A 57,525-nucleotide genomic window follows, 5' to 3' on the forward strand; every position below is an offset into this window, starting at 1 on the left:
CCACGGGTCCGTCCACCACGGGGCCAACCGTCAGGAAGTCCAGGCGCCGTCTCGCCAGGTCCGGCATCGTCCTCGGCGCCACCGCCCTCCTGGCCCTCGGCGCGGCCGGGCAGTCGTGGGCGTCCACCCCCATATTGCGCTGGTCGACGGACGCGCCGACCCCGGTGACCACGCTGACGCTGCCGATGTCCGTGGACTCCGCTCCTGACGCGTCCGGCATCTACTTCGCCTACTACACGACGCTGGAGAGCGGCACCCGGCCGTACGCCGGATTCCAGCCGAAGCCCGTGGACGCGAACGGGCACCACACGCTCCAGGCGATCTTCAGCTCCTTCAACGCGGACGCCACCACGACCGACAGCCACTGCAACTACGGCGCGGACGGCGGCGCAGGAGTGAGCTGCGCGGTCCAGTTCACCTACACGCCGGGCACGATGTACTCGCTCGTCCTCAAGCGCGCGAGCGTCACCGGGGACACTCAGCTGATGTCGGGAGACGTCGTCCAGACCGCGACCGGTGCTTCCGTGGCGCACATCGGAAGCTTCAGCCTCCCGTCGGCCTCGGGCCGGTTCAAGAGCGCCGACCAGGGCTTCATCGAGCCCTATCTCACGGCCGGTTGCAGCCAGCAGGTCACCGTGACCTACGGGAAGCCGGTCGGCACCGAGGCGGGTACGGACCATGTGGGGAGCCTCCCCACCGTCAGCGACCCGGCGTCGGGCAGCTGCCTGAGCACCACATCGCAGACCACCGGACAGGGCCAGCAGGTCACAGTGCGGGGCAACGCCGCCGCAGCAGCGGCCGGCCGGTAGCGGGAACTCCGGGCGCTGCCACCGCCGGCCGAGCGGTGAGCAGCCCCGGCTGTTCGATTGCCCGCCTCGTCGCCATGAAGCAGGATGCGGGAATGCGCTTCTCGGTCAACATTCCGAACTTCGGTGATTTCGCAGATCCCAGAACCGTGGCAGAAGTGGCCGCAGCCGCCGAACAGGCGGGCTGGGACGGGCTGTTCGTCTGGGACCACGTGGTGCATGACAAGCGGGAGCGGCAGGGTGTGCCCTTCGGGGACCCATGGATGCTCCTGACCGCTGCCGCGCTCGCGACCACCACACTCAGGCTCGGCACCCTGGTCACCCCGGTCGCCCGGCGCCGCCCGGAGCAGCTCGCCCGCCAGGTGGCCACCCTCGATGCCCTCAGCGGCGGCAGGGTGATCTTCGGTGCGGGGCTCGGCGGTCCCATCGAGGACGAGTACGGCAGCTTCGGCGAGCCGACCGACCCGAGGGTGCTCGCGGGGCGCCTGGACGAAGGTCTGGAATTGCTGCGGCGCTACTGGACGGGTGAGCCCGTCACCTCCGCAGGGCAGCACTACACGGTCCGGGACGTGACCTTGCTGCCCGCCACGGTGCAGCGCCCCCACCCACCGGTATGGGTCGGCGGATTCTGGCCCAACCGGCCGCCGATGCGCCGCGCTGCCCGCTGGGACGGCGCGGTCCCGCTGTTCGCATCGGCCAGGCACGGACAGATCCCGCCCGTCGACGAGGTGCGCGAGCTGGTCGCCTACCTGCGCCGTCTGCGCGCCGACGCCGCTCCCTTCGAGATCGTCCTGGGCGGCGCCAGCCCCACCGACGCCGCCCGGGCACATGACGTGATCGGACCGCTCATCGAGGCCGGCGCCACCTGGTGGGACGAACGCCGGTTGCAGACCGGCGAGGGGCTCGACCGGTTCGAGCCGGTCATGCGCCGTATCGAACAGGGCCCACCCGTCTTCTGAGAGACCGTCGCGGTGCCCTCACCGGACCGCACGTGCCTACTTCACGACGACCGTCCAGCGCGTGTCGCTCAGCCCGGTCCGGATGTGGAGCAGTGCCGTGCTGGTGGACTGCGAGGAGGCGACTGCCAGCGGCAGCGACGTACTGAACGACGCACCCGGCGCGAGGGACGGCACGTTCCAGTACTGCCAGCTGCCGCTGAATCCTGATGCGCCCGTGAACGACTGCATCTGGGTCGCCGCGGTGGTGGAGCCCGAAGTGTTGGTGAGGGTGACGGGCACGGTGGTGGTGCTCCCGCGCGGCACCGTGCAGTTGCCGCTGGGCGGGTTCGCGGTGGCGGTCAGCGGTCCGCTGCTCGGCGTACCGGTGAGGACGCCCATCTCGTACGCGTTCTGCGCCACCCAGTTGCAGGCCGACGCGCTGGTGGCGGACGGCTCCCAGACGACCGCGCCGTCGGTCTTCGCCTTGAGCTGGCCGATGGTGTAGCCCCAGGTGGTACCAGACATATACGTGCCACCGGGGCTGCCGTCCCAACTCGGCGAAATATACGGGTAGATGGGCTGCCCCGGCGCGAGGGAGCGGTCGTTGGCGACGGCCGCGTCGAGCGTGCTGCTCCATGCGGCATCCGTCTGGGAGCTGCCGCGGTAGGCGCGGGGCGCGAAGAAGTCGAGCAGGCCGTTCTGGTGCAACTGCTGGGTGAGGCTGTTGTTGGTGGTCGACGAGTCGTAGCCGTACATGCCGACCGGCGCGGACGGCGCGGCTCTGTGGGTCCAGGTGATGAGCTGCTTCCAGAGGTTCAACGCGTTGGTCGCCGCCGGTCCGGACTCCGCCGTGAGCACGATGTTCTCGAAGTCGAGCACGACCGGGGCGGTGGCGCCGCCACCGAACTGGCCGGCGCCCATGTACTCCTTGACCTTGCTCTCGTAGGCGGTTTCGGACGGCAGCGCCCCGCCGTTCGAGTAGCACCCGGCGGCGTCGCAGGTCAGCGCGTAGTAGTCGTAGACCACGGTGGACTTGACGGCGCCGTACTGCTGGAGGCCGGGTGTGTCCGCGCCCCGCTCATTGGTGAAGACGGTGAAGCCGGAGCTCGCGGAAGCGGTGGGGGCGAAGGCCGTCAGCGCGGCGACGGCGAGGGAGAGGGAGGCGGCCGCCCAGCCCCGCCCCCGTTTCCGCGGGACGTTGCTGACAACACGTGAGGCAGAGCGGTTCGTTCGTCGGAGGCGCATCCCAGGTCCTCTCGCTGCTGCGGGAATCCGGTGCGGACCACCGGAACGCCACTCCCCACCCAGGGGGAAAGCGCTTTCCCGAGGGGAAGGTAGGATCCGCCGGCTCCCGGGGTCAAGAGGCCCGCATGTGTGGGGAGCGTGCAGCACACGCCCTGGCCACCGCGGGTCCGGCCTGACATGCGCTACGAGGGGGGCATCGGCCCTCGGCCTGTGAACGAAATGAACGGAACGCGCAAGGGGGTACCCCGGTCAGGTCTGCCGTATATACATTCAAGCCATAGGGAATCTGAATTCACTGGCTGAATATCGGAGTCACATCAATGAGTGCGCACTTCGTTCACGCTTCGGCCGGCGGCGGTCTTGCTTTTCCCATGGTCAATAATTCAGCCCGCAAGCGGGGTCTTCCACTTCTTTCAGTGGTGGAGGCGTCCAAGCGGCACTCGGGATGACTTGGCGTTGACGGCTTGGGCCGCTGTGAGAACCCCTGAATCTGCAGGACTGTCCTTTTCCTGTCCCGTGAAGGAACAGTCGTGCATCCCCCGCTCGCTTCTTGTTCACCCCTGCGAGGAGGCTCCCCCCATGACCGAGCAGATCCCTGATATTTCACCGCCCGCGTTCGGACTCGGCCGAGAAAGGAATCCCGGGGCGCCGTCCAAAAAAGAGAGACTGAACGCCGCCCTGGTCCGCCGCCTCTGTGCGGTGGCCTTCTGTGCCGGCCTGCTGTCCTTTGTCTGTCTGTGGGTTCGCGATGGCGCCATCGCGAACCTGGTGACCAAGCCCGAGGGGCCGCTGAAATATCCCGGCACGCTCACCGGTCTGGTCTCCGCCTACCTCATGTTCGTACAGGTCGTCCTGATGGCACGCATACCGTGCATCGAACGCTCGGTCGGCCGGGACCGGCTCGTCCGCATCCACCGGTTGAGTGGCTTCGCCTCGTTGAACCTGATGCTGGCACACATCGTGCTATTGGCATTCAGCTACGTGGTCCGCGATGGTCGTTCCCTGCTTGGGTCGCTGTGGTGGATGGTCGCTGAGTGGCGAGGCATGATGCTGGCAACTCTCGGCACGGTACTGCTGGTTGTCGTGGGAATCACATCCAGCCGGGCCGCCCGCAAGCGCCTGCGGTACCACTCGTGGCATCTTCTCCACCTGTACACCTTTCTCGGTATCGGACTTGTTGTTCCGCACATGGTCTGGGCCGGCAGCGAGTTCAAGCAGCTATGGGCTCAGGCGTACATCGTCAGCCTCTACGTGGTGACGCTCGGCAGCCTGCTGGTCTTCCGCGTGGGCATGCCCGCGCTGCGCTCGGTGCGCCACCGGATTGTCGTCGAGCGGGTGGTCGAGGATGCACCGGGCAATGTGTCGGTGCACCTCCGCGGCCGTGGTCTCGACGAACTCCGGGCACAGGCGGGTCAGTTCTTCATCTGGCGATTCCGCGACGGACGAGGCTGGACGCGAGGGAATCCCTATGCGCTTTCGGCGCCACCTCATGGTGATGTGCTGCGGATCACCGCGAAGGAGGTCGGGGTCAACAGCAGGCGTCTGCGCATGCTCCGGCCCGGAACCAGGGTGCTCTTCGAAGGCCCATATGGCAGGTTCACCGGGGAGTCCAGGCATGGGCGCAAACTCACAGCGATGGCCTGCGGGATCGGTATCACTCCGTTGTGCGCGCTCCTGACGGACCTCGACTACGCAGCAGATGAGGCGGTGCTCTTGTATCGAGCTTCCAGTGAGAACGACTTCGTCCTCCGGCGGGAGCTCGACGAACTGGCACAGGAGCGCGGTGTTCGCATCGTCTACCTGCCCGGACACCGCGCCCGGGGACGCGCCTCATGGCAGACGGAGCACGCCGCAGAGGACGACCACATCGCACTTCGGCAGCTCGTGCCGGACATCAGCGAGCACGACATCTACATCTGCGGTCCCGACGCCTGGGGGCGGTCTGCGGCCGACGCTGCCCGTCGCGCGGGAGCCCCAGCCAAACACATCCACCTCGAACGCTTCGCGTTCTGACTCGGAACGTCCGGAGGCAACGCCCCATGGTTCGGAACATCCTGTGGCTGATCGCGACAGCCGTCGCCATCGCACTCGTCCTCGCGTATCCCACCAGCGCAAACCAGGGAGTCCCGCTAGGCCGCACCCCTGGCACGGCCTCGGCCGGCAAGACGCCCTCGGCACCGCTGACGGGCCATCCGACGGGATCCAAGTCCAGTCCCTGAAGCAGTCAGTCTCCGCCCGCCCGCCACTACGGTCCGGCCGGTTCATCCCCACGGTCCCCGCCCGATCCCGGCCGCGGAGCGCGGTGTTCGACGGATCTTCACAGAGTGCCGGTGGTATGGGTCTAGCTGTGGACCCCGTGAATCCTGCACCCTTGTGCGCGATATAGCGCAATCGCAGTCACGTATGCGCAACTGATTCCTAGAGCGAGGGCAGGCGGATGACACCGATCAGTCGAAGAGGCTTCGTGGCGCTCGGCGCGGGGGCGGTTGCCGGTGCCGTCGTTCCGATGGGCACGGGAAACCGCGCCGAGGCCGCGAGCCGGGTGGCCGCCGCGACCGGAACGGTCAGGGACGTCAAGCACGTGGTGGTCCTGATGCAGGAGAACCGCAGCTTCGACCACTACTTCGGGCGGCTCAAGGGGGTCCGGGGCTTCGGCGACCGCAGCGGTATATCGCTGTCCGGCGGACAGTCCGTGTTCAACCAGCCGAACGGCCTCGGGCGCCAGTACCCGTGGAAGCTCAGCTCCACCCCGGCGGCCGGCGGGGTCGACGGCGAGACCCTCGCCCAGTGCAACGGCGACCTGCCGCACAGCTGGTCCTCACAGCACTCCGCCTGGAACAAGGGCCGCCTGGACAACTGGGTTTCGGGGGTCGGCAACGTCCGTACGCTCGGTTACCTCGACCGCGGCGACATGCCCTTCCACTACGCGCTGGCCGACAACTACACCGTGTGCGACGGGTACTTCTCGTCCACTCTCAGCGCGACCGGCCCCAACCGCACGTACCTCTGGAGCGGCAAGGTCGACTCCTCCAGCAACGACGGCGGCGACGAGTCGGGGCTGACCTGGGAGACCTACGCGGAGGCGCTGCAGCGCGCCGGGGTGAGCTGGAAGCTCTACCAGAACGCCGAGGACAACTTCGGCGACAACGGCCTCGCGTACTTCACCAAGTTCACCAATGCCGCTCCGGGCGACCCGCTCCACGACCGGGGCATGGCCTCCGTTCCGGCAACGACCGGCTCCACCCCCGACGACATCGCCGCGGCCATCAAGGCCGACGTCCTGGCGGGCACACTCCCGCAGGTGTCGTGGGTGGTCCCGAACCAGGGGTTCTCGGAGCACCCGTACGCCCCGCCCGGCGACGGCGCGCACTTCGTCGACATGGTCTACCGGGCGCTCGCGTCCGACCAGGACGTGTTCGACTCGACGGTCCTCTTCCTCAACTACGACGAGAACGACGGCTTCTTCGACCATGTACCCCCGCCGTCACCGCCCGCCGACGAGCCGGGCGAGTTCCTGAACGGGGTCCCGTTCGGACTCGGCTTCCGCGTGCCGATGATCGTGATGTCGCCCTGGACCCGGGGCGGCTGGGTGTCGTCGGAGGTCTTTGACCACACCTCGGTGCTCCGCTTCCTGGAGACCTGGACCACGGCCCTCGGCACCCCGGCCACCTGCCCGAACATCAGCGCCTGGCGGCGCAGGGTCACCGGCGACCTCACGGGGGTCTTCGACTTCACCGCACCGGTGTACGGAGTGCCTTCCGGCCTCCCGTCCACCGCGAAGGTGATCGGGATCGGCAGCTGTACGTCGCTGCCGAACCCGGCTCCGCAGACCAACGCCCTTCCCGCGCAGGAGAGCGGCACCCGTCCGGCCCGTGCGATTCCGTACCAGCCGAACGCGAATCTGGACCGGCTCGAATTCGGTTCGGCCGGAAAGATCCTCGCCTGGTTCGGCATGTCCAATGTGGGCGCCCCGGCGAAGAGCGCCGCGCACTTCTCCATCCATCCCAACGCCTACCGGTTGACGGAACCGTGGCAGTACACCGTTGATCCGGGCGGCACCGCGACCGACTCGTTCAACATCGGCGCGGGGTACGGATCGGGGAAGTACGACTTCACGCTGATGGGCCCGAACCGCTTCCAGCGCCGGTTCGCCGGCGACGCGTCGAAGGCAGGGAAGGCCGTGGAGGTGGCCGCCAGATACGCCGTGGCGCCGAACACCGGCAAGCAGGCCATCTGGTTCACCTTCACCAACACGTCATCGGCGGCCGTCAAGTTCACTGTCACGGCCGCCAACTACCGCACGGACGGGCCGTGGACCTACACGGTGCCGGCGGGCGGCACTGCCGAGGACTACTTCAACGCGGTGACTCTCTCGAAGGGCTGGTACGACTTCACCGTCACGGCCGACTGCGACAGCACTTGGTCCCGCCGGTACACGGGCCACATCGAGACCGGGGCGCCGAGCGTCAGCGGCTGACCGCGGAGCGGGAAGCGGGGAGCTCACGAACGGCGCGGCGGCGCTGCGGTGCGCGCTGTGGTGCTGCGCGGCACGGCGGTGCTGCGGTCAAGGCCCGTTCGTGGGCTGCCGCCCGTCCGCCCGTCCGCCCGTCCGCCCGTCCGCCGGGTCGGCGGGTCGGCGGGGCGCTGCGGCCGGTCAGCCCGTGGGCCGGTTGCGCAGGGCGAAGTCGAGGCTGTCGAGGGCATAGGCCCAGGAGGCGTCCGCGTCACGCGAGGTGTGGCTGAAGCCGCCCACCCTCTCCAGGCTCACGTACCCATGGAATGTGCTGTGCAGAAACCGCACCGCGTCGGTCTCGTCGGGCTCCGGCAGGTGGTAGGCGCGCAGGAGCGCCCGGGTCATCTGCGACTGCCGGGGCGCGGCGCTGTTGAGGGCCGCCTCCTTGTCGAGTTCGAACTGGGCCGCGGTGTAGCGGCCGGGGTGCGCCTTGGCGTAGTCCCGGTACGCGTTGGCGAACGCCACCAGCGCGTCCTTGCCCGCCCGCCCGGCCAGAGCGGCGCCCGCCGCGTCGGCGAGTTCCTCCAGGGCCAGCAGCGCCACCCGCATCTTCAGCTCACGCGCGTTGCGGATGTGCGCGTACAGGCTCGGGTCCTTGACGCCGAGCCTGCGTGCGACCGCCGTGAGGGTCAGGTTGTCGAAGCCGATCTCGTCCGCGAGTTCCGCCGCGACCGTGGTGAGGCGTTCGGGGGTGATGCCGGGTCGTGCCACGCGTCCTCCGCAAGCTAATGAAATAAAGGGTTTGCCTAAACATATTAGGCCAGCTAGCGTCGACTGATGTGAGACAGCTCAGTGAGACCGACATCCGTAACTCGTTCGTGAACTGTTCCAAGGGCGAGGCCAAGCGTGTGAACATCCCCAGGGATCTGGAGGAGCTCCCGTGGGAGGACCTCGACTTCCTCGGCTGGCGCGACCCCGGGGCCCCCGACCGCGCCTATCTCGTCGCCGAGGGTGATGGCCGCCTGCTCGGCCTCGTACTGCGCGCGCCGACCGGGGCCAGCCGCGGCTTCACCTCCCGCAGCATGTGCTCGCTGTGCCTCACGACCCACACCAGCGGCCGGGTGGTGCTGATGACCGCGCGCCGCCCCGGCGAGGCCGGCCGCCAGGGCAACACTCTCGGCCAGTACCTCTGCACTGATCTGGCCTGCTCGCTCTATGTCCGGGGCAAGAAGCCGACCGGCGCCGGGTGGGCGTTCAAGGAGACCCTGGCCGTGGAGGAGAAGGTCGCCCGGACCCGGAACAACGTGATGGCCTTTATCGAGAGCGTGATCGCGTAAGCCGGTCCCGGACTCCCTGGTCCGGCACCGGGCTTCCCGTTAGGCTCCGCCCGTGACTGACATCGACGGACAGAACCGCCCCGAACCGCCCCTCGCCGGTGATGAGGCCGCTGCTCTGCTGGGTTCCCTGGAGCGTCAGCGCGCGACGCTGGCGTGGAAGTGCGGCGGCCTGGACGCGGCCGGCATGCGGGCCACGGTCGGTGTCTCGGCCGTGACGCTGGGCGGGCTCCTCAAGCACATGGCCAATGTCGAGGACACTCATGTCGCCCGGCTCCTGCTCGCGGAGCCGGCGGGGGCGCCGTGGGATGCGGTGGACTGGGACGCCGAGCCCGACTGGGAGTGGAAGTCGGCCGCCCAGGACAGCCCGGACGAACTGCTGGCCCTCTGGGAGGGCGCCGTCGCCCGCTCGCGTTCCCTGGTGGCCGATGCGCTCAACCGTGGCGGTCCGGAGCAGCTCGGCCGCTTCACCACCTCCGCCGGTGAGTCGCCCAACCTGCGGCGGATCCTGCTGGACCTGATCGAGGAGTACGCCCGCCACATCGGCCATGCCGACCTCATCAGGGAATCGGTGGACGGCCTCGTGGGGGAGTGAGCCGCCGGGGCCGCGGCCCCTGCCCGAGTCCGGCACGGTGTCCTCGATGTCTTCGGCCTGCCAGGACATCCAGGTGAGAGTGCCCGGCAGTTCCCGCCGGCCGGAAGAGCCGGAACTCCGTTCCCTCGCACCGGTACTGCGGCCCGCCGGTCCGCTCCCCGGCGGGCTGAGGACCCCTATGCTCGCGCGACGTGAAGTGCCAAGCCGTCCAGGATGAGGGCCAGTCCGGCTTCGAACGCCGACTCGTGATCCATCGGCGGGCCATCCGCCGCACCGTCCGCGCTGTCGCCGGGGGCGGCGTCCGCCTGCTCCTCCAGGACGCTGCCCACCGTGAAACGGCTGGCGGCCAGCATCGCCATCCGGGCATTTTCTTCAGGCAGACCTGACGCGACCAGGAACGCCATCTTGTGGGCGACCCGGGCGAGGTCTGTCGTGCCGGGGCGGGTTCCGGCGTGGAGCCGTGCGCCGTCGCGGCGCATCAGCAGCGTTCGCCGGAAGCTGCGCGTGTTCTCGGTGAACCAGTCACGCCAGTCCTCGGCAGGCGTCGGCAGCGGAGCCGTCGCATGGGGTGCCATGGCGGCCTCGGCCATGGCGCGGAGCAGCTCCTTCTTGTTCCCGAAGTACCAGTAGAGCGACGGTTGTTCGACGCCCAGTCGCTTGGCCAGCTGCCTTGTGCTGACGGCGTCCAGACCGGCCTCGTCGAGCAGGTCGAGCGCCTCAGCGATGACGGTCTCACGGTTCATTTTCGCCACGTTGACAATCTATCGCCGATAGGTGACTCTGCAAAGGAACCTATCACTGATAGATACGGATGAGTGACATGGCACCTGGACCACGAACTGGAACTCCCTCCCTGAAGATCCTCGTCTGCGGCGGCGGGGTCGCGGGGGAGGCCCTGGCCTACTGGCTCGTCCGAGGCGGTCACCGGGTGACCGTCGTCGAACGCTTCCCGGCGCTGCGGGCCACGGGTGCCCAGGTCGACCTTCGGGGCCAGGGCATCGATGCCGTGGAGCGGATGGGGCTCCTCGGGGCCGTCAGGGACAAGCTCGTGGACGAAGCGGGCGTCGCCTTCGTGAACGCTCGCGGCAGGGCGAGGGCCACACTCATGGCCAACACCTCCGGCCGCGGTCGTCAGTCCCTGACGTCCGAGTACGAGATCATGCGCGGGGACCTCGTGCGCATCCTGCACGATGCGGCAAAGGGCGCGGACCACGTCTTCGGTACGAGCGTGGAGCGCTTCGAGCAGGACGGGAATGGAGTCGTCGCCCACTTCTCCGACGGCTCTTCCGGCGAGTTCGACCTCCTGGTCGGGGCGGACGGCCAAGGTTCGCGTATCCGGCGGGCCATCCTGCCGCCCGGTTCTCCCGAGCCGTACCGGCGGCTGGGAATCCACATGGCTTACTGGTTCGTTCCGCGCATCGCGTCGGACAGCAACATCCGGGACACCTATCTCGCCACCGACGGCCGGATGATCATGCGAAGGAGCCATGATCCGGCCGAGACCCAGGTCTATTTCGTGCTGCGGGAAGAGTCCGAGAGGGCATCGGCCGTCCACCGGGAGCCGGTTGAACGCCAGAAAGAGTTCTGGACCGCTCGGTTCCGTGACGCGGGATGGCAGACCGAGCGCTTCCTCGACGGTATGGAGGCGACCGGGAGCTTCTACTCCCAGGAAGTCGTACAGGTGCACACGGACACCTGGTCCCGGGGTCGCGTGGTCCTGGTCGGAGATGCCGCACACTGCGCCTCCCCCTACAGCGGTATGGGGGTGTCCGGCGGTCTGGTCGGTGCATACGTGCTGGCCGGTGAGATCAACCGGCATGCCCATGACCTGCCCAGGGCGCTGGCGAACTACGACACCACACTGCGGCCGTTCGTCGACGAGATCCAGGCCACCGTGAAACCGCGCCTGCTGCGACTGGGTATGCCCAAGCACCAGTTGGGAATCGACGCCTTTCACGCCGTCACGGCATTGGCCTGCTTCCTGCGCGTCCCCGACCTCGTCGCGCGGTACTCGAAGGAGGACCGGGGCGGCGACTGGCAACTCCCGTAAGAAACCGCGCAGACCGGCGAGCCGCCCCCGACGGCACGCCGTACGCCGGGCCCGGCCCATGTTTCCGTGAGGTTACGCCACCGTCCGCCCGCCGCTCGACGCTCTGGCCAGGGGGCGGGCGCAGTGGTCGAGCCATTCCGCCGCCCCCGCCCCGACCTGCCAAATCCCGTATGTCGGAAGGCTTGTTCCGCTTATTGGCATGGTTCTAGGGTCGGGCCACCCGGCGCGGTCGACCTCGTGAGCCGGTGATTTCCGGCTCCCTCACGTGCGCGGCACACCCGCTGCTGCCCGTGCGCGGATGCCTCTGGACGAACGGTCAGTCGGGTACGTACGGAAAGCAGGCGAGCGGGTTGGCGAACGACGGGCAGCGGGATCCCTCCAACGGGAACCAGCGGAATCCAGTACAGGAACCGTCCGGCGGGCAGCAGGGCCGGGGGCGGGCCACCGAGCGGCGCGGGGGTCAGAACGGTGTCGGGCGGCGCGGGTTCCTCGCCCGGGTCGGACTGACCGGCGCGGGCGGGCTCCTCGGAGCGTCCGTGGCCGCCGGTCCGAGCGCCGCCGCCGAACCCCCCGGGAACGTCCCCGCCGGGGGCACGGCCCACGCGGCCCCCGCAGCGGCACACAGCGCGGATTCCCGGGGCGGTGGCGCGCGCACGTTCCGGCCCGGCCAGCTCTCGGGCAAGCGCATGCTGCTCGTACCCGAACTGCTGCTCCTCGCCGACGGGCCGGTACGGGGACAGGCGGTCCTGGTGGAGTCCGGGAAGTTCCGCGAGGTCGGTCCGGCCGAGCGGCTCATCGCCGCCCACCGCGACCTGCACCCGGTCCGTCTTGACGGGCACTTGGTGATGCCGGGCTTCATCGATGCCCACCACCATCTGACCCAGAGCTTCGGCAAGGCCAAGTCGTTCGGACAGCCTTCGGAGATCTTCAAGGCGGTCTGGGAACCGCTGGAGCACGCACTGGACGAGGACACCGCCTACCTCTCGGCGAAGCTCGCCGCGCTGGAAGCGCTGCGCGGCGGCTTCACCACCGTCGCCGACGCGGGGACCCGCGCCCCGGTCGATGTCGGGGCGCTGGCCAGGGCCACCGAGGAAGCCGGGATCCGCTGTGTGCTCTCCAAGATCGTCTCCGATGGGAAGGGCGGCCCCGCGCACCTCGGACGGTGGGGCGGCCACCCGCTGATCCACCCCTCCCTGGCCATCGCCGTCCCCGAGGACGCCACGGCCGCGGTCATCAAGAAGACCGCGGACATGTGCGCGGAAGCCGGTGCGGTGTTCCAGATCCATGTCAACGAACATCTCGCCTCCGTGGAACGCTCGTTGAAGAGCGTGGGTCGGCGCCCCATCGACTATCTGCACCACATCGGCGCGCTCGGCCCGCACCTCCTCGGCGCACACGCCACTCTGACCACCCCCACCGAGATGCGACAGCTCGCGGACTCCGGCGCGGCCGTCAGTTACAACCCGGTGGCCAGCGCCTGGAAGGGCAACGCCGTCGCGCAGGCCACCATGATGGCCGCGATGGACGTGCGGTTCGGTACGGGGACGGACGGCACCCGCGGCGACGGGTTCCGGCTGGTCGACGCGGCGGAGTCCGCGCAGCGGCTGACATCCGGTCTGGCGACCGGAGACTCCTCGTGCGGCGCCGGACGGCTCTGGCTCGACCACGCCACCAGGCTGAGCGCCGACGCCGTCGGGCTGAGCCGGGTGACCGGTGAGATCGCCGTCGGCAAGGCAGCGGACTTCCTCGTCGTGGACGTGAACGTCCCGGAACTCACCCCGTCGTACGACCTGCGCTGGGAGCTGGTCCGGCTCTCGAACCGGGACCAGATCAGCGCGGTCGTCGTGGACGGCAGGCTGCGCCTGTGGGACGGCTGGCCGCAGGACTGGGACGGCCACGCGCTGGTGGCCCGGGCAGCCGAGGTGGGTCCCCAGGTGGTGCGCCGCGCCAAGCTGCAGTTGGTCGAACCCACATAGCGGCGAGTGCCGCGGTGCTGTGCGGCGCTCCTCACCGATTCCGGGACCGGTCCCGGGGCCGGTGGTGTGCTCCGGTGGCGGGACCGGGACCGGGACCGGGACCTTGCCCGGGTGGTCAGCCGGAGCGGCGGAGCGTGATGTGCGGTTCGAAGGCGTCCAGGAGCAGTTCGCGCATCCGCTCCACCGGCATCTCGGCGCTGCCCGACAGCATCTGGATCGCCAGCCCGTCCACCAGGCTGGTGAAACGGCTGGTCAGCGCTTCGGGGTCGGCATCCGGGGCCAGACCCTCGCGCCGGCAGTGCTCGATGAGGCCGAGAACGGTCCCGCGCCAGCGCGAGTAGGCCGCCCGCTGCGCCTCGCGCAGCGAGGGCTCCAGCATGGCGGCCGTCCACGACTGGATCCACACCGACCACTCGTCGATGTCCTCCCTGCTGCTGGGCAGTTGGACCTCGACCAGCCTGCGCAGCATCTCCACCGGGTCGCCGACCTGCTCGAACTCGCTCCGCAGCCGGGCGTGCAGCCGGTCGGCGCAGTAGCTGAGGGCGGCACGCAGGGCGCCGTTCTTCGCCGGGAAGTGGTAGTGCACGGTGCCGGTGCTGGTGCCGCACTCCCGGGCGATGTCGGCGACCCGTACGGCGTGGATGCCCCGGCGGGCGATCAGCCGCGCGGTGGCTTCGAGGATCTGGACACGGCGTACATCGGCGTCCAGGGACTCGGCCCGCCGCCGTGCGCCCCCCGCGGCGGCACGCGCCAGGGCCACCGGCTCGCGGCCGCTGCCCGTCGCCAGATACCGCACCGGCACCTTGCCGACGCGGGCGATGGCGGCGAGCTCGTGGTCCTGGAGCCTGCGGGTGCCGCGCAGCGCCTTCGACAGTGCTGTGGGGTCCATCCCGATGAGGCCGGCGAACTCGCGCTGGCTGACGTCGGCGGCGAGCACCACCCGGCGCGCCCGGTCGGCCGCAGTCTCCGGTGGCCGGTCGGGTTCCTGGGCCCGCGAGCCGGCCGGATTCGCGCTTTTCTGAGTCTCCTTCGCCATGGCGGGCCCCATTATGCTCGACCGGCCGCACCCGGCGGTATGCCGGGCCGGGACGTCAGCCGTGCTTCTCCGCGAGGACGGCGGTGGGAGCGGCGAGGGCCTCGGCGATCTCGTCCGCGGCGCGGTAGCCGGACGCGATGGCACCGTCGATGTAGCCGTTCCAGACCGTCGCGGTCTCGGTTCCGGCCCAGTGCACCGCACCGGTCGGCTCCCGCCAGCCGTGCTCCCCGTAGCCGCTCCAGCCGCCGGGGGCCACATAGGCCGCGTAGCCGCCCCGGGCGAACTCGTCGTCCTCCCACAGGGTTTCGGTGTAGTCGACCGGCCGCTCCGCACGCTCGCCCACGACGGCGCGGAGGCTGCCGAGCACGGCCGTACGGCGCTGCTCCTGGTCCAGTCCGGCCCAGGAGCCGGCCCGGTCTCCGTAGACGAAGGCCACGAGGACGCCCGCCGACCCGTCCTCGGGGGAGTTGTCGAAGACGACGCCGACCGGCAGCGGACCGTAGAGCGTCGCGATGCCGGACAGACCGTCCGCCCGCCAGAACGGTTCGGAGTACACGGCATGGACCTTGGCCACCCGCCCCATCGGGCTGTGCGCGATCCAGCCCGAGCGGGGCTCCGGCAGCGCGGGGCTGAACGCGATGGAGCGGGCTGCGGGCGGTGGCAGGGCCACGACCGCCCGGCGGGCCTGAACGACCGTTCCGGCAGCGGTACGCACACGGACTCCGGACCCGTGCCGCTCCACACCGCACACCCGCTCGCCCAGCCGGATCCGGTCGCCGAGCAGCTCCGCGACGGCCCGCGCCGGGCCGGCCGCGCCTCCGGCGAACCGCCGGTCCTGGGCGCAGTCCCGGGTCTCCATGAGCTGCTCGTAACTCCCCGCGGCCCGGATGTAGAAGAGCACGTGGAACAGCGAGATCTCGCGCGGTTCGGCACACCACACGCCCTGTACGGCGAGGGCCAGGCGCACCAGGGCGTCCGGGTCGGCGGTCTGCCCGTGGAAGAACGACTCCGCGCTCATACCGTCCCACTCGGTGAAGTGCGGTGTCAGCCAGGGCTGTTCGGGGTCGACGGTCAGTGCCAGCCCGTCCAGGAGTGCGGTGATCCGGAGGTACTCGGCGATGCCGGGGCCGGAGGCTGGTGCGGCGCCCGCGTATCCGACGCGTGACCCGTCGTGCCAGACCTCGATGTGCTGTCCGGTCTCCCAGGTGGGGAAGGTCCGGCAGCCGAAGCGTTCGGCCAGCGCCAGCAGGTGCTTCTGCGTCGGGCCCGCCCACTGACCGCCGTGGTCCACCACCGCGCCCGACGGGCGCTCCTCGCTCAGCACCCGGCCGCCGACGCGGGAGGAGGCTTCGAGTACGACGACGTCGAGGCCCTGTTCGCGCAGCCGGAGCGCGGCGCTGAGCCCCGCGTAGCCGGCGCCGATGACGACAGCGTCGGTCATGACGGGCCGGGCTCCGGCCGAGTCGTCCGGCCCGCGTTCGTCCGGCCCGCGTTCGTCCGGTGCACGGTGCGCCTGGGCGGGTGGGGCCGACACGGGGGCCGACGCGGGCCCGGTCTGCTCGGGCCCGGTCGGCGTGGGTTCGGTCTGCTCGGGTTCGGTCTGTGACCTCATGGGGGAGAGCGTGGAGCAAGACTGCATCGCCAGTCAACTATTGCGATCAACTTTGTCCGCACCCCTTGACGGGGGTTCCGGCATCAGCAATGGTGACGCACCAATCAGTATTGCGACTCGGCGACTCGGCGACTCGGCGACACAGCGACACTGCGTTCCCGTGACCCTGCGACTCCGTGACCCTGCGATTCCAGGACTCCACCACTGCCGCGAAGACCCGTCCCGGGTGCTCCTGCGCGCTGCTGTACATCCCGGCCGGCCCTCCACTCCGTGAGCAAGAGGAGCATCCATGGCAACCACCGAACAGACCGAGCCGCCCGGCTCGGCCGAAGCCGAGTCCAAGGGGCTGAGGCCCGGGGCGCTGAGCATGGTCACCAGCCTGATCCTGGCGACGGCATCGGCCGCACCCGCCTACAGCCTCGCCGCCACACTCGCCTTCGTCGTCGCGGCCGTCGGCTTCCAGGCACCGGCGGTCGTGGTGCTGGCCTTCGTCCCGATCCTGTTCGTGTCCTTCGGCTACGCGGCGCTCAACCGCTCCGACCCCGACTGCGGAACGATCTTCACCTGGGCCAGCCGCTCGCTGGGCCCGCGCACCGGCTTCATGGGCGGCTGGGCGATCATCGCCTCGTTCGTCCTGGTCATGGGAAGCCTCGCGCAAGTGGCCGGCCAGTACGTGTTCCTGCTGTTCGGCGCGCACGGCATCGGCGAGGACCCGTCGAGCCCCTGGGTGCTGGCCGTCGGTCTGGGCTGGATCGCCCTGATGACCGCTGTCTGCTACCGGGGCATCGAGGTGGCGGCAGCCGTCCAGCGAGCGCTGCTCTTCCTGGAGTTCGCCATGCTGGTGATCTTCTCGGTCGTCGCGCTCGTCCGTGTCTACACCGGCCACGCGGGCGCGGGTGCCCGGCATCCGCAGCTGTCGTGGCTCGACCCGTTCGCGATCTCCTCGCCGAGCGCCTTCGCCAGCGGCCTGGTGCTGATGCTGTTCATCTACTGGGGCTGGGAGACCGCTCTGACGGTCAATGAGGAGACGGCCGACCGCCGCCGGACGCCGGGCCGGGCCGCCACACTGTCGACTCTGCTGCTGCTGGCGCTCTACCTCGGCGCGACGTACGCCACCGTCTCGTTCGCCGGTATCGGCACGACCGGCAACGGCCTGGCCAATCCTGACCACTCCGGCGACGTCTTCTCCGCCCTCGGCGGCGCCGTGTTCGGCACCACCGGTTTCGGCTCGGTGATGTGGCACCTCATGGTCCTCATGGTGCTGTCCTCCGCTGCCGCGTCGACCGAGACGACCGTACTCACCCTCGGGCGCACCATGCTGGCCATGGCGAGGCACCGGGCGCTGCCCGGCTCCCTGGGCACCGTGCACCCCCGCTTCTCCGTTCCGAAGGCCGGGACGATCGCCACCGGTGTGGCCGGCGGAGTCGTCTACCTTGCGATGAACTTCCTGGCCCACGGGCATGTGATCGGCGACGCCGTCTCCTCCTGCGGGCTGATGATCGCCCTCTACTACGGCCTCACCGGGATCACCTCCGCCTGGGCCCACCGGCGTGCTGTGCGCCGGAGCGCCGGTGAACTGTGGCTGCGGGTGGTCCTGCCGGCCATCGGCGGGCTGACCCTCGTAGCAGCTGGGGTCTGGAGTCTGCGCAACGACTGGAACCCGGACTCCGGCGGCACCTCCTGGACGCTTCCCTTCGCACCGCACTGGCACATCGGCGGCGTCTTCCTCATCGGTGTCGGCGCACTGGCGGTGGGCCTCGTGGTGATGCTCGTCCAGCAGCGCCGCGCCCCGTCCTTCTTCGCCGCCAAGCTGTCGGCTCCCACGCCGACGGACGCCACGGACGAGCCATCGCCCGCTGCCGCCGGCCGCAGCTGACCTTCCGGCCCTCCGCCGACCGCCCCGCAGCGGCCTGGCCGACCCACCACGTACCCGTACCCGTAAATCCGTACCGCAGGGAGCATTCATGCCTTTCGAGATCCGCGACGTCCTCGAACTCAGCACCGAGCAGCGGCAGATCCTCCAGCTCAGCCGCGAATTCGCGGCGAAGGAGATACGGCCGCGGGCCCGTGAGGTCGACGACGCCCAGACCGAGTCGCCGCTCGACCTGTGGGCCAAGGCGGCCGAGATCGGCCTGGCCTCCTTCATGATTCCCGCTCAGTACGGTGGTGGCGGCATCACCGACATGCTCACCCAGGTCCTGGTGCAGGCGGAGCTGTGCCACGGCGACATCGCCATCGGCAACCTGCTGACCTCCAGCGGGTTCTTCGCCGACCCGATCCTGGAGCTGGGCACCGACGAGCAGAAGCGCCGGTGGCTGAGCCCGCTCTGCGGCGAAGCCCCGCCGCTGACGGCGCTGGCCGTCACCGAACCGGGCCACGGCTCCGACGCCGCCGGTATCCGCGCCCGCGCGGTGCGCACGGGCACCGGGGCGGACGAGCACTATGTGCTCAACGGGCAGAAGGCGTGGATCTCCAACGCCCCGTACGCCCAGCGCTTCGTCGTCTTCGCCACCGTCGATCCCTCGCTGGGCGCCAAGGGCGTGACCGCGTTCGTGGTCGAACGGGACACCCCCGGCCTGACCGTCGGCAGGCCGATGCGCAAGATGGGCCAGCGTGCGATCGTCAATGCCGAGGTGTTCCTGGAGGACGTACGGGTCCCGGTCGCGGACCGGCTGGGCGACGAGGGCCAGGGCTTCTTCGGCCTGATGCGGACCTTCGACGCCTCCCGCATCCTCATCGCAGCCTCCTGCGCGGGGCTGTGCCGGGCCGCCCTCGACTACGCCACCGGCTACGCCCGCGACCGGGTGCAGTTCGGCGTACCGATCATCGAGCACCAGGCGGTGGCCTTCCGGCTCGCCGACATGGCCGTACGTACCGATGCGGCGCACCTCTTCGCGGTCAGGGCGGCCCGCCTGTTCGACCGGGGCGAGCGGGTCACCGCCGAGGCCGCCATGGCGAAACTGGTCGGTTCGGAGAACGCGATGGCCAACACCTGGTCCGCCGTGCAGACCCTCGGCGGCTGGGGCTACTCGCAGGAGTACCTCGTCGAGAAGTGGATGCGCGACGCCAAGCTCGAAGAGATCGAGGAAGGCACATCCGACATCCAGCGGCTGGTCGTCTCCCGCTCGCTGGCGAAGGCGGACGGACCGGGACAGCGAGCGGGCCGGTGACCGGCCTCGACGCCTTCCGCGACCCGGCGTCCATCGCCGTGGTCGGTGCCAGCGGTACGCCGACGAAGTGGGGCTACTGGCTCGCCAGGGGCGCCCTGACCGGAACCGCGCGGCGCGCCGTGCACCTGGTGAACGCCAGGGGAGGCCCCGTACTCGGACAGGAAACGGCGCGCTCGCTGCGAGAACTGCCCGACGTCCCCCAACTCGTCGCCTTCGCCGTGCCGGGCCCCGCACTCGGCGTGGCCGTGGACGAGGCACTGGCACTGGGCGCACGCGGCCTGCTGGCCATCACCGCCGGAGTCGAGGACGAGCGCGGGCTCGCTGCCCGTGTCCGCGGGGCCGGCGCCCGGCTGATCGGCCCCAACTGCCTCGGGATCTACGACGCATCCGCCGAACTCGACCTGGTCTGGGGGCAGTTCAGGCCAGGATCGCTGGCGATCGTCTCGCAGAGCGGCCAGCTCGGACTGGAGCTCGCGGGCCTGGCCGCCGACGCAGGTCTCGGGATCTCCCGGTTCGTCTCCGTGGGCAGCCAGGCGGACGTCACGGCCCATGAAGTCCTCACCGACCTCGCCGACCACGACGCCACCCGGGTCGTCGCCCTCTACCTGGAGAGCTTCGGCGACGGACGCGCGCTGATCGCCGCCCTCACCGCGCTGCGCCGGGCCGGAAAACCCGTACTGCTGCTGACCGTCGGCGCCAGCGACGCCGGCCGGCAGGCCGCCCGGTCGCACACCGGGGCGATGACCACCGCCACGGACATCGTGGACGCCGCGTGCGAGACAGCAGGCGCGGCACGGGCCGAGACCCCCGCGCGCCTGATCGCCGCAGCGCAACTCCTCGTCCGGGCCCCGCGCCCCACCGGGCGGCGCGTCGTCGTCGTGACCGACAGCGGCGGACAGGGCGCACTCGCCGTCGACCTCGCCTCGCGCGCCGGACTGCTGGTGGAGCCACTGCCGCAGCCGACCCGGAACGCGATCGCGACCGGCCTGCCACCGCAGGCCGCCACCGCCAACCCGGTCGACCTGGCCGGCGGCGGCGAACAGGACCTGCGTACGTACGGCCGGGTCGTGGACCTGGTGGCCGCTTCGGGCGGCGCCGACGCCGTCCTGATGAGCGGATACTTCGGCAGTTACGGCCGTGACATCCCGGCCCAGCAGGACCGGGAGACCGAAGTCGCCCTGGAGCTGGCCCGTTCGGCCGTCCGGCACGGACTGCCGGTGCTGGTGCACTCGATGGCCAGGTCCACCACGACCACCGAGGCCCTGCGTGCGGCGGGGGTGCCCACCTACGAGGACATCGAGACTGCCGTCAGCGCACTGGGCACGGCGGCCCGGCTCGCCGAACGGGGCGCGGGGGAGCGGGTGGGACCGGAGGAGGCGGACGGCGCGGGGGACGTACGGACACCCCATGCGGCGGAAGCGGGTACCCCTCCCGCCGCGGAACTACGCACACCCCGGGCCGCGGACACGGGTGTACGTACGGCCGCGGACACGCGTGTACGTACCTCCGCTGCCCCGCCGACCGCCTCCGGCTACCTCTGCGCCCGTGATCTGCTCGCCGGTGCCGGTATCGCGTTCCCGTGCGCCCTCCCTGTCGCCGACCTGGACGAACTCAGATGTGCGGCGGGCCGGTTGGCCGCCCCGTACGTCCTCAAGGCGGACTGGCTGGAGCACAAGAGCGAGCACGGCGGTGTGGCGGTCGGCCTGGCCGACGCCACCGCGCTGGAGGCGGCCTACATGGAGATGTCCCTGCGCCTCGGCCCAGGACGGTACGTCGTCGAAGAGCTGGACCGCCGCCCGCACGTCGTCGAAATGGTGGTCGCCACCCGCCGCGATCCGTCCTTCGGACCGGTGGTTGTGGTCGGCGCGGGCGGTACCGAAACGGAACTCTGGCGCGACAGCGTGCTGGCCCTCGCGCCCTGTACCCACCAGGACGCGCTGACCCTGATCGCGCGGCTGCGCTGCGCACCACTGCTGGACGGCTGGCGTGGACGCCCCCCGGCCGACACCGGGGCGCTCGCCGACACGGTCGTCCGGCTCTCCCGGCTGGCCGCCGCGCGGCCCGACCTGCTGGAGATCGAGCTCAATCCCGTCCGCGTCGCCCCGGACGGCCTCCTGGCCGTCGACGCACTGATCACCCTCACCGCTGCCGCCCCTGCCGGCGTCCTCTCCACCGGTGAAGCCCCCACCCAAGGAGCACTGCCCCGTGAGCACTTCCCCCGCGAACACTCCCGTCACGAAGAATCACCCCGCTGAACTCGCGGGCCGGGTCGCCGTCGTCACCGGCGGCGGTTCCGGAATCGGCCGTGCCATCGCGCTGCGCTATGCCGCAGCAGGCGGAACCGTCGCGGTGATCGGCCGACGCCCCGAGGCGCTGGAGGAGACCGCGCGCCTCGCGCGGGAGTCCGGCGGCACAGTGGAAACAGCCTCGGCCGATGTCCGCGACGCCGACGCGCTGACGGCCGCGATCGACGCGGTCGCCGCCCGGCACGGGCGCCTGGACGCGCTGGTCAACAACGCTGCGGGGAACTTCGTCGTCCCTGCCGAGGACCTGTCCCCGAACGGCTGGCGCGCCGTGGTCGACATCGTCCTCAACGGCACCTTCTTCGCCACCCGGGCTGCCGCGCAGCACATGCTCGGCGCGGGGGACGGGGCGATCGTCAACGTGATCGCCGGCTACGCCTGGCACGGCCACCCCGGCACCGTCCACAGCGCGGCGGCCAAGGGCGGGGTGCTGGCGATGACCCGCACCCTCGCCGCCGAGTGGGGTGCGCGCGGTGTGCGGGTCAACTGCATCGCTCCCGGCCCGACGGAGACCGAGGGCGCGGGCGCCGCGCTGTGGCCCACGCCGGAGGCGCGTGCGCGGGTACTGGACAGCGTTCCGGCCGGGCGCTTCACCACACCGGAGGAGGTCGCCGAGGCCGCACTCTTCCTGTTGGAGGAACGTTCGCGCTACATCACCGGTACGACGATGGTGATCGACGGCGGCCAGTGGCTGGGCCGCCAGATCTACGGCTGACATCGTCCGCGGTGGCGTTCCGATGGGCCGGTGGAGGCGGGTCGTTGAGCGTGCGGCCGGCGGGGTGGTCCCAGCCCTGCGGGCACGCATCCCCGACCCGCCCTACGACCTGTCCCGCCTCCCCGGGCCGTGGTGGGCACCGGGGGTGTGTCCGAAGGTCCGGTGGAAGACGTCGATGAACGCACTGGCGGACGACCAGCCGCACTGATGGGCCGTTGTGGTGACCGGGGTGTTGTCGGCGAGGAGGACGAGGGCGTGGTGCAGGCGTAGTTGGGTGCGCCACTGCGGGAAGGTCATGTTGAGATCGGTCCGGAACAGCCGGGACAGCGTGCGGCTGCTGGCGCCGATGTGCCGGCCGAGCTGGGCGAGCGTGCGGTTGTCGCCGGGATCAGCTTTAAACAGGCCGCACAGTGCCCTGAGTTGTGGGGATGTGGGGGTCGGCACGTGAAGCGGCTGGTGGGGTGAGACGCGCAGCTGATCAAGCAACACGGCGCGCAGCCGGGCACGTTGGGGACTGCCGTCGAGGGGGGTGGCGGTGTAGGCGAGGATGAGCTCACGCAGAAGGGGCCCGACGGCGAGCACGGCCGGCTTCTCCAGGCCGATCGGATCGTCCCCCGTCTCCAGGCCGACCAGGTGCATGTCCAGATCCCCGTGGGCCTGGTGGGCGTGGACCGTTCCGGCGGGAATCCAGATGGCACGTGTGGCGGGCGCGACCCAGGTCCCCGTACTGGCGGTCACGCTCAGCACACCCTGGCCCGCGTACACGATCTGATGGTCGTCGTGCCGGTGCGCGTCGACCTCAGCCCCGGCGGCCAGGCTCTGGGTCCGGGTGGGTGCGATGGGCTCATGGCGGATTTCCGGCATGGGCCAGCACTTTATGGGAAGCACGCCAGGCGTGCGGTGCGAATTACGGACGCCGAGGGGGTTGCGTACTCCCCGCGTTTCCCGCCGCTCCTCGCGACGGTCCGCAGTCTCGGCATCGCATCGCATCGCATTGCTCCGGACCAGGACTGCCAGGGACAATGGGCCGATGACTGTACGACCAGCCCACGCCGACGACCTGCCGATCCTCCAGGACATGGAGAGGGCCGCGGGGCGGTGTTTCCGCGACATCGGGATGCCGGAAATCGCTGATGACGAACCGCTGCCCCTGGATGAACTGGCCCGCTACCAGCGGGCCGGACTGGCCTGGGTCGCGGTCGACGGGACCAACGTCCCGGTGGCGTATCTCATCGCCGACCGCGTCGACGGCAACCTCCACATCGAGCAGGTGTCGGTGCACCCGGACCGTGCCCGGCGCGGCATCGGACGTTCACTGCTGGACCACCTGGCGGACCGGGCGGCGGCTGACGGAATCCCCGCCCTGACGCTCACCACGTTCGCTGACGTTCCGTGGAACGCGCCGTACTACGCACGCTGTGGCTTCCAGCCCCTTGACGAGAATGAGCTCGGCCCCGACCTGCGGCACATCCGAGCGCGGGAGACGGCGCACGGCCTCGACCGGTGGCCGCGGTTGTGCATGATCCGCGCCCTGTGACAGCGCAGGTGTTCCGCCTGAACGGGGGCTACTTGAGGGAGGCCGGTGGCGCGGACGGTTCGCTTCACTACCGCATCGGGCCGGTGCGTGACGATTTTGCTAAGGCTGATTGATAAAGTAGCCTTAGTGTATGAGGGACGAGCTGAACACCCGCACGATCGCCACGGCCCTGATGATGAGCGTCGGCGCGCTGCTGAGGCGAGTGCGTCAAGCGAGGGTCGAGGGCGAGCTCACGATGCCCGAGCGGACCGCCCTGTCACTGCTGGACCGCACCGGCCCGACGACGTCGTCGGCACTGGCCCGGCAGGTACAGATCACCGCGCAGGCGATGGGGGCGACGCTCGGCGGGCTCCAGGCCCGCGGTCTGGTCGAGCGGAGCACCGACCCGCAGGACGGCCGGCGCGTGGTCCTGGCGCTGACCGACGCGGGCCGGCAGGCGCTGGCGGACAAGCGCAGTGCCCGTACGGAGCTGCTCGCGCGGGCACTGGCGGACGGCTTCACGCCGGTGGAGCTGGAACAGCTCGCGGTGGCGGCGCCGCTGCTTGAACGACTGGCTCAAAGGATCTGATCCTGGCCGAACCGGCAGCGACTCCACCCCCCCGGGCGCAACACCGCGTACCAAGAGCCCGGCATCCGAGATCACCCCATGCCACGGGTGCCGGCAGCCCGCCGTCACCCACCCGCGCAGCGAGGACACCATGGCCCTGACAGCGATCGACCCCACGCCCGCTCTCGTCGTGATCGACCTGCAGAAAGGAATCGTCGCAGCCCACAAGGACGACTCCGTCACCTGCGCCGTCCAGCAATCGGCAGACCTGGCGGCGGCGTTCCGTCGGCACGGCCTGCCTGTGATCCTGGTCAACGTCACCGGCCGCGCCCCTGGGCGCACCGATAGCGGCCGGTCCGGCACCACGGCCACGATTCCGCCCGGCTGGACCGATCTGATCGATGAACTCGACGCGCAGCCGACGGACCACCTGATCAGCAAGCGGCGGCGCAGCGCGTTCCACGACACCGGACTCGACACTCTCCTGCGCGACCTCGGCGCCACACAGGTCGTTCTCACCGGCATCTCCACCAGTTCGGGCGTCGAATCGACCGCGCGCTCGGCTTCCGACCATGGCTACCACGTCGTTCTTGCCACCGACGCCATCACCGACCCGGACGTCGAGGCGCACCGCCACAGCGTCGGACGTGTATTCCCCAAGCTCGGCGAAACTGCCACCACTGGCGAAATCCTCGACATGCTGAAGGCGACGCGATGACCCTGCTGGGCCGGCTCCTGAAAAACCGCAGATCAGGTGAGACCCACGCTGCGTGGAATCTGCCGAACCTGCATGGCCCCGAACTGCTGAACCTGAGCAGTCAGCACTTCGACGACGGCGGCTCCATCCCGCTGGACCACCGTGCCAGGAACATCGGCGGCCAGAACCTCTCACCCCACCTGGCGTGGAGTCCGCCGCCACCGGCCACCGCCCAACTCCTCCTGGTCGTCGAGGACACCGACGTCCCCCTGGCGAAGCCGGCCATCCACTGCCTCGCCCTGGTCGACCCGGCGGTCCGCGACCTCGCCCCCGGAGACCTCGCCGCCCGCCGGCCCGCCGCCGGCATCACGGTGCTGCGCTCCACTGTCGGACGCGGATACCACGGCCCGGCACCCATCAAGGGCCATGGACCGCACCACTACACCTTCCAACTCTTCGCCCTCGCCGCCTCCCTCGGCACACCCCCCGGCGGAACCGCACCGGACCGGGCCAGGCCCCGCGTTCTCCTGTCCTCCATCACCACACCGGTCCTCGCCCGAGGCAGGCTGACAGGCACGGTGGAGCGCTGACCCGGATACACGGCACCCGCCAACACAGCGCAGGGGGCACAACCCGGGACTGACCGGTATCTACCGTGCGCTCGCCGAGCACGCAGAGACCGCGAGCGGTCCGACCGCTTCGGCGGCGGTCTCGGCCGGACGTTCCCGGGTCACGACGGGCGCCCGCCGAACTGCCAGTTGTGCACCTCGACGTCGGCGTAGCGGTCCGGAGTCAGGATGGCGCGTGCCGTGTCCGGGTCCGGTGCCCGGACCAACGCGGCCGTGCCCAGCCGGACGGCGCCGTTGTCGGACAGCAGCGGCCCGTAGGCGATCAGCTCGTCCCGGTCGGACGGAAGCGCGAGGCCGGCGCCCTGCCGCATGCCGAGGCCGAGTACCAGGTACCGGTTGCCGCCGGTCCGGCCGCCGGGGAAGTCCCACATGGTGCGCCCCAGTTCGTTGCGCCACCGTCGCAGCAGTACATCCCGGTACACGCCGGCCTGGTAGTTCGGCTCGTCGAAGGCGAACGCGCGGGCAGCGGCGGGATCGGGCAGGTCGACGATGTGCACGCTTCCGGTGGGTGTGTCGCCGTCGTCGGCGAGGGTCGGGCCCCGGGCGATCATCTCTTTCGCGTACCGGTCCATGTAGGACCAGTGGTCTTCCGCCAACTCCTCGCGCAGCGCCACAGAGTCGAGCCGGTCACGGTGATAACAGAGGAACTCCATGCTCATAGGATCTCTCCCAGGAGGTACCGGGTCGAGCGGGTTTCGCTGCCATGACCGGTCGACAGCCTCATTGAGGGTTACCCCGAAGCAAGGCGTTCTGCTGTCGGCCGAGACTGTCGTGGCTCCGGTGGTACCTGCGGCAGGATCGTCACATGGAGCCGATCTTCGTTCTCGTGCACAGTCCGTCCGTAGGCCCCTCGACCTGGCACCCCGTGGCCGAGCATCTGACAACTGCGGGATATCAGGTACGGGTGCCGTCCCTGCTGCGCATCGGCATCGGCGCTCCGCCCTTCTGGCCCCGCATCGTCCATGCGGTCCGCGACGAACTCCGGCAGGTCCCGGTCGGCAGGCCCGTCATCCTGGTGGCACACAGCAACGCAGGTTTGTTCCTCCCGGCGGTTCGCTCGGGCATCGGCCATCCGGTGGCCGGCTCGATCTTCGTCGATGCCGCGCTCCCGGCCCGGGTCGGACCGACACCTGTCGCCGCACCCGAGTTTCTGGAATTCCTCAGGCCGATGGCTGTGAACGGCAGGCTGCCGCGCTGGACCGATTGGTGGGACGAGACAGACATCGCACCCCTGTTCCCTGATCCGGCGGTGCGACAGAAAGTCATCGAGGAGCAGCCCACCCTGCCGCTCTCCTACTACGAGCAGAGCATCCCCGTCGCCGACGGCTGGGATGACCATCCCTGCTCCTACGTACTGTTCGGCTCTCCGTATGAAGACGTTGCCGCCGAGGCGCGCGAACGTGGCTGGCGGGTCGCGCACCTGCCCGGCGCACACCTCCATCAGATCGTCGATCCCGCCGGCACGGCCCGGCTCCTCGTCGAACTGGCCACTACGGCGTGATCCCTCTCGAGTTGGCCAACTGCCCCCCCCACGACGAATCTGTCATGCGCATGGCGTAACGGTCGGCGCATCGCTAAGGTGTTCGCGCCATCCCCATTCTGCCTGTTTCTGCTTTCAGGGAGCTCGAATTGGGCATCTTTGAACATTCCCGTCTGTCGAAGCTGCGCGCTGTGCCGGCCGCCGCGATCGCCGCCGCGGCCCTTGTACTCCCGGCCGTCGCCCCGGCCCAGGCCGCCCCGGCTCCGCCCCACGCCGCGACCGGTCCTGCCCACGCCGGCGCCCTCTCCGGCCATGCCGTCCCGGGCGCAACCGGCCGTGCCGCCACGCATCAGTTGACGCCCGCTCAACTCGCCGACCGCCGCGCCACACACCACGCCGCAGTCCGGCCCGCCGCCCCGCCCGCGGCACAACTGACCGACGACCACAAGTTCTGGGCTGTCTATCCCACCGGCGCCAGCGCCCCCACCGGGGCCTTCGCCACCCACTCGGTGTCTCCGGCCCTGCGTACCTCTCATGCCGGCGATGTCATCTACGCGCCCACCCTCTACCCCGCGGGTAACTCCTGCATCGAGAACACCACTGCCTACTTCCACGACAAGGCTGAGATCTGGGCCTGGGACTGGTGCAACGGCCAGACCGTCGGCAAGTACACGCTGATGGACTCCGCCTTCCAGTCCACCTACGTCCGAAACGGCGGCTACCAGGTCTGGATCGCCAAGACCGACGCCACCCAGAACACCTGGCAGATGCGGCTCTACAACTACACGACGTCTCAGTGGGACACGTACTACACGTCCTCCGGCTACGACCCCAACAACCACACCACCGGCACCGACGTCGACGGCTGGGATGCCTTCGAGGTCTACTCCGCCACCGACCCCTCCACCGGCCGCCCCTACATCTGCGCCGACACCGCGGGCCAGTCCTTCACCGCCACCGGCATGCAACAGCAGGAGGGCGGCAGTTGGAAACTCCTGAGCAGCAGTGACTCCACGGTCTCCGCCTCCGGTGCCATCTTCGACTGCACCAACCTGCAGGCCTCCTTCACGTCACCCGACTACGCCTGGCGCGTCAGTAACCCCTGACCCGTACCGGCCGGCCCCTCCTCGTCACGGGTGGGGCCGGCGGCTGTCGCCGTCACCGACGTAGGCCGGCACACCGTTCGTGCGCGCGGGCGTCGGCGAGCGTGCCGGTCTTCGTACGCAGGCGACCGCACTGGTCGGACACACGGCCTCACACAAGTGGCACAAGTGGCCAATCGCTAGCGGGCCGCAGCGAGTTCGGCGAGAACTCCGACGGCACGGTCGATCTCGGCCTCGGTGTTGTAGTAGTGCGGCGAGAGCCGTACCAGCGGGTGGACGTCCCGGTCCTCGGCGTCGAACTGGGTCTGCACCGGATCGGTGGTGCTGACATTGATCCCGTGCCCGGCGAGGGCGGCTGCGACATCAGCCGTCGTCATGTTCTCCGCCTTGCAGGTCACGATCGCGCACCGCTCCCGGCCGAGGTCGTAGGTGGTGATGCCAGGCACGGCGTCCAACTGGTCGCGCAGACCGGCGCCGAGGGCGAGAGTGCGTCGGCCGATCTCGTCCATGCCGAGGTCCAGGCACTGCTGGACGGCGGCGCTCAGCCCCAGGACATTGGCGTAACTGACCTCCCATGTCTCGAAGCGCCGCGCGCCGTCGTTCCAGGTGAAACTGCGCTTGCCGTCCCAGGTGGCAGCGGCGATCTCGATCACGCGCGGCTCCAGATACGCGAGTGCCTCCGGACGCACCCAGAGGAAGCCCGTACCGCGCGGGCCGCGCAGGAACTTACGGCCGGTGGCGGTCAGTATGTCGCAGCCGAGCTCGGCGACGTCCACGGGGAACTGGCCGATGGACTGGGTGGCGTCGAGGAGGAAGGGAACACCGGCGGCGCGGGTGATGCGGCCGATCTCGGCGGCCGGGTTGACCAGGCCGCCGCTGGTGGGGACGTGTGTGATGCCCACCAGCTTGGTGCGGTCGTCGATCAGGTTCGTCAGGGCGTTGGTGTCGAGCCGGCCGGACTCGTCGTTGGGGACGACGACGACCTCGGCTCCGGTTCGCTGGGCCGTCTGAAGGTAGGCGAGGACGTTGCTGCCGTACTCGGCGCGGCCAGTGAGTATGCGGTCGCCCGGCTTGAACGTCATGGAGTGGAACGCGGTGCTCCAGGCGTGGGTGGAGTTGTCGGACAGCGCGATCTCGTCAGCCTGGCCGCCCACCAGCCTGGCGATGTGCCCGTAGGTGGAGTCGATGCGGTCCCTTTCCTGGTCCGCGGCTTCGTAGCCGCCGATCGCCGCCTCCAGCTCCAGGTGGGAGACCATGGCCCTGAGCGTCTGCCGCGACAGCAGACCCGCCCCCGCGTTGTTGAGGTGAATCCGGTTCGCGGTGCCCGGGGTGTCCTGGCGGAGCGCTTCGATGTCCATGCCCATCGCTTCCCATCTGTGCGTGGCCGCTGTGGCCTTCACCGTCCCAAAGCGCCTCCCTTCAGTAAAGGCCTGCCGGGCAGTTCCGCGGTCATATGTCTCTCGCCGTTAATGACTGGGTGCTGCGCAGGGTGTCAGTCGTCTGCGGGTTCGGTTATGAGCAAGGGCCGGAACTGTCCGACGAGGAATAGCGGACAGGTATTTCTATGCTGCTGTCAGAGCGTCGGCCAATTCATCGAGGCTGTTCGACCGCCAGTTGAAGGTGTCGGTCTCCCGTGGAGGGTCACCGACCGGTCGCTTGACGTAGGCGGTGCGCATTCCTACCGCCTGGGCTCCGCGAAGGTCCCAGGCGTGGGCGGCGACCATCAGTACGCGTTCCGGTGGGCATCCCGCCGCGTCGAGTGCGAGCCGGTAGACCTCAGGTGCGGGCTTGTAGGCCCGGGCGTCCTCGGCGGAGAGGGCTTGGTGCCAGCGCAGCCCGGCGTATGCGTTGAGCCGGAGCAGAGACGCACGGCTGGCGTGGGTGAGCCCGAGTACGGGAAATCGCCCGGCGAGGCGGGCGAGTCCGGCGGGGGAGTCGCCCCAGGGCTTCATGCGCTGGCCCGCGGTGGCCAGCCGTTCGATGGCCGCCGGGTCGGTGAGGCCGGCACGGGCGGCCACCTGTTGAGCTGCCTCACGGTCGATGACCTCGGAGTTGGCGTAGGCCCGGTCTCCCTTGTCGATGCGCTGCTGCTCGTTGCCTACATGGTCCTGCCACACGGTGAGCAGTTGGTCGACGGTCGTGTCGTCGGACGCGGGTACCGCGTTGCGAATGGCGGCCCGGAGGCCGCCCGGCTCGTCGACCATCGTGCCGAGGACGTCGAAGACGACGGCCTCGATGTCGCTTGCCCGGGCCATCCGGCCTCCCCATCAATCGTGTCCGGGCGTGACACGGCCCGGACATCTCGCTGCAGAACGGTGGTGGTGAAACGTGCCTCGGCAGGGCCGCGTCTGCGATTCTCGAATACGGCCGCGATCACCGTGTACAGCCTGATCGAGCCCGACTGCCCGGGATCCGCATTACGCCATCGGCGGTGTGTCGCACCCGGCCGGAACCGGCGGGATTCAATCTCGCCGGCGGAACAATGGAACCTGAACTCCACCGGCTTGCACGGAGGTTGTGAAAGGCGTGGTCGTCCCGGTACCGGGCTCAATGAGCCGGAGTCTCGCATAATCGAGAACAGTGCCGCACCGACCGGTTCACGTCGCCGGGCGAGGTGGAATCCATCCGTGTCCCCGGCTCCTCGCAGGATTTCCGGACCGGTGCAGCAACTGTCGTAACTATACCGTTGGGTGTACCGTTCAGGGCGTGACTATTAACAGCGAGACCGTCGGTCGAAGAGGTAAGCGGCGAGGTATGAGCCATCTGACGCCGGCCGGCGTGAAGGTCCTTGAGACCGCCTCCCGGCTCTTCTACGAGCAGGGGATCCGCGCCGTCGGTGTGGAGGCGATCGCGGAGGAGGCAGGTGTCACCAAGAAGACTCTCTACGACTGCTTCGGCTCGAAGGAGGACCTCATTGTCGCCTACCTGCGGGCTCGTGACGGTCTGTGGCGTTCCACCCTGGTGAAGCACGTCAACGGTCACGATGCCCCTCCCGGGCAGAAGATCCTGGCCACGTTCAGCGCTTTGCGTGACTGGATGCGCGAGCGGAACTCGCGGGGCTGTGCCTTCATCAACGCTTCCGTGGAACTGCCCGAGGACCACCCCGGCCGGGAGGTCGCCCGCGACCAGAAGGCGTGGCTCTTCGCCTACCTGGAGGATCTCGCGGCACAAGCCCGTGCCCAGGACCCCGCTGCGCTGGCCGCGCAGGTGCTGATCCTTCACGAGGGGGCCTGCATCGCCGATTCCATGCGGTCGGTGGATCACGCGGTCGACCGCGCTGAACAGGTGGCCGCCGTCCTCATCGAGAGGGCACTTGCCGAGTGACCCGCGACGGCTTGGCAGCGGCCACGTCCGGGCATCCGGTCACCGGTGAACACCGCCGGGTCCGCGGGGAGGCTCGGCCTGTTCACTGAAATGACCTGTGTACCGTTTGCTCTTCTTGCTTATTTTGGGCCGTAGCGGCTTCAGTTCAGCATGTCCAGCCCTGCCGGGACCGGCTTCCGGTCCCGGCAGGACCGTGTCTGCCGTCGTCCTGCAACCGGGCTCGTAACCCGTAGCCTCTCCCACCCGTGACGGATCTACGCGACGAGTGACGGGAGGGGTGAACTCAGCGCAGGTACCGGGTCGGTCGCGGGGCGTATCGCCTTCGCGCGCTCGGGCTCGCCGTCCAGCTTCCTTGCCAGGTCGGCTGCGTACGCCCGCAGGAGGCCGTGCATGTGGTAGTGCCGTTCGTCCTGGCGCCGGATCAGGTGCGCGCTGGCGAGGCCGCGCAGCAGTCGTGAGGCTTCATCCTGGCTGATACCCGCGGGCGCCGCAGTGGCGGCGGCGTCGATCAGATGGCCGGGGAGCATGCCCAGCAGCCGGAACATACGGGCGCTCTGCTCGTCGAGTGCCTGGTAGGAGGTGTCGAACGCGTTGCGGAGCACGACGTCGCCCTCGGCGAGGTTCAGCCGGGCATGCTCGGGCTTGAGTTCGGTGGCAAGGGTGTCGGCGCTGTCGTGTTGATGGCTCACGATGTGCTCGCCTGCCAGGACCAGCGCCAGCGGGAGATGTCCGCAGCGTTCTGCCAGAACAGTCACTGCGGCGGGGCCGGCGTCGGCGCGCACGTCGCCTATGATCGCGCGGATCAGCATGGCGGCCTCCGGCTGGCACAGCTCTGCCAGCGGCAGCCTGACGGCGTCCACCAGGGACATCAATCCGGGCAGTCGCGAGCGACTGGTCACCACGACGCCGCATCCCGGTGAGCCGGGCAGCAGGGGGTAGATCTGCTGGGCGTTGGCAGCGTTGTCCAGTACCAGCAGGATCTCGCGGCCGTGCAGGTAGGAACGGAAGGTGGCGGCCCTCTGGTCCAGGTCGGCGGGGATGCGGTCGGCGGGCACCCCCACGGCGCGGAGCAGATCCTCCAGAACATCGAACGGTGCAGCCGCAGTTCCGGGCTCGGGGCCCTGAAGGTTGACGAACAGTTGTCCGTCGGCGAAGTGGCCGTCGTTGACAGCCCGGTGTGCCGCTTGTACTGCCAGCGCGGTCTTTCCCACGCCGGGCGGTCCGCTGATGACTGCGACGGGTACCGCGAGGGACTGCTCGTCTCCGGGCAGCAGCCGGTCCAGTCGGGTCAGGTGATCCCGGCGCCCCACGAAGTTCTGCTTGGCCGGGGGGAGTTGGGCAGGTTGCACCCATCCTTGCTGGTGGCGTGCGGCTGCTTCCAGAGCGGAGGCGATGGTGGTGAAGGTGTTTCCGACGTTCAGTTCCCGGTCGCAGGCCTCCGCGAAACTCACCGAGGGCGGTCGTTTGTCGGTCTCGATCTTGCTGACGTGGCCCCGGTTGAAATGCACCATGGCGGCGAGCTGCGTGAGGGAGAGACCTCGCTGTTTCCGGTAGGCCCGGAGCAGTTGCCCGAACGTCACTGGAACGCCGGCACCTGGCGGGTAGCCGGCATCCGTATGGGAAGGCTGGGTTGATGCTGAGCCCTGCGCTGGTTCCCGTACCACTTCAAGCCCCCAGAATCGTACAGATCGTCTAGAGCAGCCAGCTCCAGACCGGAGTTGGTGGGATGTCGTGCGTACTTCAGATGGCTGTTCGGGCTCCCGACCCACTCGGTGCAGGCGGCGGGGGCTGCAGACTCGGTGATCCACCGGCGGAGATGCCGGGACGGAACTTCGTGCTTCCGCGTGCATCTTCGTGCCTGCTCATGCTTCTACGTGCGGGTGAAACTCCGACATCGGCCGGCCCGGAGGGCGACTGCGGTGTCGCTCATGGCGTCGCCGTCAGATCGTCGAAGGCCGGGAATCGGGCAGCGATGCTGTCCGGCAGGAACCGGGCGGCGCAGCCGTTGTCTTCCTGGAAGAAGCGGATCGCGGTGTAGTTCGGTCGCGTCCCTGCGTCGAACCAGTGCATCGTCCGGCTGGGTATGCACAGCAGATCCCCGGCTGTGCACAGAATCGCGTGCACCTGGCTCGCGACATGGAGATAGAAGCAGCCGGCTCCCGCTACGACGAAGCGCACCAGGTCCTCTTCGTGGACGTGTTCCTGGTGCTGGGGCTGGTCCGGATCGGCCGACGCGGGGGTCATACGTGCGATGTCGACGACCCGGTGGCTGCCCTCGGCGCTGACATGGTCGATGTGGCTTCGGTAGGCGTTCATGATGGTGGAGTCGTCGGCATCGGCCGGGAGCCGGCGGGCGGCGTGCCACCGCGCGAAGCGCACACCGATCCTGAGCAGTTCCTTGCGGATGACGTCCAGGTCGTCGCTCTGTACCGTGACGGTCTGTGGTGCGTCCTCCGGCATGATCTGCAGTAGCGTCACCGGGCGTTCACCTTGGCCATACCCGGCTCGTCGGCGCCTGTGAGCATGAGCAAGTGGCTGAGTTCCTCAACACACTCCAGCCTGTTGCGTGCCTCGTCGATGTCACGGCCGAAGGAAAATATGCCGTTCCGGTCGATGAGCAGAGCCGGCGGGGTATCGGCGGTCGGTTCGTCGAGGAAGGCCGTCACGTCGTCGGCGATGAGGGACGCATCGAGGTTGTTCGGGACGACCGGCAGTACGACCAGGCGGGGATCCGGCACGCCGAGGCTCTTCGCCATTTCCATTTCCTCAAAGACCACTTGGCCGGTGCCACCCGTGTCGCGGGTCCGGGTGGCGAGGGCGGTGGACCACGGTGCGTGTGCGTGGATCACTGCTCCGCAGCCGGGCAACCGCCGGTAGAGCGCGAGGTGTACTGGAGTTTCGGCGGGGGGCCATTCGGTTTCCCCGAGCAACGGCAGCCCTTTGAACGGGTCGACCATCACCGCGTCCTGATGGGTCATCTCTCTCTTGCTCAGGCCGTCGGCGGTGATCATGACCGCTTCACCCGATCGAACCGAGACGCTGCCGAACGTTCCTGGCATCCAGCCGCTCCGGTACAGGGACCGGCCGACGGCCGAGAGGTGTTCACGTTGCAGCTCGGCATCCTCGCGGATGCAAACGGGTTTCACAGTCCTTCTCCTCCTGCGCGGAACGACGCATCAGTTCTCGCGCACCGTTCGCCTTCCTGCTGCCGTCGCGGTGGATCAACAACGGGCAGTCCGGGGAGGTTCAGGGCCCCTGGAGTCGCTTGGCCGGACAGATGAAGCGACACGCGTGCGTCTCCTTCGCGTGAGTGGATCGGTGAGCTATACCAACCGGTATAGTTACATGCTACGGAGTTGATTTTCCCGGTGTCAACGGCTCCCTTCCGGGGTGGCTGGAAAGGCTCTTCAAGTTGCAGCCTGCCGATATGCCTGGTAGGTGACGGCCCGGCAGGGGCGGAGGTCGTCCACTTCATGGCGATGTGAAGAGCGTCGACGTCCCGGTTCCTGAGTGACTGCTCGGTCCTGCCGATGGCCGCGGCGCGAGCAGCTCTCCGCGGCACCGGACGCCGGACGCGGCCCTTCCGGACCGCGGCGTGGTCACCTCCGGCGGAGCCTCGGCAGTCATCGCCGCCAACCTGCGCGAGGTGTGTTGCCGGCCTTTGACCGTCCGCTCGACACGGCCGCGTGACCAGCGAACACACCCGGATGGAAGGGCTCCGGCAACAGCGCCGGGCTTCAGGGTCCTGTGCAGCCCTGTTGCTGTTGCCTCGCGAGAGGCAACAAGGCAACCCTGTACAGCTTTGCGGGAGTTGACGATAGTGAAGTCACTTCCACCGCAGGACGCCGTACCTCGTGAAGGGCCCAATCCAGTTGCTGCTGGTTCCTTCGGTGCAGGACGCCTTGTGCCCTTCGGCTGTTCGTCGGCCCGGGGAGGCCGGAAGTTCTCGTAGAAGCAGCGCTGTCGTCACGTCGAAGGAGGCCGGGATGGGTACACACATCGACTATGCCGAACTGGTAGTGTCGCCAAGCGAGTTTTTCCAGGTCGGAGAGCCGGAGCGGATCAAGTCATCCATCGGGCTGAAGCTATCGGACCACTCGTACCTTCCGAAGGCCGATGAGCCACGCGCCGACTGGGTCGCGAGTGTTGCTGTGCCGGCGTTCAAGACGCTTGCACAGATGGGCGTCATGGCTCCGCGGTTCTGCACGATCGGGACGGGTGCGGGGCTGGACGCCCTGGCGGCTGTGGAGATTTTACAAGCGCGCACTGTTGGTTTCACCGACCTTCACGAAGATGTTCTCGCTCATGCCCGGGAAAACATTCAGAGCAACCTCCTGCATCAGGATGTCGAACTGATCGGAGGAGCCGGGGACATCCTCTCCCCGCTGGCCGGCAAGGTGTCGCAGGTCGACGTGATCTACGAGAACCTCCCCAATATCCCGATGGCGGGGAGCGCCGATCTAGCCGATGGCCAGACCAGTTCGACCTTCATCGCGGAGCGAGTCGAGGAGATCGCCGGCTTCGCCGAGAAGAATCTCGTCACGCTGCACTACCTGGCCCTGCAGCAGGCGCATCCGGTCCTTCGGGTCGGTGGCCGGGTGCTGTCGTCGATCGGTGCGCGGGTTCCGTTGTCCGAGATTCTGTCCCTGTCCGGAGCCGCCGGCTACAACGGCAGCATCCTGACCTATACGTGGAAGATCCAGTCCGAGCCGCACGAGGTGGTCGGCGGCTATGCCCAGTGGGAAAAGGAAGGGATGGGCCCGTTCCACTTCTACCCGGTGGACGTCCTGCGTGACGCCTTCACGGGTATGTCCGCCGCGGCAGCCGGTGCGCAGGCTCTCCAGATGGAGAAGGAACTGTCACCGTACGAGATATCGGCGGTGGACGCCCTGGCCCTGGTGGAGAAGGGTGAAAAGGTCGGTCACACGGTCGCGATTCTTGACTCCGTCAAGATTCCTGACTCGGCTCTCTGACACTGCTTCACCGTATCTTCGGTGCGTTGGCAGAGACACGGTGAGGCCGGCCTTTCGGCTACCGCCGGCGCGGTCCTGACGCGCGGACAGCGATGAAGTACTCGTGCGTCCTGGCCGGGTACGGCCCGGCGCACCGCACTGCCGAATTCTCACCGGTCTCTGCCAGGACCAGGTACGGACTGTCCGCACCCGGTCCTGTTAGTACCCCTTCCTGTCCGCACCAACATCCTGTTCGCACCCCTTCGTGTCGTCCGCACGCCTGGCTGAAATCCTCCCGCAGTACTAAGGAGTCGGCATGAATATCCAGTCGTTCATTGGCAAGACACCCCTCGTCGAACTGAACACCTTTGACGTTCCGGCCGATGTGCGGATATTCGCCAAAGTCGAATTCGTGAACCCGGGGGGCAGCATCAAGGACCGGATCGTCCGGTACATCATCGATGATGCCGAGCGCCGCGGTCTGCTGAAGCCGGGCGCAACAATCGTGGAGAACACCTCCGGCAACACCGGTGCAGCGATCGCGATGATGGCGGCAACGCGCGGCTACCGTGCGGTCCTGACCATGCCGGACAAGGTCAGCAAGGAAAAGCAGGACGCGCTGCGGGCCATGGGGGCCGAGGTGATCGTCTGCCCCACATCGGCCTCGCCGGATTCGGCCAAGCACTACGTCACATGCGCGAGGCGTATCCACGCCGAGATGCCGGGCTCGTTCATGCTGAATCAGTACGACAACCCCCTCAACGCGGAGGCGCATTTCCGTTCGACGGGCCCGGAGATCTGGGAGGCACTCGGACAGTCGGTGACGGCATTCGTCGCATCAGGGAGTACAGGCGGCACAATCTCCGGAACTTCGCGGTTCCTGAAGCAGAAGAACCCGGCCGTGCGGTCCGTCCTCCTCGATCCGGCCGGTTCCATCTACCACCGCTACTTCCATGAGGGGGTCGTTGATCCTTCGCAGATCGCGCCGTACTTCGTCGAGGGCGCGGGCGAGGACCATCTGGCCAAATGCATGGACTTTTCGGTCGTCGACGACGTGATTCAGTTCACCGACGCCGATGCCTTCGCCACGTGCCGGCACTTGGCGGTACGCGAGGGTCTGATCTGTGGCGGCACCTCGGGAGCGAATGTGTGGGGCGCTGTGCAAGTTGCCCGGTCGCTGACGAAGCCCGCAACGATCGTCACGGTCCTGCCGGACAGTGGAAACAAGTACATCTCAAAGATCTACAACCCGGATTGGCTTATGCAGAACGGCTTTGATACCGGTCGGATTCACACACCAGAACCGACTCTGTAATGGGAAGTACTCGGAAAAACGTCGCCGCCGCGCTCACGGCTGCCCTGCTCTGGGCCTTCGCCTTTGTCGCCCCGGCCGCCGTCAAGCCCGCGAGTGAACTGCTCCTGGTCACCGGCCGGTACTCCTTGTTCGGCCTGTGCGGCCTCTACGTCCTGTGCAGAAACTGGAGACAACTCAGACTGATGCCGATCCGGAGGACCCTCTTCGGCCTCTACATAGGCTTCGTGGGGTACTTCGTCTTCTATATCTGCGTCTCGTACTCCGCAACGACGAGCGGCGGCTTCATCACCGCAGTCGTCGTGGGATCGTCGCCGATCACGATCGCGGTGGCCGGTAACTTCGCAGAAAAGCGCATGTCGTGGCGCGAGCTCGTCGCGCCGGTCATCCTGATTCTCGTCGGTCTCACCCTGCTCAGCGTCTCGGATCTCATTCAGGGCAAGCACTCGGGTGGTGCGAACGACTCAATCTTCGGGATAGGGCTGGCCATTATGGCCATGCTGACCTGGTCGTACTTCGTGGTCCGCAACGCCCAGTCCCAGCGGACCTGGGAAACGAAGCCGGACCCCACGATCTGGGCCGCCCTGGTGGCGATGGGAGCAGGCGGCGCTTCTATGGTGCTGCTGCCCTTCGCCATTGCCTCCACGCCGGCTGAGACTTTCGATCCGTACCCGCTCTTCAAGATCATCGCGTGGTGCGTATTCCTGGGTGTCATCGGATCCTGGTGGGGGACATACATCTGGGTGAAGGCGGCGCAGGGCATACCGGTGCCACTGGTCGGACCGCTGCTCGCCACGGAGACGATTTTCGGCGCGATCCTGAGTCTGCCGATGGAGCAGCGGATGCCCACTTGGACGGAGGTCGGCGGCGCCCTGTTCGTCCTCACCGGGATAGCCGTCTACATGGTGTTCGACGTGAAGAATTCACGGTCGAGCGGCAACGGCGGCCAGGGCGACGAGGGCAGCGGCACGGAAAGATCGGACGCGTCAGATGTGCCCGCGGTGACATAGCGGGACAAGATAAGAACGGTCATGATCGTTGGCTTGACCCGACAGGGAGTCAATTCCATGAGCAATTCCTTCACCAACATCAAGCAGTCTCACGTGTTCTTCGACAACGCCTCCGGGCTGAAGAACTACTACGAGGACTGGGCGACGCGGTACGACGTGGACCTGGCGGATCAGAAGTGGGTGGCGCCGCGGGTCGCGGCCAACTTCGTTCACCTGCTCGCCTCCGCCTACGGGGCGCCGGGAACAACCATTCTCGACGCCGGCTGCGGCACCGGCCTCGTCGGCAGTTTCCTGACCACGCTGGGAAAGTACGTGATCGACGGAGTCGACCTGTCGGAGAACATGGCTGCCGAGGCCATCAAGACCAATGCGTACCGGAAGGTCTACGGCGGCGTGGACCTCGCGACGCCCGTGCGCGATGAGCGTCTGGACCAGTACGACATCGTCGTCAGCAGCGGCGTGTTCACGCTTGGCCATGTGCGCCCGACGGCGCTGCTCACGCTCATCGAATACGCTCGGCCCCATGCGCTGATCCTGGTGTCCACCCGCGGCAGCTACGCCACTGAAACAGGCTTTGAGGACTTCTCCATATCGCGGGAGGTCACTGAGCAGGCATCTCTCGAATTCAAGCTGAAGAACGCCAACTACATCGCAGAAGAGGGAGCCGACTACTGGGTCTTCCGCAAGACAGGACCGGCTCAGTAACAGCCGCAGTATCAGTAGTGCAGTAGCAAGGGGTGCGACCCGCTGATCCCGCCCGGAGCGGTCTGCCCCGAGGCCCTCCGGCGACGAGGCGGATGCGATACGCGGCAGAACACCGCGGGTCCGCAAAGACCGACCCGGCGTCAGAAGACCGCGAAACCCCTGGTGGCAATGGGAAGGCGAGAACCCAGTTCCGCCACCAGGGGTCGCGGGCCGCGCCCACCGCGCAACCGCCCACCCGCTCACAGCGTGCCGGCCCCACACCATCTGTCCGCCCACCACTGCCCTGGAGTGTCATGTCCCGCTCCCTGTTCACCTCGGAATCAGTGACCGAGGGACATCCCGACAAGATCGCCGACCAGATCAGTGACACCATCCTCGACGCACTGCTGCGTCACGACCCCACGTCGCGCGTCGCGATCGAAACCCTGATCACTACCGGTCAGGTCCACATCGCGGGCGAGGCGACGACCTCCGCCTACGTCGACATCCCCACACTGGTGCGGGAGAAGATCCTCGACATCGGCTACGACTCCTCGGCCAAGGGCTTCGACGGCGCCTCCTGCGGTGTGTCGGTGTCGATCGGAGCGCAGTCCCCGGACATCGCCCAGGGCGTCGACACGGCGTACGAATCCAGGCTCAAGGACGCCGCCGACGTTGGAGAGAGCGACGGGCTCAACCAGCAGGGAGCGGGCGACCAGGGCCTGATGTTCGGTTATGCGGCCACCGAGACCCCCACCCTGATGCCGCTGCCGATCGAGCTGGCCCACCGCCTCTCACGCCGTCTGACGGAAGTCCGGAAGGACGGAACCGTCCCCTACCTTCGCCCCGACGGCAAGACCCAGGTCACCATCGAGTACCTGGGCAGCCGTCCGGTCCGCCTGGACACCGTCGTCGTCTCCTCGCAGCACGCGAGCGACATCGACCTGGACAGCCTTCTCACCCCCGACATCCGGGTGCACGTCGTCGAACACGTCCTCGCGCAACTCGCCGACGACGGCATCAAGTTGGACACGGGCGACTACCGCCTCCTGGTCAACCCCACGGGCCGCTTCGAGATCGGCGGCCCGATGGGCGACGCCGGCCTCACCGGCCGCAAGATCATCATCGACACCTACGGCGGCTATGCCCGGCACGGCGGCGGAGCCTTCTCCGGCAAGGACCCGTCCAAGGTGGACCGTTCGGCCGCGTACGCGATGCGCTGGGTCGCCAAGAACGTCGTCGCGGCCGGTCTGGCGGAGCGCTGTGAGGTGCAGGTCGCGTACGCCATCGGCAAGGCCGAACCGGTCGGCCTGTTCGTCGAGACCTTCGGCACCAACACGGTCGCCGTCGGAAAGATCGAGCACGCCATCACCGAGGTCTTCGACCTGCGCCCCGCGGCGATCATCCGCGACCTCGACCTGCTCCGCCCGATCTACGCCCAGACCGCCGCCTACGGCCACTTCGGGCGCGAGCTGGCGGACTTCACCTGGGAGCGCACCGACCGCGCCGACGCCCTGCGCAACGCAGTGGCAGCGGGCTGACGACAGAGCGCCAGGACAAGCCCAGGCGACAGCGGGCCAGGGCAAGCCCCGGCGCGACAGCCGGCGGTGCGCGGTTTCCCCCGGACCGCGCACCGCCTCCCCGTGTGGCGCTGCCACCCGAGTCCTTCCATCCCCCCACCCCGGCCTCATCAGGTCCAAGGAGTGCCTTCCGTGCGTATCGCCGTGACCGGTTCGATAGCTACCGACCATCTGATGGTGTTCCCCGGACGCTTCGCCGAGCAGCTGATCAAAGAACAGCTGGAGCGGGTTTCCCTGTCGTTCCTCGCCGACCGGCTGGAGGTACGCAGAGGCGGCGTCGCCGCGAACATCGCCTTCGGGCTCGGCAAGTTCGGCCTTGACCCGATCCTGGTAGGCGCCGCAGGAGTCGACTTCGCCGAGTACGGCGCCTGGCTGCGGGCGAACGGCGTCGACACCACCGCGGTCCAGGTGAGCGACCATCTGCACACCGCGCGCTTCGTGTGCACCACCGACGAGGATCAGAACCAGATCGCCACCTTCTACGCCGGCGCCATGGCCGAGGCACCCCGGATCGACCTGGCCGCGATCGCCGAACGCGTCGGCAGGCCCGCACTCGTCCTGGTCGGCGCCGACGACCCCGCCGCCATGCTGCGGCACACCGCCACCGCCCACCGCCTCGGCATCCCCCTCGCAGCCGACCCCTCGCAGCAGCTCGCCCGCCTCGACCGGGACCAGGCTCGTCAACTCGTCGACCAGTCACGGTGGTTGTTCACCAACGAGTACGAGGCCGCCCTGCTACTCGAACGCACCGGATGGACCGAGCAACACCTTCTCGGCCGGGTCGGTACCTGGATCACCACACTGGGCGAGGCAGGAGTATCACTGGCCACGTCAGGTGCCCCCACACTGCGGATCCCGGCCGTACTCACGGACAAGATCGCCGACCCCACAGGGGCGGGAGACGCCTTCCGGTCCGGATTCCTCGCCGGCACGGCATGGCAATGGCCGCAGGAGCAGGCCGCACGGCTCGGCTGCGCACTGGCCACCACCGTGCTTGAGTCGGTCGGCACCCAGGAGTACAAGCTGACCCCGTCGGATCTGATCATCCGTATCGACCAGACGTACGGACCTGACGCGGCTCGTGCTCTTGAGCCACAGCTTGCGCGTGTGCCATGACCGTGGCCCGGCGCCGACGGACAGACGCGGTGTACGCCGGTGCGTTCCGGCTTCAGCCGATCGTCGTCCACCACCCCGAGGCCACATACCCCGACGCAGGCGGCCGTCGATGACGACCTTCTCGTTCGAGTTCTTCCCGCCGAAGACACCTGCCGGCGAGACGACGCTCTGGGAGGCGATCCGACGCGTCGAGGCGCTCGGCCCGGACTTCGTCTCCGTCACCTACGGCGCGGGTGGTTCCTCCCGGGGCCGTACTGTCGCCGTGACCAAGCGGATCGCGGCCGAGACGACGCTGCGCCCCGTTGCGCACCTGACCGCCATCGGGCACTCGGTGGCCGAACTGCGGCACATCATCGGCCAGTACGCCGACGCCGGAGTGCGCGACGTACTCGTGCTGCGCGGCGACCCGCCCGGCGACCCCCAGGGTCCATGGGAGCCGCACCCGGCCGGCTTCACGCACGCGTATCAACTGGTCGAACTGTTGTGTTCCCTGGGGGAGTTCACCATCGGCGTTGCCGCCTTTCCGGAGCGGCATCCGCGCTCGCCCGACTGGGACAGCGACATCCGTCACTTCGTGGCCAAGTGCCGGGCCGGGGCGGACTACGCCATCACCCAGATGTTCTTCGACGTAGACGACTATCTGCGGCTGCGTGACCGGATCGCAGCCGCGGGCTGCGCGACACCTGTGATCCCGGAGATCATGCCGGCCACCGACGTACGCCAGATCCGCCGCTTCGCCGAACTCTCGGGCGCCGCCTTCCCCGAGGACCTCGCCCACCGCCTCGAAGCCGCGCGCGAGCGGCCCGGTGACGCGTACCGGATCGGGGTCGACCACGCCACCGCCATGGCGGACCGGCTGCTCGCCGAAGGCGCCCCCGGTCTGCACTACATCACGCTCAACAGGTCCACTGCGGCCCTGGACATCCACCGCAATGTCATTGGCTCAAGGAGTCTTCATGTCAGCTGAGTTCACCGATTTCAAGGTTGCTGATCTGTCGCTGGCCGCGTTCGGCCGTAAGGAGATCAGGCTTGCTGAGCACGAGATGCCGGGTCTGATGTCGATCCGCAGGGAGTACGCGAAGGCCCGGCCGCTCGCGGGTGCGCGGATCACCGGCTCGTTGCATATGACGGTGCAGACGGCTGTGCTGATCGAGACGCTGGTCGCTCTGGGCGCTGAGGTGCGCTGGGTCTCCTGCAACATCTTCTCCACCCAGGATCATGCGGCGGCCGCGATCGCCGCTGCCGGGATCCCCGTGTTCGCGTGGAAGGGGGAGAGCCTGGAGGAGTACTGGTGGTGCACGGAGCAGGCGCTGACCTGGCCGGACTCGCCGACCGGTGGCCCGAACATGATCCTCGACGACGGCGGTGACGCCACCCTTCTGGTCCACAAGGGTGTCGAGTACCAGAAGACGGGTGAACTTCCCGAGGCCACCAATGACGAAATGGCCGTCGTTCGATCCCTGTTGGAGCGTGGCACGCTGGACTGGACGAGGATCGCTTCGGAGATCCGTGGTGTGACGGAGGAGACGACGACCGGTGTGCACCGTCTGTATGAGATGCACCGTGACGGCACCCTTCTGTTCCCGGCGATCAACGTCAATGACGCTGTCACCAAGTCGAAGTTCGACAACAAGTACGGCTGCCGTCACTCGCTGATCGACGGCATCAACCGTGCCACTGACGTCCTGATCGGTGGCAAGGTCGCGGTCGTCTGTGGTTACGGCGATGTGGGCAAGGGCTGTGCGGAGTCGCTGCGCGGTCAGGGCGCTCGCGTGATCATCACCGAGATCGACCCGATCTGTGCGCTGCAGGCGGCGATGGACGGTTTCCAGGTCTCGACCCTGGACGACGTCGTGTCGATTGCGGACATCTTCGTGACCACTACGGGCAACAAGGACATCATCATGGCCGCCGACATGGCCAAGATGAAGCACCAGGCCATCGTGGGGAACATCGGTCACTTCGACAACGAGATCGACATGGCCGGCCTGGCCCGGATCCCCGGGATCGTGCGGGACGAGGTCAAGCCGCAGGTCCACACCTGGACGTTCGCCGAGGGCAAGGTCCTGATCGTCCTGTCCGAGGGGCGTCTGCTGAACCTGGGCAACGCGACGGGTCACCCGTCGTTCGTGATGTCGAACTCGTTCGCGGACCAGACGCTGGCCCAGATCGAGCTGTTCACCAAGCCCGCCGAGTACCCGACCGACGTGTACGTGCTGCCCAAGCACCTGGACGAGAAGGTCGCCCGTCTCCACCTCGACGCCCTCGGCGTCAAGCTCACGACACTCCGTCCTGAGCAGGCCGCCTACATCGGTGTCGAGGTCTCGGGCCCGTACAAGCCGGACCACTACCGCTACTGAGCTATCCGGCCGGATAGCCGGATGGCCAGGTGCATGGCGGCGCTGTCAGGGGGGTGTGCCTGGAGGTTCTCGCGTAAGGAATCTCCTGAGTCCTGACGCCGCCGAAGAGATGGGGGGTGGCGGAGCGGAGACTGCTGAGCGGACGGGACGGGCCGACCCTGCGCGTCGAGCACGGGGACGGCCGTCCGCCCGTGAAGGTCCTGCGCCACGTCCTTGCCCATGGACCGGTGTCGGTCCGGGAGCCCGGGTGTCAGCAAGCACGACCCGGGTGATCGCCGGTCTGCTCACTCCGGCGAGCCCGGACGGATCTCCAGTGACTCGCCGGTGAGTGACCGTCCCATCCGCATTCCGGAACGACCGGTCAGGCGGTGGTTGCCTTGCTGTCGTCCGCGGCCTCGGTATTGGTGGGCGTGGCCTGGTAGTAGACGGAGCGGCCCTGCTTGGAGCGCTCGATGACGCCACGTGCGACGCCCTGCTCCAGTGTGTTGCGCACGACGGTCACCTGCACACCTCGCTGGGGGTGAGCCTCGGCTACCCCGGCGGCGATTTCGGTGGACGACTTCGGCTCGCTCTGGCCGGCGAGGTAGGCGCCGATCAGTTCGATCCAGGACGGCCCGCTCGCACGCTGCGCAGGGGCAGCCTTCTTGGCGCCGGTCTTCCCGCGGGGCGAGGGCTGCGCCGCGGGCTTCGTGGAGCGCCCTGCCTTCGGGGCCTTCTTGGCTGCCGTTTCGCTCTTGGGGTTGCGAGCCGCGGGCACCTTCGCGGTCTTCCTGGCGGACTTGGCGGTCGGCTTGGAGGAGGTCCCGAGGACGCCCTGCATCTTCACGAGGACCTGTCCGCTCTCCTCCAACTGAACCAACTCGTCCTGAAGTCGGGCCAGTTCGTCACGAACACGGTCCTGCTCACCCTGATTCGCCGCGAGGTCATCGGCGACTTTCTGCGCGTACTCGGCCTTCACACCGGTCGCTGCGTTTGCCTTCGTCATGAATGCCTCTTCTTGGTTGTGTGTGAACGGGTGTGGTGTGGATGCTACTCACACCATCGAAGACGGCTCGTCAGTGGGACTGGTCGAACACAGGCGCACCCGGCTCTGTTCACACAGGTTGCACGGATTTCAAAGTGGCATCGGGAGCGCCATGGCACGCGTACGGGTCGGACGGAACCTTCCCGGCACAGTCCCATGCGGAGCCCCCGGCGCCAATGGACAGCTCAGTACCGACCGGAGTCGGGTGAGCATGCGCAGCGCCGGCATCCGATGTGTGGCCGGGGGTCGCGCTTGTGATCGGCACCTCGTAATCGGCGCCTCCCGCACCGCGGTATTGCCGTGGAGCCGCCTCTGGCCTGAGCCGACAGCACGAAGCCCCCTCCTGCAGTCGGGAGGGGGCTTCGGTGGTTCAGGGCGTGGCCGGCCCCAATTACGCCGGTGTTGCGGACAGCCCGGACCGCAGCAGCCGCCTGTCCGGCTTGCCCGCTGCCGTCAGCGGAATGGCTGGCACCAGGTGCAGGGCGTCGGGAGCGTAGAGGCGCCCCTTGCGGGCGGTCACGAAGTCCCGGATCTCCTCCAGCGAGGGCTGCTGTCCGGCGGCGGGCACCACGGCGGCGTGGACATGCTCCACCGACTCCTCGTCCCGGCTGCCGAAGACCGTGCACTGGGTGACGGCGGGATGGCTCAGCAGCAGGTCCTCCAGCTCCGCCGGATACACATGGCCCCCGACGACCACGATCATCTCCTTGATGCGGTCCACGATGAAGAGGTAGCCGTCCTCGTCGAGATATCCGACGTCACCCGTGTGCACCCAGCCGTCCCGCAGCACCTCGGCGGTCAGCTCCGGCTGCTTCCAGTAGCCGTGCATCACATAGGGCGAGCGCACCTGCACTTCACCCGGCTCCCCTGGAGACAGGCTGGTGCCGTCTTCGTCCCGGATGGCGATCTCCACGCCGGGCATGGCCCGGCCGACCGTCAGCTGCCCGCCGCGGCCGGTCAACTCCTGGTCCCCGGGACCCGCTTCGGTGATGTACTGCGCCTCGGCCTGTCCGTACATGCCGTAGAGCACAGGCCCCAGAGTGCTGGCCGCCTGCCGCAGTCTGGCCGGTGAGGCGGCGGTGCCGCCGTACGTGATCCGGGCCAGGCTGGAAAGGTCGGTGCCGGCCAGGTCCGGGTGGTCCAGCAGGTGGTAGAGCAGCGGCGGCAACAGCCAGGTGTGGGTGATGTGCTCGTGCTCGATCGTGGCCAGCACGTCCCCGGGCTCGAAACCGTGCCGCAGAACGACACTGCCGCCCTGATAGAGCGTCTTGTCGGCCAGAATTCCCGCGAGGTGGGCGAGCGTGGTGCAGGCCAGAAAGCGGGGTGGGTCACCTGCGTCGGCAAGCCGGTGGTCCAGGGTTTGCCGGTAGGAGCCGTGGGTCATCCGGATGCCCTTGGGGATTCCGGTGGTTCCACCGGTGTGCCGGATGCACCAGTCGTCGTCCGGGCCCACCAGGCCGCCCATCGGCAGCGCCGGGCGCCGGTCGGCCTTGGCCAGTACGTCTTCGGCGAAGCTGCTCGGCCCCAGGGAGAGTCCCTGGGGAACGCCGGCGATCTGCAGTAACTCGCCCGCTGTGACGTGCTGTTGGCTGTCCACCAGCAGCAGGGAGCAATCCACGCTCGCCATGATGCGGGCCATGATCGGCGGGCTCATGCCCTCGTAGAGGCCGACCACCCGGGCGCCGGCCAGGTTGGCGGCATAGCGGGCGACGATTGCCTCGGCGGTGTTACCGGTGAGCAGGGTGACCGTGGTGCCCCGGCCCACCCCGCGCTCCGTCAGCTCCCCGGCGAGCCGGTAGACCTGGTCCCGGAACTCTGCCGCGCTGATCACCAGCCCCTCGGCGGTGGTGATGGCCGCCCGCCACGGCTCGGCGGACAGTGCGTCGATGACGGCCTCCACATAACTGCTGAAACCGCTCTCCGCTGCGGCGTGCTCCCGGCTCATCGCTTTCCTCCCTTGTCGGAACCCGCTGTACCCCCTTGACGCTAGTGTCGTCCGCTCATGTCATCCACGACCTGTGCCGCCATGTGCTGATGACTCAGTGGGCATGAGTCGTTCCATGGCCAGCCGGCGGAAGTCCAGGGCGGCGGGGGAGAGATAGGCGTCCTGGCGCCAGACCAGGGTCAGCTCCCGATGACAGTCTGCGGCGTCCAGCCGCAGCCAGGCCACCGGGACGCGCCCGGCGAGCGCCCGCCGGGCGACGGCCGGCATCAGCCCGATACCCACCCCGGCGCCGATCAGCTCCGGTGTGGCGGCGGCTTCGTCGCCCTCGCAGACCACCCGTGGAATGAGCCCCTCGCGGGCGAAAAGCCTCTCCAGCAGAGCACGCTGCCAGTGGCCGGTGCGCGTGCTGACGAAGTCCTCGTCGGCCAGCTCGGCCACTGTGACGCGCACCTGACCGGCCAGCGGATGCCCGGACGGCACGGCGAGCAGTACCTCATCCCGCGCCAGTTCCACCGAGCACAGTTCAGGCCCGGCCAACGGTTGGGAGGCGAGCGCGAAGTCCACCTCGGCGGAGCGCAGATGACGCCGCATCGAGTCCACCGGTGCCTGGAACAGGTGCACCCTCACCCCGGGTCGGTGCGCTCGGAAGGCGGCCAGCACACCGGCCAGTTGGAACAGGGTCTCAGCGGCGACGGCGACGCGGCCCGGTCCGGAAACGACTGCATCAGCCATCTCCCTCCGGCCGTCGTCGAGTTCGGCCAGCGCCCGCTCGACCCGGCGCAGGAATGCCGCACCGTGCTCATTGAGCCGTATCCGGCGACCCTGGCGGTCAAACAGCGGACTACCAAGTTCCGACTCGAGCCGGATGATGGTCCGGCTCACCGACGGCTGGGCGACCCGGAGTTCCTCCGCGGCCCGGCTGATGTGCTGGTGGCGGGCCACGGCCCGGAAATATCGCAGTGACAGCAGATCCATGACGGTAGTCTCGCCCGGATCTTTCGCTCAGCGGAGTCCAGCCGAGTCCAGTGGAGTTCAGCGGACTCCAGCGGAGCAGCGGAATTCAGCGCCGGTGTCCTGCTGTGGGGGCCGCTCCGGGGCGGACGCTGCCGGCCATCGGGTCCCGGCGAATGTCGCACATGCCATACGCGGAGAGCCCGGAGGCCGATTCGTCCAGCCCCTTGGCAGCGAGTGTGCAATGTGAAATATTACTGACGTGCCTACGGAAGAATCCTCGGACGTCATCATTGTCGGAGCAGGGGTGGTCGGCGCAGCCTGCGCTTACTACGCCGCCCGCTCCGGCCTCTCCGTCACCGTGCTCGACCGTGGCCCCGTCGCGGGCGGTACCACGGGTGCCGGAGAGGGGAATCTGCTGGTCTCCGACAAGGAGCCGGGCCCCGAACTCGAACTGGCGCTGCTCTCCGCACAGTTGTGGCAGGAACTGGCCGAACTGCTCCCGCCGCAGATCGAGTACGAGGTCAAGGGCGGCCTGGTCGTCGCCTCCGGCCGGGCGGGGATGGACGCACTGCGCGAGTTCGCGGCCGGGCAGGAGAAGGCGGGCGTCACCGCGGACGAGATCCCGGCCGACCGCCTGAACGACCTGGAGCCGCACCTCGCCCCCGGCCTGGCGGGCGGATTCCACTATCCGCAGGACGCCCAGGTCCAGCCCGCCCTCGCCGCCGCGCATCTGCTGCGCGCCTCGGGTGCGCGGGTACGCCTCGGTGAGGAGGTCACCGGCATCCTCACCGGCGCGCACGGCGAGGTGACGGGGGTGCGGACGGCGACCGGAGCCGTACCCGCCCGGCACGTGGTGAACGCGGCCGGCACCTGGGGTGGCGAACTGGCCCGGCTCGCGGGAGTGGGCCTGCCCGTCCTCCCCCGAAGGGGCTTCGTCCTGGTCACCGAACCGCTGCCGCGCGTGGTGCGGCACAAGGTGTACGCGGCGGACTACGTCGCCGATGTGGCAAGCGGTTCCGCGGCGCTCCAGACGTCCGTCGTGGTCGAGGGCACCCCGTCCGGCCCGGTGCTGATCGGCGCCAGCCGTGAGCGGGTCGGCTTCGACCGCACGCTGTCGACGGAGGTGCTGCGCTGTCTCGCCGCCCAGGCCACCGCCCTGTTCCCGGTGCTGGCCCAGGTGCGGGCGATGCGGACGTACGCGGGGTTCCGCCCGTATCTGCCCGACCATCTGCCCGCGATCGGCCGCGACCCGCGGGTACCGGGACTGCTGCACGCCTGCGGTCACGAGGGCGCGGGGATCGGGCTGGCTCCGGCGACCGGGCTGCTCATCGCCCGGCAGCTGACGGGCGGTGAACCACCGTTCGACGCGAACCCGTTCAACCCCGGCCGCTTCGCGACCACATGAACCTGTCCGTACGCACACTGAGAGGAGGGCCGCGGTGACCCGCACCCCTGCCGAACTGGTCGGCGCACAGCCCGACCCGCCGTTCGAGGTCACCTTCGACGGCCGTACGATCACGGCCCTGCCCGGACAGTCCATCGCCGCCGCGCTGTGGGGCGCGGGCGTCCTCGCCTGGCGAACCACCCGCGGCGGCGGTCGTCCCCGCGGCGCGTTCTGCGGCATCGGACAGTGCTACGACTGCCTCGCCACCGTCAACGGAGAGCCCAACAGACGGGCCTGCCTCGTCCCCGCTCGTCCCGGCGACGCGATCACCACCCAGAAGGGACACGGCCATGCCGGGCTCAGCGTCTGAGCCGTACGACCTCGCGGTGATCGGCGCAGGCTGCGCCGGACTCGCGGGCGCCGTAGCAGCATCCGAACTCGGCCTGTCGGTCGCCCTGTTGGACGCATCGGGGCAGGTCGGCGGCGCGTTCTACCGGCATCCCGCGCCGACCCTGGGGGCGGCGCGGCCGCAGGCCCTGCATCATGGCTGGTCCGCGTTCACGGAGCTGCACCGTCGTCTGGCGGCGAGCGGCGTCGACCACCTGTCCGCCCACCACGTGTGGACCGTGGCGCGGGAGGACGGAGAGCTGTGGGTGGTGCACGCCGTCACCGGCGCCGACGGCGACGGGGAGCGCCCGGCCCGAGTGCGGGCCCGCGCGATCCTGCTGGCGACCGGCGCGTCCGAGCGGCAACTGCCCTTCCCCGGCTGGACCCTGCCCGGGGTCGTGGCCGCCGGGGGCGCACAGGCGATGCTCAAGTCCGGGCTCGTACTGCCGGGCAAGCGCGTGGTCGTCGCGGGCAGCGGGCCGCTGCTGCTCGCCGTCGCCTCCTCGCTCGCCGGGGCCGGAACGCGCATCCCCGCCGTCGTCGAGGCGTCCGGCTATCTCGGTTACGCCCGCCACCCGCGCGCCCTCGCCGTGAGCCCGCACAAGTGGGTGGAAGCAGCCGTCCACGGCGCGGCGTTGCTGCGCCACCGGGTGCGGTTGCGGACCCGCAGCGCGGTCACTGAGGTGCTCGGCACCGACCGGGTGGAGGCCGTGACCGTATCCCGTGTCGATGCCGACTGGCGTCCGGTGCGGGGGACCGGCCGCACGATCGCCTGCGACGCGCTGGCCGTGGGGCATGGCCTGGTCCCGCAGATCGACCTGGCCACGGGCCTCGGCTGCACGACCCGGCGCACGCCCGACGGCACGCGCGCCCTCGTCCTGGACGACCTGCAGGAGACCTCGGTGCCGGGCATCTGGGCCGCGGGTGAGACGGGCGGCGTAGGCGGCTCGCAACTCGCCTGCACTGAGGGCGAGTTGGCTGGCATCGCGGTGGCCGCACAGCTGTGCGGGACACGCCTGTTGGACGGCGGCAGGCGCGTCCGGGTACTGCGCCGCCGCCGTGACCGGATGCGCGCCTTCGCCTCCGCCATGGCCACCGCACACGCGCCCGGCCCCGGCTGGACCGGCTGGCTGCGCGACGACACGGACGTGTGCCGCTGTGAGGAGGTGAGCGCGGGCCGCATCCGTGAAGCCGTTACCGACTTCGGCGCCCGTGACGCCCGTACCGTCAAGCTCCTCACCCGGGCGGGCATGGGGTGGTGCCAGGGCCGTATGTGCGGGGCGGCCGTCGACTGCCTCGCGACGGGCGGAGGCGAGGGCGCCGTACGGCCGTCCGTCGAGCGCCGTCCACTCGCCGTGCCCGTACGGCTCGGGGCACTCGGCTCGCTCGATGAGCCCGCCGTATCCGATACCGATTCCGGCCGTGCCGGTGAACCCCGTACGGCCGGAAAGCCCGACACCCGGCGGGCCTGACGGCACAGAGCATCTCCATGCAGGTCAAGTGAATGTCACACGCTATAGAGGGAGAGTCACCCACGTGATCACCACCACCTGGAACGCCGAACGCCCCTGGCGCGGCATCATGGTCGCCACCGCGCTCCCGCTGCGCGACGACTTCTCCGTCGACTACGACGCCTACGCCGAGCACGTCCGCTGGCTGATCGACAACGGGTGCGACGGTGTGGTCCCCAACGGGTCCCTCGGCGAGTACCAGACCCTCACCACCGAGGAGCGTGCCCGCGTGGTGCGCACCGCCGTCGAGGCCGCGGGCGACGGCGCGCGAGTGATGCCCGGAGTCGCCGCCTACGGCAGCGCCGAGGCCCGCCGCTGGACCGAGCAGGCGGCCGAGGCGGGCTGCGGCAGTGTGCTGCTGCTGCCGCCGAACGCGTACCGCGCCGACGAGCACGCCGTCAGCGCTCACTACGGCGAGGTCGCCAAGGCGGGCCTGCCGGTGGTCGCCTACAACAACCCCATCGACACCAAGGTCGACCTGACCCCGGCCCTGCTCGCCGCGCTCCATCGTGAGGGAAGCGTGGTCGCGGTCAAGGAGTTCACCGGTGACGTCCGCAGGGCGTACGAGATCGCCGAACTCGCCCCGGAACTCGACCTCCTCGTCGGGGCGGACGACGTGGTGCTGGAACTGGCGACCGCGGGTGCAGTGGGCTGGATCGCGGGATATCCGAACGCCTTCCCCGCCACGTGTGCCACGCTCTATCATGCCGCCGTCGCCGGTGACCTGGAGTTGGCGCTGCCCCTCTACCGTTCGCTCCACCCGCTGTTGCGCTGGGACTCCAGGACCGAGTTCGTGCAGGCGATCAAGCTCTCCATGGACATCGCAGGCCGCCACGGAGGTCCCACCCGCCCGCCGCGCTCCTCCCTCACCGCGGAGGCCGGGGCCACGGTGCACGCGGCCACCGAGAAGGCCATCGCCCAGGGCCACCACTGACCGACGAAGGGACGTCCATGCGCACTCGTCATGTCTTCCATGCCGTCGACTCGCACACCGAGGGCATGCCCACGCGCGTCATCACCGGTGGCGTCGGGGTGATCCCCGGCACCACCATGGCCGAGCGCCGGCTCCACTTCATCGAGCACCTGGACCACCTCCGTACGCTCCTGATGTACGAGCCGCGCGGTCACGCCGCCATGAGCGGCGCGATCCTGCAGCCTCCGACCCGGCCCGACGCCGACTACGGGGTGGTGTACATCGAGGTGTCCGGTCTGCTGCCGATGTGCGGGCACGGCACCATCGGGGTGGCCACTGTCCTGGTCGAGACCGGGATGGTTCAGATCAGTGAGCCCGTCACCACGGTGCGGCTGGACACCCCGGCCGGCTTGGTCAAGGCCGACGTGCAGGTCGAGGACGGCAGGGCGAAGGCCGTCACGCTCACCAATGTGCCCGCCTTCTGCGTCGGTCTGGACCGCAAGGTCGAGGTGCCGGGTTATGGCACCGTGACGTACGACCTGGCCTTCGGCGGGAACTTCTACGCGTTCGTCGAACTCGACGCGCTGAGGCTGCCCTTCGACCGGGCCCGCAAGGACGACCTCCTCGCCGCCGGTCTCGCCGTCATGGGCGCCATCGACGCCTCGCCCGACCACCGGCCGGTCCACCCGGAACAGGCGGAGATCGAAGGGGTGAAGCACGTCTACCTCATCGCACCGGGCTCGGACGCGCACCGCTCGCGGCACGCCATGGCCATCCACCCGGGCTGGTTCGACCGCTCGCCGTGCGGCACCGGCACCTCCGCCCGCATGGCCCAGCTCCATGCTCGCGGTGAACTCCCGCTGCACCGCGATTTCGTCAACGAGTCCTTCATCGGTACCGAGTTCACCGGCCGTCTGGTGGACCGGACACAGGTCGGCGGGGTGCCGGCGGTTGTCCCCACCATCACCGGCCGTGCCTGGATCACCGGCACCGCCCAGTACTTCCTCGACCCGGACGACCCCTTCCCCGGAGGCTTCCTCCTATGACCCCCCCCCGGATCGCCCCCGGTCCCCGGGCGTCCGCGACCTCGCGTCGTGACCTGCCGCGCTGAGCTTGCGGGCCGGATAGCCGCCGATGGCTCCTGCCCCGATAACGGAAGTTCCATGAGGTGCTGTCGTGGAAGGGCCGTTGGGACAGCGCTCAGGGGGGGGATGGCAATGCCTGATCGTCCGGTGAGGTTGGTCCCGTGCAGTGTCCTGGCCTGGGTCGACCAGGTTGGATGTCAAACGATCAGTTCTGCCTCGGGCCTCGCTTGCCGGAAGCACCGGGGCTGGGCTCCTTGTCGCCGTAGCAGAGCCGAGCACGCTGACGCACAGGTTGTGGTCAGAGGCCGAACAGGTCGGCTGCGTTGTCATGGCATACGGCCCGGAGCCAGTCGCGCCCCAGGTCCAGCCGCTCCAGGGCCTGGAGTTGATGCAGATAGGGGTAGGGGATGTTGGGGAAGTCCGTTCCCAGCAGGATGCGGTCGCCGAGGTCGGCGAGACGGGGCAGGGCCTGGCGGGGGAAGGGCATGAAGTCTTCGGTGAAGTCGGTGAACGTCATCGTCGTGTCGAGGCGTATCTGGTCGTAACGCTCGGCGAGGTCGAGGAACTCCAGGTATTCGGGCATGCCCATGTGCGCGACGATCAGGCGCAGTCTCGGGTGTCGCGCGAGTACCCGGGCGATGGGGTCGGGGCCGGTGTGTTTGCCGGGCGCGGGCCCGGAGCCGCAGTGCATCACCACGGGAGTTCCGGCCTCGGCCAGCAGCCCCCATGCCGCCTGAAGTTGTTCGTCGGCCGGGTCGTATGCCCCCACCTGTACGTGGGCCTTGAAGACCCGTGCGCCGGCTTCGAGGGCTTCGCGGACGTAGGTGGTGACGTCGGGTTCGGGGTAGAGGGTGGCGGTGTGCAGGCAGTCGGGGGTACGGCGGGCGAAGTCGGCCGCCCAGGTGTTCAGCCACCGGGCCATGCCGGGTTTGTGAGGGTAGAGCATGGAGGTGAAGGCCCTTACGCCGAACTCGCGCAGGAGAGCCGTGCGCTTCGCCTCCTCTTCCCGGTAGGTGATCGGCCACTTCAGGCTTCCGATCATGGGCCCGCTGGTGTCGAAGTAGTCCCATACCTTCTGCAGGACCCGTTCGGGCATGAAGTGGGTGTGGACGTCGATCAGCCCGGGCAGGCCGAGCCCGGTCCAGAAGCCGCGGACCTCGCCGGCCTCGTCGCTCACGACTGTGCGGGGGGTACTCACCTGGCGCTGCCTTCTTCCGGATGGCCGACTGCTGCCTGCTCATGATCGTTCATGCCTGCTCGCGATCTCACGCGAGGTCCAGGCCCTCGCCGGCGGCGGCGCCGGTCGAGGGGGCTATGGCTACCCCCGCGACGCCGAGGAACGTGCCGCCCAGTTCCTGCCAGGGTAATCCCGCGTGCAGGGTCGGCTGGAGCAGGTCGATGAACCCTGGGGCTGCGGCAGCGTACCTGCGCTCGGTCCGCAGCAGCCCCCGTCTCATCGAGATCATCCGCAACTTCCGTGAGCGCATCACCGAGGTCGAGGCCCGCACCGATGCAATGAGGCGCCGCCGGACAGGGCCTATAGGCCCGCCGTGATGGTGAGGCAGCTCGCTTCACTTTGGGTGGCAGTGCGACTCACCCGCCACACCTCGCGCAGAAGCGGCTAACGGGCATCTCGCGAAGCGCACCGGTACTGATCATTCTGAAGGTGGCGGTCACCACCAGCCATGGTCGGGTCCGGGATCAGAGCGGGCCCAGTACCTCTCGGGGTGCGGATTCCAGCTCAAGTGTCTCGAGCACGGTGAGCAGTTGCCGCTCCTCATAGCGGAAGTGGCTCTCCATAATCGCGGCGACGCCTTCGAGGTGATGTTCGAGCTCCTCAGGCGGCGCGGCCCGGTCGACCGCGGCACGGAGGCCGTTGAGCAGGTGGGCGATCATCGAATGATCCTGCTCGAGCGAGCGCAGCACCGGGCGCAGCTCCGGGTGCGCAGCTGCGATGGCCGGGAACAGGGTGCGGTCTTCGCCCTGATGGTGGCCGTCGAGAGCCGAGCAGAAGCCGTGGCAATACAGCAGCAGTTCACGGGTGGCCGCCTCACCGGGGGTGCCGTCGACCAGGGAGGCGCGCGTCACGGACAGCGCTTCGCGTAGTCGGTTGTGCACCTGACGGAGTTCTTGGCTCCAGGCAACGAGCCTGGTCGTCTCGCGCTCAGTCACGCGAGCGCGAAGGGCGCGACAAATGCATCATCGGTCTCCTTCGGTCCGGCGCCTCCATGCCTGACACGGTCTGCCACCGGCACGCGACGCTTCACACACCCTACCGCGCCTGATGTTCGGCCGGTCCGGAAACAGGCAGCTCGGGCGGCCAGGACATCACGCAACTGGCATACGGCGAGCTCACTTTGGTGATGAGTGGGGATCAAGTGGTAGAGATCGGTGGCGCGCCGGTGCACGAGTCCGTTGCGGTAGTCGGCCGGCCGGGAGGCCCGTCAGGACAGCGGCCGTGCCCCGGCAAGCCTGCTCGATGTCGCCGACGTGGTGGAAGCAGGCACGACCGGACCGACACCGGCGGACCGGGTTGCGGCCGGCTCGGCATCATGACTGGCGGGGATTCCGGGCCCTCGGCCTCAACGACTTCCTGTCCGTCTGAACGAAGGGAAACGGCCTCGACCTACGTCCGCCTCGTGGCCGCGGTCCTTATGCTCTGAACCATGACTATTCAGCGGATGGACAACGTCGCCATCGTCGTCGATGACCTGGACGCGGCTGTCGCGTTCTTCACTGAGCTCGGCATGGAGCTTGAAGGCAAGGCGCACATCGAAGGCCGGTGGGCCGACCGTATCGTCGGACTCGACGGCCTGCGGAGCGAGATCGCGATGATGCGTACCCCGGACGGCCACAGCAAGCTGGAGCTGACCAAGTACCACGCCCCCGCGGTGAACCGCACCGAACCGGAGATCCTTCCGCCCAACACGCTGGGTCTGCACCGCGTGATGTTCGCCGTCGATGACATCGACGACACCGTCGCCCGCCTACGCGCCCACGGCGCCGAACTCCTCGGCGAAGTCACGCAGTACGAGAGTATCTTCCGACTCTGCTACCTCCGCGGTCCCGCGGGCGTCATCGTCGCCCTGGCCGAACAGATCGGCTGACGCGGGCCTGCTGGTCGTTGCGCTCGCCTCAGTGCAAGCCGCGCGATCCTGCGCAACTTGGTCCCGCCCGATGCTCCCTCGAAAGTTCCAACGGCTCCGCGACGATGGTTAGTTCCCGATAGGAATGTGACGTTTCGCCCAGCCTGTTGACCTGTCGCAGCTCACCGCGACGGCCCCATACTCCAGGACCTGACGAATCGACGGGCGAAGGAGCACGGTGAGCGCAGCTGCGGCAGCAGGGACCTGGAGGCTCGGGGACCTGGAGGTGAATCGCATCGGCTACGGCACGATGCGTCTGACGGGCAACGGCATGATGGGGAACTCTGACGGCACGCCGATCGACCGCGATGTCGCCGTAGGCCTGCTGCATAAGGCGTTCGAGGAGGGTGTCAACCACATCGACACGGCTGCCTTCTACTTCTCGCCACTGCGGTCCGCGAACGAGCTCATCAACCGAGCCCTATCATCCTGGTACGGGGACGTGGTCGTGGTGACCAAGGTCGGCCCGGCGCGCGATCCCTCCGGCGAGTGGCTCACCAAGGCCCGCCCCGACCAGCTGCGCGGCCAGGTAGAGGAGAACTTGCGACAGCTTGGCCGTGACTACCTGGACGTGGTGAACCTGCGCGCCAACGGCCCCGGCACGGCCTCGAT

52 protein-coding genes (2 of these 52 running past the window's edge) are annotated in these 57,525 nt (G+C 68.9%); 34 read left to right on the plus strand and 18 right to left on the minus strand.

Going from position 1 to position 57,525, the window contains the following annotated elements; all coding sequences use genetic code 11:
- Both OG210_RS31725 and OG210_RS31730 read left to right on the plus strand, forming a co-directional pair.
- On the plus strand, positions 1-809 hold the 3' portion of the coding sequence (locus OG210_RS31725) for a hypothetical protein (RefSeq protein ID WP_328323278.1). It extends 37 nt beyond the left edge of the window; the window shows 809 of its 846 coding nt (coding positions 38-846); the start codon falls outside the window, past its left edge; it ends in the stop codon at positions 807-809.
- Between the two features lie 92 nt (positions 810-901).
- Complete coding sequence (locus OG210_RS31730) at positions 902-1,765, plus strand: LLM class flavin-dependent oxidoreductase (RefSeq protein WP_328335273.1); 864 nt, start codon at positions 902-904, stop codon at positions 1,763-1,765.
- Positions 1,766-1,801: 36 nt separating this feature from the next.
- On the opposite strand, the gene OG210_RS31735 is transcribed toward OG210_RS31730, so the two are convergent.
- Entirely contained in the window at positions 1,802-2,989 is a 1,188-nt protein-coding gene (locus OG210_RS31735) for a hypothetical protein (protein WP_328323276.1), read from the minus strand.
- A 579-nt stretch (positions 2,990-3,568) separates the two neighbouring features.
- Between OG210_RS31735 and OG210_RS31740 the strand changes: the two genes are divergently transcribed.
- Both OG210_RS31740 and OG210_RS31745 read left to right on the plus strand, forming a co-directional pair.
- Positions 3,569-5,002, plus strand: coding sequence for a ferredoxin reductase family protein (locus OG210_RS31740; RefSeq protein ID WP_328323274.1), 1,434 nt, complete (start codon positions 3,569-3,571; stop codon positions 5,000-5,002).
- A gap of 424 nt (positions 5,003-5,426) precedes the next feature.
- Complete coding sequence (locus OG210_RS31745; RefSeq protein WP_328323272.1) at positions 5,427-7,466, plus strand: phosphocholine-specific phospholipase C; 2,040 nt, start codon at positions 5,427-5,429, stop codon at positions 7,464-7,466.
- A gap of 177 nt (positions 7,467-7,643) precedes the next feature.
- Here the strand turns inward: OG210_RS31745 and OG210_RS31750 are convergent, their stop codons facing one another.
- Complete coding sequence (locus tag OG210_RS31750; RefSeq protein WP_328323270.1) at positions 7,644-8,213, minus strand: WHG domain-containing protein; 570 nt, start codon at positions 8,211-8,213, stop codon at positions 7,644-7,646.
- 68 nt (positions 8,214-8,281) lie between these two features.
- Here OG210_RS31750 and OG210_RS31755 point away from each other — a divergent pair, with 68 nt between their 5' ends.
- Both OG210_RS31755 and OG210_RS31760 read left to right on the plus strand, forming a co-directional pair.
- Entirely contained in the window at positions 8,282-8,779 is a 498-nt protein-coding gene (locus OG210_RS31755) for an FBP domain-containing protein (protein ID WP_328323268.1), read from the plus strand.
- Between the two features lie 52 nt (positions 8,780-8,831).
- Positions 8,832-9,371: a DUF664 domain-containing protein gene (locus OG210_RS31760; RefSeq protein ID WP_328323266.1), complete on the plus strand. Its 540-nt coding sequence runs from the start codon at positions 8,832-8,834 to the stop codon at positions 9,369-9,371.
- Positions 9,372-9,547: 176 nt separating this feature from the next.
- Here the strand turns inward: OG210_RS31760 and OG210_RS31765 are convergent, their stop codons facing one another.
- Positions 9,548-10,114: a TetR/AcrR family transcriptional regulator C-terminal domain-containing protein gene (locus tag OG210_RS31765; RefSeq protein WP_371539967.1), complete on the minus strand. Its 567-nt coding sequence runs from the start codon at positions 10,112-10,114 to the stop codon at positions 9,548-9,550.
- A gap of 77 nt (positions 10,115-10,191) precedes the next feature.
- On the opposite strand from OG210_RS31765, the gene OG210_RS31770 reads away from it, so the two are divergent.
- Positions 10,192-11,421: an FAD-dependent monooxygenase gene (locus OG210_RS31770; protein WP_328323261.1), complete on the plus strand. Its 1,230-nt coding sequence runs from the start codon at positions 10,192-10,194 to the stop codon at positions 11,419-11,421.
- A gap of 686 nt (positions 11,422-12,107) precedes the next feature.
- Positions 12,108-13,397 carry an amidohydrolase family protein gene (locus OG210_RS31775; RefSeq protein ID WP_371540567.1) on the plus strand — a complete coding sequence of 430 codons (1,290 nt, stop codon included), beginning with the start codon at positions 12,108-12,110 and terminating at the stop codon, positions 13,395-13,397.
- 115 nt (positions 13,398-13,512) lie between these two features.
- On the opposite strand, the gene OG210_RS31780 is transcribed toward OG210_RS31775, so the two are convergent.
- Both OG210_RS31780 and OG210_RS31785 read right to left on the minus strand, forming a co-directional pair.
- On the minus strand, positions 13,513-14,433 hold the full coding sequence (locus OG210_RS31780; protein WP_371539970.1) for a TetR family transcriptional regulator C-terminal domain-containing protein: 921 nt from the start codon (positions 14,431-14,433) through the stop codon (positions 13,513-13,515).
- 55 nt (positions 14,434-14,488) lie between these two features.
- On the minus strand, positions 14,489-16,045 hold the full coding sequence (locus OG210_RS31785; RefSeq protein ID WP_328323255.1) for an FAD-dependent oxidoreductase: 1,557 nt from the start codon (positions 16,043-16,045) through the stop codon (positions 14,489-14,491).
- A gap of 289 nt (positions 16,046-16,334) precedes the next feature.
- On the opposite strand from OG210_RS31785, the gene OG210_RS31790 reads away from it, so the two are divergent.
- The 4 genes from OG210_RS31790 to OG210_RS31805 all read left to right on the plus strand — a co-directional run bounded on the left by OG210_RS31790 (position 16,335) and on the right by OG210_RS31805 (position 22,233).
- Complete coding sequence (locus OG210_RS31790) at positions 16,335-17,921, plus strand: APC family permease (protein WP_328323253.1); 1,587 nt, start codon at positions 16,335-16,337, stop codon at positions 17,919-17,921.
- An 88-nt stretch (positions 17,922-18,009) separates the two neighbouring features.
- Positions 18,010-19,215, plus strand: a complete 1,206-nt coding sequence (locus tag OG210_RS31795; protein ID WP_328323251.1) for an acyl-CoA dehydrogenase family protein — start codon at positions 18,010-18,012, stop codon at positions 19,213-19,215.
- A complete protein-coding gene (locus OG210_RS31800) occupies positions 19,212-21,470 on the plus strand; it encodes an acetate--CoA ligase family protein (RefSeq protein WP_371539974.1) in 2,259 nt (752 codons plus the stop codon). Before OG210_RS31795 ends, OG210_RS31800 begins: the two co-directional genes overlap by 4 nt.
- Positions 21,421-22,233, plus strand: coding sequence for an SDR family oxidoreductase (locus OG210_RS31805; RefSeq protein ID WP_328323247.1), 813 nt, complete (start codon positions 21,421-21,423; stop codon positions 22,231-22,233). The genes OG210_RS31800 and OG210_RS31805 overlap by 50 nt, the downstream gene beginning before the upstream one ends.
- Before the next feature lie 102 nt (positions 22,234-22,335).
- Here the strand turns inward: OG210_RS31805 and OG210_RS31810 are convergent, their stop codons facing one another.
- Positions 22,336-23,097, minus strand: a complete 762-nt coding sequence (locus tag OG210_RS31810; RefSeq protein WP_371539977.1) for a helix-turn-helix transcriptional regulator — start codon at positions 23,095-23,097, stop codon at positions 22,336-22,338.
- 166 nt (positions 23,098-23,263) lie between these two features.
- On the opposite strand from OG210_RS31810, the gene OG210_RS31815 reads away from it, so the two are divergent.
- The 4 genes from OG210_RS31815 to OG210_RS31830 all read left to right on the plus strand — a co-directional run bounded on the left by OG210_RS31815 (position 23,264) and on the right by OG210_RS31830 (position 25,604).
- Positions 23,264-23,770, plus strand: coding sequence for a GNAT family N-acetyltransferase (locus tag OG210_RS31815; protein WP_328323243.1), 507 nt, complete (start codon positions 23,264-23,266; stop codon positions 23,768-23,770).
- Positions 23,771-23,900: 130 nt separating this feature from the next.
- Positions 23,901-24,338 (plus strand): MarR family transcriptional regulator, encoded by a 438-nt coding sequence (locus OG210_RS31820; protein ID WP_328323241.1) that lies wholly within the window; start codon positions 23,901-23,903, stop codon positions 24,336-24,338.
- A 130-nt stretch (positions 24,339-24,468) separates the two neighbouring features.
- Positions 24,469-25,035, plus strand: a complete 567-nt coding sequence (locus OG210_RS31825) for an isochorismatase family protein (RefSeq protein WP_328323239.1) — start codon at positions 24,469-24,471, stop codon at positions 25,033-25,035.
- Positions 25,032-25,604, plus strand: coding sequence for a YbhB/YbcL family Raf kinase inhibitor-like protein (locus OG210_RS31830; RefSeq protein WP_328323237.1), 573 nt, complete (start codon positions 25,032-25,034; stop codon positions 25,602-25,604). Before OG210_RS31825 ends, OG210_RS31830 begins: the two co-directional genes overlap by 4 nt.
- Before the next feature lie 140 nt (positions 25,605-25,744).
- Here OG210_RS31830 and OG210_RS31835 read toward each other — a convergent pair whose 3' ends face one another.
- Positions 25,745-26,296, minus strand: a complete 552-nt coding sequence (locus OG210_RS31835) for a YciI family protein (RefSeq protein WP_328335270.1) — start codon at positions 26,294-26,296, stop codon at positions 25,745-25,747.
- A gap of 212 nt (positions 26,297-26,508) precedes the next feature.
- On the opposite strand from OG210_RS31835, the gene OG210_RS31840 reads away from it, so the two are divergent.
- Positions 26,509-27,144, plus strand: coding sequence for an alpha/beta hydrolase (locus OG210_RS31840; protein ID WP_371539981.1), 636 nt, complete (start codon positions 26,509-26,511; stop codon positions 27,142-27,144).
- Between the two features lie 128 nt (positions 27,145-27,272).
- Positions 27,273-28,229 (plus strand): hypothetical protein, encoded by a 957-nt coding sequence (locus OG210_RS31845; protein WP_328323233.1) that lies wholly within the window; start codon positions 27,273-27,275, stop codon positions 28,227-28,229.
- 176 nt (positions 28,230-28,405) lie between these two features.
- On the opposite strand, the gene OG210_RS31850 is transcribed toward OG210_RS31845, so the two are convergent.
- Positions 28,406-29,584, minus strand: a complete 1,179-nt coding sequence (locus OG210_RS31850) for an aminotransferase class V-fold PLP-dependent enzyme (RefSeq protein ID WP_328323231.1) — start codon at positions 29,582-29,584, stop codon at positions 28,406-28,408.
- Positions 29,585-29,788: 204 nt separating this feature from the next.
- A complete protein-coding gene (locus tag OG210_RS31855) occupies positions 29,789-30,481 on the minus strand; it encodes a haloacid dehalogenase type II (RefSeq protein ID WP_328323229.1) in 693 nt (230 codons plus the stop codon).
- A gap of 499 nt (positions 30,482-30,980) precedes the next feature.
- Here OG210_RS31855 and OG210_RS31860 point away from each other — a divergent pair, with 499 nt between their 5' ends.
- Positions 30,981-31,550 (plus strand): helix-turn-helix domain-containing protein, encoded by a 570-nt coding sequence (locus tag OG210_RS31860; protein ID WP_328323227.1) that lies wholly within the window; start codon positions 30,981-30,983, stop codon positions 31,548-31,550.
- A 254-nt stretch (positions 31,551-31,804) separates the two neighbouring features.
- Here OG210_RS31860 and OG210_RS31865 read toward each other — a convergent pair whose 3' ends face one another.
- The 3 genes from OG210_RS31865 to OG210_RS31875 form a co-directional block, all read right to left on the minus strand.
- Positions 31,805-33,130, minus strand: a complete 1,326-nt coding sequence (locus tag OG210_RS31865; protein ID WP_371539985.1) for a helix-turn-helix domain-containing protein — start codon at positions 33,128-33,130, stop codon at positions 31,805-31,807.
- 346 nt (positions 33,131-33,476) lie between these two features.
- Complete coding sequence (locus OG210_RS31870) at positions 33,477-34,028, minus strand: cupin (RefSeq protein ID WP_328323223.1); 552 nt, start codon at positions 34,026-34,028, stop codon at positions 33,477-33,479.
- A complete protein-coding gene (locus OG210_RS31875) occupies positions 34,025-34,696 on the minus strand; it encodes a class II aldolase/adducin family protein (protein ID WP_371539987.1) in 672 nt (223 codons plus the stop codon). The genes OG210_RS31870 and OG210_RS31875 overlap by 4 nt, the downstream gene beginning before the upstream one ends.
- Before the next feature lie 840 nt (positions 34,697-35,536).
- On the opposite strand from OG210_RS31875, the gene OG210_RS31880 reads away from it, so the two are divergent.
- From OG210_RS31880 to ahcY, 8 genes are all read left to right on the plus strand, one after another.
- Entirely contained in the window at positions 35,537-36,523 is a 987-nt protein-coding gene (locus OG210_RS31880; protein WP_371539990.1) for a class I SAM-dependent methyltransferase, read from the plus strand.
- 295 nt (positions 36,524-36,818) lie between these two features.
- Positions 36,819-37,817, plus strand: coding sequence for a PLP-dependent cysteine synthase family protein (locus OG210_RS31885; protein WP_371539992.1), 999 nt, complete (start codon positions 36,819-36,821; stop codon positions 37,815-37,817).
- On the plus strand, positions 37,817-38,824 hold the full coding sequence (locus OG210_RS31890; RefSeq protein WP_328323215.1) for a DMT family transporter: 1,008 nt from the start codon (positions 37,817-37,819) through the stop codon (positions 38,822-38,824). The genes OG210_RS31885 and OG210_RS31890 overlap by 1 nt, the downstream gene beginning before the upstream one ends.
- 57 nt (positions 38,825-38,881) lie before the next feature.
- Entirely contained in the window at positions 38,882-39,529 is a 648-nt protein-coding gene (locus OG210_RS31895) for a class I SAM-dependent methyltransferase (RefSeq protein ID WP_328323213.1), read from the plus strand.
- A 293-nt stretch (positions 39,530-39,822) separates the two neighbouring features.
- Positions 39,823-41,049, plus strand: coding sequence for a methionine adenosyltransferase (metK, locus tag OG210_RS31900; RefSeq protein ID WP_328323211.1), 1,227 nt, complete (start codon positions 39,823-39,825; stop codon positions 41,047-41,049).
- A 171-nt stretch (positions 41,050-41,220) separates the two neighbouring features.
- On the plus strand, positions 41,221-42,204 hold the full coding sequence (locus OG210_RS31905) for a carbohydrate kinase family protein (RefSeq protein ID WP_371539995.1): 984 nt from the start codon (positions 41,221-41,223) through the stop codon (positions 42,202-42,204).
- 109 nt (positions 42,205-42,313) lie between these two features.
- Positions 42,314-43,171 (plus strand): methylenetetrahydrofolate reductase [NAD(P)H], encoded by an 858-nt coding sequence (gene metF, locus OG210_RS31910; RefSeq protein ID WP_328323207.1) that lies wholly within the window; start codon positions 42,314-42,316, stop codon positions 43,169-43,171.
- The gene (gene ahcY, locus OG210_RS31915) at positions 43,161-44,564 is read left to right on the plus strand and encodes an adenosylhomocysteinase (RefSeq protein ID WP_371539998.1); all 1,404 of its coding nucleotides are present in this window, start codon (positions 43,161-43,163) and stop codon (positions 44,562-44,564) included. Before metF ends, ahcY begins: the two co-directional genes overlap by 11 nt.
- 361 nt (positions 44,565-44,925) lie before the next feature.
- Here ahcY and OG210_RS31920 read toward each other — a convergent pair whose 3' ends face one another.
- From OG210_RS31920 to OG210_RS31930, 3 genes are all read right to left on the minus strand, one after another.
- Positions 44,926-45,549 (minus strand): hypothetical protein, encoded by a 624-nt coding sequence (locus tag OG210_RS31920; protein ID WP_328323203.1) that lies wholly within the window; start codon positions 45,547-45,549, stop codon positions 44,926-44,928.
- Between the two features lie 430 nt (positions 45,550-45,979).
- Entirely contained in the window at positions 45,980-47,533 is a 1,554-nt protein-coding gene (locus OG210_RS31925; RefSeq protein ID WP_371540000.1) for an AMP-binding protein, read from the minus strand.
- A 60-nt stretch (positions 47,534-47,593) separates the two neighbouring features.
- Positions 47,594-48,508, minus strand: a complete 915-nt coding sequence (locus OG210_RS31930; RefSeq protein WP_328323199.1) for a LysR family transcriptional regulator — start codon at positions 48,506-48,508, stop codon at positions 47,594-47,596.
- A gap of 238 nt (positions 48,509-48,746) precedes the next feature.
- Between OG210_RS31930 and OG210_RS31935 the strand changes: the two genes are divergently transcribed.
- The 5 genes from OG210_RS31935 (at position 48,747) to OG210_RS31955 (ending at position 53,728) form a co-directional block, all read left to right on the plus strand.
- On the plus strand, positions 48,747-49,892 hold the full coding sequence (locus tag OG210_RS31935) for an NAD(P)/FAD-dependent oxidoreductase (RefSeq protein WP_371540004.1): 1,146 nt from the start codon (positions 48,747-48,749) through the stop codon (positions 49,890-49,892).
- A gap of 34 nt (positions 49,893-49,926) precedes the next feature.
- Positions 49,927-50,241 carry a (2Fe-2S)-binding protein gene (locus OG210_RS31940; RefSeq protein ID WP_328323195.1) on the plus strand — a complete coding sequence of 105 codons (315 nt, stop codon included), beginning with the start codon at positions 49,927-49,929 and terminating at the stop codon, positions 50,239-50,241.
- The gene (locus OG210_RS31945) at positions 50,222-51,730 is read left to right on the plus strand and encodes an NAD(P)/FAD-dependent oxidoreductase (protein WP_371540006.1); all 1,509 of its coding nucleotides are present in this window, start codon (positions 50,222-50,224) and stop codon (positions 51,728-51,730) included. Before OG210_RS31940 ends, OG210_RS31945 begins: the two co-directional genes overlap by 20 nt.
- A 64-nt stretch (positions 51,731-51,794) precedes the next feature.
- Entirely contained in the window at positions 51,795-52,703 is a 909-nt protein-coding gene (locus tag OG210_RS31950; protein ID WP_371540009.1) for a dihydrodipicolinate synthase family protein, read from the plus strand.
- Positions 52,704-52,720: 17 nt separating this feature from the next.
- Positions 52,721-53,728: a proline racemase family protein gene (locus OG210_RS31955; protein ID WP_328323189.1), complete on the plus strand. Its 1,008-nt coding sequence runs from the start codon at positions 52,721-52,723 to the stop codon at positions 53,726-53,728.
- 337 nt (positions 53,729-54,065) lie between these two features.
- On the opposite strand, the gene OG210_RS31960 is transcribed toward OG210_RS31955, so the two are convergent.
- The 3 genes from OG210_RS31960 to OG210_RS31970 all read right to left on the minus strand — a co-directional run bounded on the left by OG210_RS31960 (position 54,066) and on the right by OG210_RS31970 (position 55,939).
- A complete protein-coding gene (locus OG210_RS31960) occupies positions 54,066-54,965 on the minus strand; it encodes an amidohydrolase family protein (RefSeq protein ID WP_328323187.1) in 900 nt (299 codons plus the stop codon).
- A 67-nt stretch (positions 54,966-55,032) separates the two neighbouring features.
- Positions 55,033-55,233, minus strand: a complete 201-nt coding sequence (locus OG210_RS31965; RefSeq protein ID WP_328323185.1) for a hypothetical protein — start codon at positions 55,231-55,233, stop codon at positions 55,033-55,035.
- Between the two features lie 235 nt (positions 55,234-55,468).
- Positions 55,469-55,939, minus strand: coding sequence for a hemerythrin domain-containing protein (locus OG210_RS31970; RefSeq protein WP_328323183.1), 471 nt, complete (start codon positions 55,937-55,939; stop codon positions 55,469-55,471).
- Positions 55,940-56,433: 494 nt separating this feature from the next.
- Between OG210_RS31970 and OG210_RS31975 the strand changes: the two genes are divergently transcribed.
- The gene (locus tag OG210_RS31975) at positions 56,434-56,874 is read left to right on the plus strand and encodes a VOC family protein (RefSeq protein WP_328323181.1); all 441 of its coding nucleotides are present in this window, start codon (positions 56,434-56,436) and stop codon (positions 56,872-56,874) included.
- A gap of 217 nt (positions 56,875-57,091) precedes the next feature.
- Positions 57,092-57,525, plus strand: partial view of an oxidoreductase gene (locus tag OG210_RS31980; protein WP_371540013.1) — the 5' end (the start) only. 490 nt of this gene lie beyond the right edge of the window; 434 of the gene's 924 nt are visible here — the first part of the coding sequence; the start codon lies at positions 57,092-57,094; the stop codon falls past the right edge of the window.

The organism is Streptomyces sp. NBC_00466 (assembly GCF_041433995.1).
Classification (GTDB): domain Bacteria; phylum Actinomycetota; class Actinomycetes; order Streptomycetales; family Streptomycetaceae; genus Streptomyces.

Coding starts and splice junctions, on each gene's coding strand:
- OG210_RS31730 (WP_328335273.1), top strand. CDS start 902: ATGCGCTTCTCGGTCAACATTCCGAACTTCGGTGATTTCGCAGATCCC.
- OG210_RS31735 (WP_328323276.1), bottom strand. CDS start 2,989: ATGCGCCTCCGACGAACGAACCGCTCTGCCTCACGTGTTGTCAGCAAC.
- OG210_RS31740 (WP_328323274.1), top strand. CDS start 3,569: ATGACCGAGCAGATCCCTGATATTTCACCGCCCGCGTTCGGACTCGGC.
- OG210_RS31745 (WP_328323272.1), top strand. CDS start 5,427: ATGACACCGATCAGTCGAAGAGGCTTCGTGGCGCTCGGCGCGGGGGCG.
- OG210_RS31765 (WP_371539967.1), bottom strand. CDS start 10,114: ATGAACCGTGAGACCGTCATCGCTGAGGCGCTCGACCTGCTCGACGAG.
- OG210_RS31770 (WP_328323261.1), top strand. CDS start 10,192: ATGGCACCTGGACCACGAACTGGAACTCCCTCCCTGAAGATCCTCGTC.
- OG210_RS31775 (WP_371540567.1), top strand. CDS start 12,108: ATGCTGCTCGTACCCGAACTGCTGCTCCTCGCCGACGGGCCGGTACGG.
- OG210_RS31780 (WP_371539970.1), bottom strand. CDS start 14,433: ATGGCGAAGGAGACTCAGAAAAGCGCGAATCCGGCCGGCTCGCGGGCC.
- OG210_RS31785 (WP_328323255.1), bottom strand. CDS start 16,045: ATGAGGTCACAGACCGAACCCGAGCAGACCGAACCCACGCCGACCGGG.
- OG210_RS31790 (WP_328323253.1), top strand. CDS start 16,335: ATGGCAACCACCGAACAGACCGAGCCGCCCGGCTCGGCCGAAGCCGAG.
- OG210_RS31795 (WP_328323251.1), top strand. CDS start 18,010: ATGCCTTTCGAGATCCGCGACGTCCTCGAACTCAGCACCGAGCAGCGG.
- OG210_RS31810 (WP_371539977.1), bottom strand. CDS start 23,097: ATGCCGGAAATCCGCCATGAGCCCATCGCACCCACCCGGACCCAGAGC.
- OG210_RS31815 (WP_328323243.1), top strand. CDS start 23,264: ATGACTGTACGACCAGCCCACGCCGACGACCTGCCGATCCTCCAGGAC.
- OG210_RS31820 (WP_328323241.1), top strand. CDS start 23,901: ATGAGGGACGAGCTGAACACCCGCACGATCGCCACGGCCCTGATGATG.
- OG210_RS31825 (WP_328323239.1), top strand. CDS start 24,469: ATGGCCCTGACAGCGATCGACCCCACGCCCGCTCTCGTCGTGATCGAC.
- OG210_RS31830 (WP_328323237.1), top strand. CDS start 25,032: ATGACCCTGCTGGGCCGGCTCCTGAAAAACCGCAGATCAGGTGAGACC.
- OG210_RS31835 (WP_328335270.1), bottom strand. CDS start 26,296: ATGGAGTTCCTCTGTTATCACCGTGACCGGCTCGACTCTGTGGCGCTG.
- OG210_RS31850 (WP_328323231.1), bottom strand. CDS start 29,584: ATGGACATCGAAGCGCTCCGCCAGGACACCCCGGGCACCGCGAACCGG.
- OG210_RS31855 (WP_328323229.1), bottom strand. CDS start 30,481: ATGGCCCGGGCAAGCGACATCGAGGCCGTCGTCTTCGACGTCCTCGGC.
- OG210_RS31860 (WP_328323227.1), top strand. CDS start 30,981: ATGAGCCATCTGACGCCGGCCGGCGTGAAGGTCCTTGAGACCGCCTCC.
- OG210_RS31880 (WP_371539990.1), top strand. CDS start 35,537: ATGGGTACACACATCGACTATGCCGAACTGGTAGTGTCGCCAAGCGAG.
- OG210_RS31885 (WP_371539992.1), top strand. CDS start 36,819: ATGAATATCCAGTCGTTCATTGGCAAGACACCCCTCGTCGAACTGAAC.
- OG210_RS31890 (WP_328323215.1), top strand. CDS start 37,817: ATGGGAAGTACTCGGAAAAACGTCGCCGCCGCGCTCACGGCTGCCCTG.
- OG210_RS31895 (WP_328323213.1), top strand. CDS start 38,882: ATGAGCAATTCCTTCACCAACATCAAGCAGTCTCACGTGTTCTTCGAC.
- metK (WP_328323211.1), top strand. CDS start 39,823: ATGTCCCGCTCCCTGTTCACCTCGGAATCAGTGACCGAGGGACATCCC.
- metF (WP_328323207.1), top strand. CDS start 42,314: ATGACGACCTTCTCGTTCGAGTTCTTCCCGCCGAAGACACCTGCCGGC.
- ahcY (WP_371539998.1), top strand. CDS start 43,161: ATGTCAGCTGAGTTCACCGATTTCAAGGTTGCTGATCTGTCGCTGGCC.
- OG210_RS31920 (WP_328323203.1), bottom strand. CDS start 45,549: ATGACGAAGGCAAACGCAGCGACCGGTGTGAAGGCCGAGTACGCGCAG.
- OG210_RS31925 (WP_371540000.1), bottom strand. CDS start 47,533: ATGAGCCGGGAGCACGCCGCAGCGGAGAGCGGTTTCAGCAGTTATGTG.
- OG210_RS31930 (WP_328323199.1), bottom strand. CDS start 48,508: ATGGATCTGCTGTCACTGCGATATTTCCGGGCCGTGGCCCGCCACCAG.
- OG210_RS31945 (WP_371540006.1), top strand. CDS start 50,222: ATGCCGGGCTCAGCGTCTGAGCCGTACGACCTCGCGGTGATCGGCGCA.
- OG210_RS31955 (WP_328323189.1), top strand. CDS start 52,721: ATGCGCACTCGTCATGTCTTCCATGCCGTCGACTCGCACACCGAGGGC.
- OG210_RS31965 (WP_328323185.1), bottom strand. CDS start 55,233: ATGATCTCGATGAGACGGGGGCTGCTGCGGACCGAGCGCAGGTACGCT.
- OG210_RS31975 (WP_328323181.1), top strand. CDS start 56,434: ATGACTATTCAGCGGATGGACAACGTCGCCATCGTCGTCGATGACCTG.